The organism is Paenibacillus sp. FSL R7-277 (assembly GCF_000517965.1).
Lineage (GTDB): Bacteria > Bacillota > Bacilli > Paenibacillales > Paenibacillaceae > Paenibacillus_AQ > Paenibacillus_AQ silagei.
In genome coordinates this window covers 1-57,671 of sequence record NZ_ASPX01000014.1, presented here as the reverse complement: position 1 = coordinate 57,671, position 57,671 = coordinate 1, and the positions used below count along the sequence as shown (strand labels likewise).

Sequence of the window (57,671 nt, the reverse complement as noted above, 5' to 3'; positions counted from 1 at the left end):
CACCTCTTCCTGCTCCGTATCATCGTCGAATACTTTGAAGATCTGGTGAATGACGGCATCCTCTGTATCACCGGCCAGACCCTCCAGTGCCTGATCGAACTGCTCGCATTCCAGCTCGGTGCGCAGCAGCCGGTTCTCATATAACCGGGCAATCCCGGGGTATAGGTGGTTCATAGAGTAATTCCTCCCAGCAGAAAATAACGCCATTTATCATAAAGTCCACTTTTTGACAGATAATACTAATATATTGGACAAAGGACTAGCTGATTATAACAGATAGACAAATAGAAGTGAGGTATGGAGGGATATCATGTTTATTCCGGTGCTTATGGAATTAACCAATGCCGAACGGTTGACGCTCATTCTATATTTAGCAGTCAACCTGGGCGCCATCTCATTATTATGCTTTCGGCGCTCGGGAACCGACCGCCGCTAGCGGAAACAGCCTTCATTTGAAGGCTGTTTTGCTGTTCAGAAGATGCCGCAGTCCCGCCGCTACACCATTCTCCGTATGGCTCAACGTAATGAAGTCGGCGGTCTGCTTCAGCACGGGGGCGGCATTCTCCATGGCAATCTTGTACCCCGCCATCTCGAACATAGGCAGATCATTGTAGCTGTCGCCCATCACCGCCACTTGCTCCGCAGGAATCCCGTAATGGGCTGCGAGCATGCTAACACCGGTGCCCTTATTCGCTTCCTTATGGTTGATCTCGATATTGTTGACATGCGATGCGGTAATAATCAGCCCGGGAATGGCAGCGAACCGCACAGAGGCTTCCTTCAGCAGCTCACGGTTCAGCGAGAAGACCAGGGTCTTATAGATCAGATTCTCTTCCTTGCTCCAGACGTCCTCCATCTTCTCCACGTAGGTTACCGCTGCCTGCTGGAACTGCTGGTCTACCATCGCCTGGAGCAGCCAGGCTAATTCCTCGGGGACCTCAGTATCCTTAAGAGTAGCCAGCTTCTCCAGCTGTACCCGCTTGTCCAGCTCTACATATACGTTATCCTCAGTGTATACCTCGTAATACAATTCAGGAATTTCATTCATCCAGCGCAGTGCGGGGATAATATCCTCTTTATTCAGCGGAGTGCTTGCCGCCACCGTCCGGTCAGCCAGCGTGATCACAGCACCGTTAAGACTCACCACAGGGCACTCCAGATCAGCCAGACGCAGCTGCCGTTCAGCATCCATGTAGGAACGGCCCGTAGCGATAATCACGATATGCCCCAGGCGCTGTGCTTGAAGAATAGCCTCTTTATTCTCGTTGCTGATTTCACCCTCCGCATTGAGCAGTGTTCCGTCCATATCCAGTGCAATAAGCATGTGATTGATCTCCTGTTCTATCTATTTATTGTAATTTCCCCTTCAAGGGCGCGCAGGCTTTGTCTGAAATATAAGAAATTATATGTTTCACACGATAAATTATCCTTCTATTTCTCGCTGAAACGGTACCGTCCCTTAAAAGGACGGCAAAGCCGTTTCCACTTATATTTTATCATTATTTACTCGGAAATTTAAAATTAAAGTGTTCATCTATAGTATTACAGAACAGCTTCCCTGCTGCATGCAGCGTGACGGATTTTCAGAAAAGAGTGCTCCCGTGGTACAATGTAAGGCAGACCTGTAACCTGACAGCCTGGTTCGTCTTCTGCATGTGTAAGGGACGATGACCGGGATGCAAGCGGCATGGGGTCGCTATGTAAGGGGGAAAAGATACTGATGAAATCCAGAAATTTAGCTACGATCTCTCTCGCTATTATGGCCTGCGGCTTTCTGTTCACCTTGTTTCTGCCGGAGAATCTGGCAGTTATTCTGCTGAGAGGCGGCTTCGAGGCAGGTCTGGTCGGAGGAATCGCCGACTGGTTTGCTGTGACAGCGCTATTCCGCCATCCGCTGGGCCTTAGAATTCCGCATACCTCGCTGCTACTGAAGAACCGGGATAAGCTGATCCAGTCCCTGATCTCTGCGATGGAGAATGAGCTGTTGAACAAGGAGAGCATTGAGAATAAGCTGCGCACCTTCAATATAGTCTCGCTTGTAGCTGGCGTACTGACCCGGTTCTTCTCCAGAAAGAAAGCGCGGCAGGAAGTGCTGGAGCAGCTGAAGGGCTTCGTGCTGCGGCTTCCGGTAGAGCAGGCTGTTCCGTATATTCAATCGGCAGCAGCAAGCTATCTGCGTGAAGCTAAGCTCGGAGTCGCAGCAGATACCATAGCCACCAGCCTGATGAATGAGGGCAAGGATATTGCAGCCCTTGATTTTGCGCTGGAGGGGATCTCCGCCTGGAGCGGACGCCCGGAGACGCGGGCCATGCTGGGCAAGATCGCCAGTGAGAAGCTGGCCGAGGTGAAGCTTGGCGGACTGAAGGGAATGGCCTTCCAGGCCTTCGTCGGGTTCGTGGATGCTGATATGCTGGGGGAAATGCTTCAGGGTATGGTGCAGTCTACGATCCGTGACTTTAAGGAAGAGGACAGCCCTTACCGGGAGGAGGTCATCCGGGAGATCCGCGTGGCTCTGTTCCAGCTGCTGAGCGATGAAGAACGGATTGCCTCACTGAAGAATTGGGCGCTGAATGAGCTTCAAGGGGAAGCCGCTGCCGCATTTGTACTACAGCAGCTGCAAGGGCTGCGCGGCAAGGCGGTTACGCTGCTGGAAGAGGACCGGGGCCGGGGCGGGCGCAGGCTGTTCTCGCTGTATGCCGCGCTGGTCCGGCGGGTTAGCCAGGAGAAGGAATGGATTCAGACAACAGAGGACCGGATTCGCGGTACACTGATCTCCTTCGTGGAAGCTAATCATTACCGGATCGGGCAACTGGTAAAGGAGAACCTCGATCAGATGGACGATGCCGCTCTGGTGAATATGCTGGAGGAGAAGGTCGGCAAGGATCTGCAGTGGATTCGTGTCAACGGGGCCGTCTGCGGCTTTGTGGTCGGGCTGGGACTTACCGTGATCCAGCTGATCTGATCATCGCAAGACCAGGAATTCATAAAGGCAGCAAGGCAGTCCCCGGTCGTCCGTGAAGACGGAGAGCGGGGGGATGCTTTGCTGCCTCTTTCATGGAAATATAAGAATGTATAGGTTTCACGCTATACTTTATCCTTCTATTTCACGCCGAAACGGTACCGTCCTGTAAAAGGACGGCAAAGCCGTTTCCACTTGTATGCGTCAATATAGCAGGGCTAAGATTTTCTTTCTCTATAGCTGGTTCTTGCCGTTGCTGATGGTGAAGACCTCCTGTACAGGCAGGACAAAGATTTTGCCGTCGCCGAAGGAGCCATGCTCACCGGATCTGGCCGTACGCATAATAATGCTGATGACGTCATCCTTGTCTTCATCCTGAATGACGATCATCAGCAGCTTCTTGGAGATTTGATTGTAATGGTTGGTTCCGACCTGAATGCCCTTTTGCTTGCCGCGCCCGAGCAGATCCATCTTGCTGATGGAGGGGAAGCCGGCCAGCAGCAATTCGGCCATCACTTCATCCGCTTTCTCAGGTCTTACGATAGCTTTGATCATTAACATAACGATGCACCCTTTCTACAGCGAATAATAGGTTGTAGGGGGTTGCCAATATCTCGGTGGCTTACTGTATAGTGCATTTGTTTAATGGCAACGCTTACACGTGTAGTATATTATTAACTCCGGCTGCATCCTGCGAGAAGGATCACAAAATCCGTATTACACATTGTCGTATCCTGACTGGACTTACAGTTCGGCGCTGTCCGTCCGCCAGGAAAGTATTTCAAGGTAAAGTGTTGTGCCCCTTATTTAACCGGAGGAGCCTTCTAGAAGGATGATTCCTCTGGTTAACGTGAAGGAACCAGCTTCAGATAAATGTTCTCCAGCAGCTCTGCGGTATGCTGCCACTCATACATCTGCAGCGCATCGCTTCTTCCCTGCAGTCCGATCCTTGCGGCAAGGTCCGGATTGCGGCCGATCTGCAGCATACGGCTGGCAAAAGCAGCAGGGTTCCTGTACTGCTTCACCAGATAGCCGTTACGGCCCGAATCGATAATCTCCCGGATTCCACCGTTGCTGGAGGCGATCACCGGCAGCCCCGAGGCCATCGCCTCCACATTCACCAGCCCGAAGGCTTCATGCTGCTGGGAGGGGCAGATAAAGCAGTCGGCAGCCTGATACATACTGTGGATATCCTCATGGGGAATATTGCCAAGAAATGACACCTGTACGCCCAGCCGCCGGGCAAGGGCTCTCAGCTGCCGGAGATACGGCGGCTTCCCCTTGCCTGCGATCAGCAGCCGTGCGGGCATATGCCGATTCAGGCGGTGCATGGCCCGGAGCAGCACAGGCACTCCCTTGCGCGGAATGACCCGGCCTACGAACAGGACCGTGAAGCCGGGGCCAAGACCATGCAGCGTGCGCAGGCGCGCCTTCTCCTGCGCAGATGCAGGAGTGAAGCGCGACAGGTCTGCTCCCAGAGGAACCACGCGAAGCTTGCTGCGGATGCGGGGGAACCTCCGGATAAGCCGCTGCTCCAGGGAGCTGCTGTTGGCCGTGACGGCATCGGCCAGGGCCAGGCAACGGGCGATGCCGGGCTCCTGCGGCACGAATGTGAGAGAGTGAAGGAATATCATCACCGGAGTGCCGGGGTACTGCCGCTTCACAGCCGCCGCCAGCCGCGGCCGGTTGTCGATCTGAATAAGATCGAACGGCTCTGAGGCTTCCAGGAATGTAAGAACGGAGCTGCGGTACCGGGAAGGGGTGCCTGAGGGCAGCCGGATGAACTGGACCTGCTCGAGCTCATCCGTGTCAGGAAGCCCGGCGGCTCTGCGGCTCACAATGGTTACCTTGTGTCTCTTGGTCAGCCTGCGCGCGATATTCCAGATGCAAATCTCCACAGAGCCGTCCCCGGGAACCGTGAACTGCTCCGGTGCAATCATGCAGATGTGCATTGTGGCTGCTCCTCCCGCTGCATAGTAGATAGGGTTCTTAACCTAACATATGCGTTCAGGCGTGCAGAAGTCACAGGAGCAAGTGGGGAACGGCCTTCTGCGGTCTAGTTGCCTGTCTGTCTAAGAGTAGCTGCAATGACTCCGGCAATCGTCTGCTCATACTCCAGGATCTTCAGCTTCCCCGCCGCGATCTGCTTGTACCCGGCGACCATAGAAGATAAGGATTGTCCGGCCAGAGCCGGATTCTGCTTGCGGATAGCCGCTTTGAAGTCACTCCAATCTGCCGTTAGCCGCTTGTTCAGGGCAGAGACTGCGCTTTTCTGTGATTTGATTAAGCTTTGCGGTCTGTCAATGCCCGCCAGGGTCTTACGGGCAGCGGCCATTCGGCGGGTACGGGTATCCTTGGCGGCCTTGAGCAGCGCTTCCTTGTCGCGGATCTCCTGGCGGGCAATCTGGACCAGCAGCTTCATGGCTTCCGACTGGGCCTTCAGGACGGAGTTCAGTGTCTTGTCCTTCAGTCCCTTGAGCAGGGAGATCCGCTTGTTCAGCGCGCTGTATTGATCGAACAGCGGCTGATAACGCTGCTTGGCACTGCTGACGGCAGCGCTCAGCTTGGTGATGGAGGCCTGGTCCATATTCTTGATGGACTCCCGGACTGCATTCAACGCCTCTGTATTCTGATCATGGAGCGTCCTGATCTGCACCTCCCGGCTGTCATACCCAGCAGACAGGGTGGTCAGCTCTGTGAACTGGCTCTTCATCCGGGTGCGGGCAGTGCTGTCCGCCCTAGCAGCAGTCAGGTCAAAGGAAGCCTGAACCGATGAGGTAATCACCGTCGCCGCTGCCGAAGCCGGACCGGCCGGGAAGCTTAGGGCAAGGGCAATCAAGAGGGACAGCAGCAGACAACTTGGCTTATACAGATTGTTCATTAACATTCCTCCGCTTGTCTTCATGTCCCGGAACACAAAGAAAGCACCCGCAGTAAAGGCCAACAGGCCTCTATTACGGGTGCTTCCGGCGTAATGAGTCACGAAGATAGTTTTGTTTTTTATTATAGATATAATATCTTAATTTTGTCAATATTATCAATTTAACTTATGCGAATCAAGGGGAGGACCTTCATTTCATTCCGTGACGGTCTTATCGTATACTGTGAAGGAAGAACGTCAAGTGAAGCACAACAGAGGGTCAGCAGAAGAGCCAGCCCCAAGATGAAGGAGGCCTTAGGTGATGGATAACCTGGCTAGGAATAACAGCATTCTCGATCAAGCCTTCCAGTTATCTCCGGTGGGGATGGCTGTATTGTCTCCGGAAGGAGGCAGATGGATGAAGATTAATCCTGCTTTTTGCAATATGCTGGGCTGCACTGAGCCTGAATTTCTCTCAGGGACTCTATCGGGGGCCGGCCGGGACCTGCAGGAAGAATTCTCTATTCAGCGAATCGGGACAGAGCTTGCACAGCGGCAGGGACAGCCTCTACAGGTGGAGCAGCGGTTCTCCGGCATTGACGGGCAGCCGTTCTGGCTCGTCCTGACCTTCATTCCGGCCCAAGAGGAGCCTTCCGGCCGGACCGTTATTGTATATGCACAGGATGTAACAGACCGCAAAATTGCTGACCAGCTGACCGTAGACAGCCGCGATCTGTACAATTTATTCATAAAAGACGATCAGAGCATGATCTCCTTCTCCCTGCCCGACGGGACGATAACCTTCATATCGCCGTCCTCCTATTCCCAGATCGGATACCATCCGGAGGAGATCGTCGGCAGGAACCGCGCCGAATTCTATCACCTGGAGGATGTTGAAGCAATCAACAGCTCCGGCAGCCTGCTGAAGAACAATATCTCCAGTCGCCGCCTGCGCCATAAGGAGGGCCATTATCTATGGTTCGAGACATCCTTCCATGTGGTCCGCGGCGATAAGGGTGAAATCACACGGATTATGGGGATTGGCCGTAACGTCACCCGGCGCAAGCACAGCGAGGAGGCCCTTGCGTCCGCGCAGCGGGTGGCGCGAATAGGCTCATGGGGCTGGGATCTGGTGAAGGGCAGAATCACGTTCTCCGACGAACTGCGGCGTATTCTGCAATATAGTGTGGAGACAGGCCAAGTGAATCAGGAGGCCTTCCTGGCACTGGTCCATCCGGAAGATGTCCGGATTCTGCAGGAGGCCGTAGAACGGGCTATGGGACTAGGGGAGCCGGGGAATACGGCTTACCGGATGATTTTGCCGGATGGGGAGGTCCTGATGGTGCATGTCCAGTGGGATGTCATCCTGGGACCGGAGGGCCAGCCAGCCCAGCTGTTCGGTATGATGCAGGATATTACGGAGCGTATGCATATGGAGGAGCAGCTGCGGGAGAGTGAACGGAATTTCCGGCTGATGTCGGAGAACTCTCTCGACCTGATCTCGCGCCATGCGATTAAGGACAGTATCTTCCTGTATTGCTCACCGGCCAGCCGTTCGCTGCTCGGTTATGAGCCTGAGGAGATGATCGGCACCAGTGCCTACGATTACCTGCATCCTGATGATCTGGAGATGATTCTGAATCAGATGGCGGAGAGCGTGGATTCGGGATTGATTCCGCCGGCCTCCTACCGCTACCGCCACAAGAACGGTACCTATGTCTGGTTTGAAACGAACAGCCGGTATATTTTTGACGCGCAGGGCCGGAAGACAGAGATTATTGCCGTAGGCCGTGACATTACTGAACGCAAGCAATTCGAATCGAAGCTGCAGGAGAGTGAGCAACGCTACAAATCCCTGTTCGAGTATAATCCTGCGGCGGTATATTCCATGAATCTGCAGGGCGATTATCTGACGGCGAATGCCAATCTGGAGAAGCTGAGCGGCTACTCGCTGGAGGAGCTGCTGGGGAATTATTTTGGACCGCTGGTGGCTGAGAAGGATATCCAGAAGACGCTGCATCATTTCACCCTGGCCAGCCAGGGGGAGCCGCAGAGCTATGATCTGACGCTGATCCACAAAGACGGGCATCCGGTGGAGATCAATACGATTAATATTCCAATAGTTGTGGATCATCAGGTGGTTGGGGTATATGGGATCTCCCGCGACATTACGGATCATATCAGGTACACGGAGCAGATTGAGAAGCTGAGCAATGATTATACCCTGATTCTCAATGCCGTGTCCGAAGGAATATTTGGTCTGGACAACGAGGGGCGGGTCACCTTTATTAATCCTGCGGGGGCGCATATGCTGGGCTTCGAATGTGATGAGATTACCGGGCATCCTTACCTGGACCCCATCCAGCAGACCGCGCTTGACGGCAACCATTACCGGCCGGAGGAGTCTCCGCTGATGCGGGCAGTCCGGGCAGGAGAAGCTCATCAGAGCCTGGATGCGGTGCTGTGGCGTAAGGACGGCTCCAGCTTCCTGGCCGAGTACCAGGTAACCCCACTGTTCGACAAGGGTGAGCGCAAGGGAGCGGTTGTTGTCTTCCGTGACATTACCGGGGAGAAGGAGATTATCAGAGCCAAGGAGCTGGCGGAGAAGGCGGACCAGGCCAAATCGGAATTTCTCGCCATCATGAGCCATGAGCTGCGTACACCGATGAACGGAATTATGGGCATGACCGATCTGCTAAGTGAGACGGAATTGACGGAAGAACAGCGGGGGTATGCCCAGATTATCAGCGAGAGCAGTGCATCCCTGCTATATATTCTTAATGAAATTCTGGATTTCAGCAAAATCGAAGCTGGTAAAATGACGCTTACCCACGAGCCGGTAAGTCTGGTGGAATTACTCGACAATATCACGGAGCTGTTCATGCCGAAGGCCCGTGAAAAGAATATTGAGCTGTCCTGCCGCATGGCTGCGGATGTGCCGGAGCTGATCATGGGAGATGCGGCCCGGCTGCGCCAGGTGCTGGTGAATCTCGTCAGCAATGCCGTGAAATTCACCGAGACGGGACAGGTCTCCATTCTGCTCAGCAGAGAATATAGCAGGGAGCGCAAGAAGCTGACGCTCAAATTCAGCGTGGCCGATACAGGGATAGGAATCCCTTCTGAGAAGCAGCCGCTGTTGTTCCAGTCCTTCTCGCAGCTGCACCCGTCCATTAACCGCAAGTATGGGGGAACCGGACTGGGGCTGGCCATCTGCAAAAAGCTGGTGGAGCTGATGGGCGGTGCCATTACTGTGGATAGCGTAGTCGGGGAAGGTTCGAATTTCTATTTCATCCTGCCTGTAGATATGGAGCTGGAGCCGGAAGGCGGCTGGGAGGATACGGTGATTGTCTCTGATCCGGCGCCGGTCTCTGAACATAGTAGCATCCCGGAAAAAGGCGAATCCGCTGCTGAATTCGGGCCTCTACGTATCTTGGTGGCGGAGGATCATCCGGTGAATCAGAAGCTGCTGGTGACTATGCTGGACAAAAGAGGCTATGCCGCCGATCTGGTCGATCATGGCGAAGCGGCGGTGCAGGCAGTGCTCCGTGAGCGGTATGATCTGGTATTCATGGATGTACAGATGCCGGGGATGAGCGGGCTTACGGCAACGGCCAGAATCCGCGAGCAGGCGCCTGCCCCGCATCAGCCGTATATTGCAGCTGTGACAGCGTATGCCAGAAAAGAGGACCGGGAGCGCTGCTATGCGGCGGGCATGGATGACTTTGTCAGCAAACCGTTCCTGGCTGCCGAGATTGACCGGGTGCTGGAGCGTTGCAGCCATAGGGTATCCCTATGAGCCGGAGGCCTTCTGGTGAGCGATTGAAGGCGAAGGCGTATACACAGTGGGAGACAGGCGTAGCCTCGCCTTCCTCAGCCTGCGGGCCGGCGACCATGGCGGCCCTCCTGGAATATTGGCATTCGCAAATGGGCCGGACGTTTATTCCGGGTATCCGTCATTTTGATTCCATGGCCGCGCATATCAATTACATCTACACCCATCATGGCGGGACGCCCTGGGGCATGAGCGCACGCAGCTTTGTCAGAGGCCTCCGGGCGTACATCGGCGCAGCCCTGCCGCCTTTAAGTAACCGCTCCGACCTGATTAACGTATCCGTGTTCAATGATATCGGTCGCTACCGGGCCGAGATTGATGCCGGGCGTCCGGTCGCGCTCAAATTCGACAAGTGGTTCAGCTTCCGCTGGCGCGGAAGATATGCGTATGACTATCATTGGGTGCTGGGAATCGGTTATGAGGCTGAGGAGGACGGCTCCTGTAAGCTGATTGTCCATGACAACGGGGTGCAACATCCTGGCGGCGGTTATACGCCGGGCAGAGAACGGCAGATCACCTATTCCGCGAATAAAAAAATACTTACAATGGTTTCGCTCAATCTGCCGGAATCGCCAGATGTGCCGTGACAGACGGGCAACTCCTATTCTGGAAGGAAGCCACCTTTAGCAAGTAAAGAACTCCTTGGAGTAAAGAGGCAGGCATTCAGTTCGTAGCGAACCATATCAGAGATAAATGTATTCTATGCAACTAAAAACACTGAAACGGGTAGAATCCCTCTTCTAATTGTAGTCTGTACAACTAAATTTGCCCGAATGGGCGAAAATCCAGGTATAGAGGGATTTTAATTGCAGGAAATACAACTAAACGTTGATTAAGCGGCACATAGGGCGATTTAGTTGTACAAATTACAATTAAGCCTACCCCTTGCAACCTAATTTTGGCCCAGTAAAGCCTCAACAAGCAATTAGTTAAAATAATTTCTCATGCATTTAAATCTGATGAGCTACAGTCTGCTTCAAGATCATGGCCGGGCCGGGGCAGGATATTTCTTGTGTCCCGGCCTTTTTGAAATATAGAATTTATATGTTGCACAGGATAACTTATCCTTCTATTTCTCGCTGAAACGTTACCGTCCTTTAAAAGGACGGAAAAGTCGTTTCCACTTGCAGAGTGTGATTCAAACGTTTGCACAAAGTTGGCGGTTAGGATAAAATTTCAAATAGAGAAAAGAGGAATTGTATAAATCCCAGGAGCCCTGCCGTATATTTAGTTAAGGGTAAAGGAGGCGGTATGCCTTGTCAGTACAGAAGGAAATGAAGGAACCGATTGATTACGGGGACCCGGCGGCTACCAGCGGAATCTCCGTCTTCGACCGGAATTTCGATGAGCTGTTCAGCTATGACGGAGAGGATCTTGGCCTAACCTATTCGGCGTCCGGCTCCGCGTTCTGTCTGTGGGCCCCGACAGCCCAGGAAGCGGAGCTGGTGCTCTATCCATCCTGGAAGGATGCTGCACAGCGGCAGATACCCATGGTGCGAGACGTCCGGGGAACCTGGAGACTCAGCGTTCCGGGCGATCTGGATGGAATGTTCTACACCTACAGGGTGCGTATCGGGGAGCTATGGGATGAAGCGGTGGACCCGTACGCCCGCGCGATCGGCGTGAACGGGGACAGAGGGGCTATACTGGATCTGCGCAAGACCGATCCCGCGCGCTGGACGCAGGATAAGCCGCCGCTTGCGGACCCGGTGGATGCGGTGATCTATGAGCTTCATCTGCGTGACTTATCGGTTCATCCTGCCAGCGGGATTAAGCACAAAGGGCAGTACCTGGGTTTGGTGGAAGCGGGGACCCGCGGCCCAGAAGGAATTGCGACAGGGCTTGACCATATTGCCAGTCTGGGTGTTACCCATGTGCAGCTGCTGCCCATCTATGATTATGCGACAGAGAGTGTGGATGAGACACGCCTGGATGAGCCTCATTATAACTGGGGATATGACCCCAAGAATTACAATGCTCCTGAAGGCTCTTATGCATCAGATCCGTATGTTCCGGGCCTGCGCATCCGGGAGCTGAAGACAATGATTCAGGCGCTGCATGACCGCGGCCTGCGTGTCATTATGGATGTGGTCTACAACCATGTCTATGACGGCTTCCGGGTGAACTTCACCAAGCTGGTTCCCGGCTATTATCTGCGGTATAAGCAGGACGGGCGGTTGTCGAACGGCTCAGGCTGCGGGAATGATACTGCTTCCGAGCGGAGGATGATGTCCCGCTTCATCGTTGAGTCCGTGCTGTACTGGGCCAGGGAATACCATATCGACGGCTTCCGCTTCGATCTGATGGGTCTTCATGATGTAGGGACTATGAACGAGATCCGCCGTCGTCTGGATGATCTGGACCCTTCGATTATAACGATAGGCGAAGGCTGGGTGATGGACACGGAGCTGGCCGAGGACCTTCGGGCCAACCAGTGCCAGGCCAATCAGATGCCGGGCATTGGCCACTTCAATGACGGCTTCCGCGATGCAGTGAAGGGTAATATATTCCTGCATGACCAGAAGGGCTTCATCAGCGGCGGGTTCGGCTTCGAACGCAATGTGAAGGCAGGCATTGCCGGAGCGATCTACTACGGGCCCGGCCTCGGGCAATACGCCCAGGAGCCGCAGCAGTGTGTGAACTTCGTGGAGTGCCACGACAATCATACACTGTGGGATAAGCTGGTCTTGTCTACGGCAGGAGTGGAAGACGGACAGCGCCGCGCTATGCACCATCTGGCCTCGGCTATGGTGCTGACGAGTCAGGGGATACCGTTCATTCATGCCGGGCAGGAGTTCCTGCGGACCAAGGACGGTGTGGAGAACAGCTATAAATCGCCAGTGGAAGTGAACTGGCTGGACTGGGAACGCTGCGCGGAACATGCCGGATCTGTAGCATACATGAAGCAGCTGATCGCACTGCGTGCCGCTCATCCCGCCTTCCGGATGCGTACCGCCGATGAGATCCGTGACCATCTGGTGTTCGAAGAGGCACCGGCGCAGGCGGTGGCCTTTACGCTCCGCGATCATGCCGGAGGAGATTCTGCGGAGCATCTGTACGTTCTGTACAATGCCAACCCCGAAGGTGCAACCCTGATGCTGCCCGAACTGGGCGAATGGGACATTATATTCGGCGAAGCGCATATTGGACGGTTGGAGAGAGGTACTTTAACCACTGCAGGAATAGGAATGATCGTACTTGCTGTGAACTAATGGATAGGTACCGCGATTAAAGGTATCACGCCGAAGCAGGCTGCCGGGGCAGTCTGCTTTTTGCTGTGGCGGAAATATGCTTAGTGTAGGCGAAAAACCGAACACAATGTGCAGGGGTCGGGGGCTGTATTAAGCCCAAACACTCACCTTTTGTAAAACCTTACTCAATATATATCATATCCTTCTCACCCGCGACATTAGAGCCGAAATGACAGTGAGCAGCCAAACCAGTAAACAGAGGAGGGCAAATATCGGGAACAAGCTAATCTCAAACATAGAACGGCCAAGACTGGTCTGAACGGCTATTACCAAAATGGCAATCAGCCAAGCTATACAACCTGTATGCAGGAGCAGACGCTGTTTGCCGGACCCTAGATTCGAATGTTCCAGCAGCCAGGCGGGTAACAGCAGGGTTTGGAGCGAATGGAGGCCAATTCCATGTAGTACAATATAATTGCCTCCAGCTCCGGTAAAACGGCCTTGTAAGCTCATCATGATCAGTCCGGCCAGATTAGCTATAAATACCGCCAGCAAGGCATAACGGATACCGTTGATTAGTACAGGGCGCGATAAGGGAGCCTTCATTTTCAGAAATTGGACAGCCAGCAGGATACCCCCGATGACAAAAGAAAGAGATACGACGCCAAATAAAGCTCCCCCAAGGGTATCCACTAGGCCGCCGGCTTTAGAGAAACGGGGATTGAAGCCCCGGAAATTCTGCAGGGTTTCAATTACATAGCTGTATGAAGCAGCAACAATAAAAAGCCGGCGAATGACTTTTCTCATGCGAGCGGTAAAGCCTGCAAAGGGTAAGATCGCAGCAATAGATAACAGAAAAATTCCTAAGGCTGCTGCAAATGAGAATACATTTTCTATATTACCCTCCGGTAGAACAACTGCTCCTTGAAAGAACATAAAGACAGCAGCACATCCCGCAATAACAAACCCGAGCCCTCCAAGCACAACGAGCCCTTTTTCACGCTTGAAAATAGATACGGCAGATGTCATCAATTCGGTCAACATAGTATGCAAGGTTAGCTCACTCCTTTATTTATTTATCGATTAATAAATAATTATCCAAAATAATTGCAAGCAGTAACAGATAAGATTTATCCGTTTGCTGCTTGCATTTACTTCATTCTTTAGTCATCAGTATGGATTGTTTTATTTCTGACAGATCAAGTACCTCGGATAACGTGACTAGCAGCCCTATGCTCATAAAACGGATTGCATTTCCTTCCGAATCAGGTACCCCGGCTTTCTGGAATTTGGCAGTCACTTCGTCAAAAATAGTCGTATAGAGCTTAGCAGAATGTTGTTTGATCCCCGCTTCAGATATGGTGTAAGCCTGCATGACCATCAGTACTTCGGAACGGTGTGTCTCCATTAATTTGAAAAAACTGGCGCCCATCGCGCCAACCAGCTGATCAGCAGGTGCCTCGACTTCCATAAAAGTGTTATGAATCCGATCATATGCACGTTTTAACACAGCTATATATAAGTCTTCTTTGTTGTCAAAAAAATGAAAGATGTAGGGCTGCGTAACTCCCGCGGCTTTAGCTACCATAGCAGTGGTTGTCCTGTAGTAGTCATATTCTGCAAATAAGGTCAAGGCACTTTCCATAATTTTTTGCTTCTTATCTTCCTTTGCTGCCATTGTGATCATTTCCAATCGTTTATTTATCGAGCGATAAATAAATCATATAAAAGAAACATTTGTCTGTCAATCCTGCTGTTCTTGCTAACAGCTCGATGCACGGATAACGCCCATAAACCCGCTTTTAAAAATAATTCTCCATTCATCATAAACACTACTTCATCTGTCGTAGTAATTGTGCTACACTGAATTTAATTACTACGACAGATGAAGTATAGGAGGCAGGCAATTGATCAGCAGTGATGTGATTAGGGGATACAACGACACGATGATCCTCTACATGCTTCTGGACGGGGAGTCTTACGGCTATGAGATTTCCAAGAACATACGGAAGCTATCGGAAGAGAAATACATTATGAAGGAAACCACACTCTATTCGGCATTCACGCGGCTGGAGAAGAACGGTTATATTGATTCTTTTTATCTGGATGAGACGTTTGGCAAAAGACGCACCTACTACCGCATCACTCCGCAGGGTCTTGCCTACTACCGGGCCAAATGCGAGGAATGGCAGATCACGCAGGAAGTTATCAACAAATTCATAAAGGAGCTGTGAGGAACTTGGATACCATCATTGTATATTTGAACAATATGTTCGCATCTCTGCCCAGAACGGAACAGATGGTGATGCTGAAGCAGGAGCTGCTTGGCAACATGGAGGAGAAATACTATGAACTGAAGCATGAAGGGAAGTCGGAGAATGAGGCGGTGGGCATCGTCATTTCCGAATTCGGCAACATTGATGAGCTGGTCAGTGAGCTGGGGCTTGGAGAGGTTCGTAAGGAGGAAGGTTTATCTATGCTGCCCATGCTGGATGAGCTTGCTGTAGAGGGATTTATCTCTGCAAAAAAAAGATCCGGTCTGCTCATAGGCTGGGGCGTTGGGCTAATTATGCTGGGTGCTGCTCTGCTTATCCTGATCTCAGGTCTGGGGGAGAACGGGTTCATGGGAAATGTATTCTCTGAAGATGCTATGAGCATGATCGGGCTGATCCCCCTGTTACTGCTGCTCGGTCCGGCTATCGCATTATTTATCTACAGCGGTACGAAGATGGAGAAATACAAATACATGGAGTCGGGTTTCAGTCTGCCGTATCCGCTGGAGGCGTATATTGAGCAGAGACAGTCCGCTTTTGCCGCCACCTATACGCTGTCGCTTATCATGGGTGTTTGTTTATGCGTATTGTCGCCGATTGCCATCTTTGTATCTTCCGCGTTTGGAGATGAATACATTTCCTACGGGGTAACTGTTCTATTGATTATAGTGGCTGTAGCCGTTTTCCTCTTCGTGTATTACGGGAATATCCGGGGGGCTTATCAGAGACTGCTGAAGACCGGCGATTTCAGTGAGGAGAAGCAGGAGGAGAAGAAGGAGGAGGATCGGATTGTCGGTGCGGTTGCCGCTATTATCTGGCCGCTGGTTACCTGTGTTTTTCTGGTCAGCGGTTTCGTGTTCGACCAGTGGGAGATCAACTGGATCGTCTTCCCATTAACGGGCATTCTGTTCGGGGTGTTCAGCTCGGTCTACAATATGTTCAAGAAAAAAGATGCTGCCTGAGTCTGTGTACACGATTTGCCACATAACGTTAACACAAAAGGTGACATTGCTCATGTTCCCTCCCTGCGGATAGATGGTAATATGAAGGCATTTATTCCCCTTATGATAACCGTGCAAGAGCCTGTACCGGGGTGATTTGAAGCCCCGTTATAGCCTCTTGCTTCGCTGCTTTACAGTGACAGAATAACGGACGGTGACAGAAGAGTGTGTTTCTTTTTGGAGCCGGGTGTGGGCATGAATGCCGTCTATTACCTTTCGGCGGCCAATCAGAGAGACTCGGAGGATGACAGGGATGGGTAAAACAACCGGATTTATAGAATATCAGCGGCGGACGCCTGCTGAATGCGAGCCAATGGAGCGGATTAAGAACTGGAATGAATTCTCGGTTCCGATGGAGGAAGAACAGCTGCGTGAGCAGGGTGCCCGCTGTATGGATTGCGGGACACCGTTCTGTCATGTGGGGCGTATGTTGTCAGGGATGGCCAGCGGCTGTCCGCTGCATAATCTGATTCCAGAGTGGAATGACATGGTCTACCGCGGGAACTGGCAGGTCGCGCTGAAGCGCCTGCATAAGACGAACAACTTCCCCGAATTTACGGGACGCGTCTGCCCTGCGCCTTGTGAAGGTTCCTGCACAGTAGGGAAGAACGGCGATTCGGTAACGATTAAATCGATCGAAAAAGCGATTGTAGATAGAGGGTTCGCTGAAGGCTGGATCGTTCCTGAGCCGCCGCTTACCCGTACGGGCAAGAAGGTGGCTGTCGTAGGCTCCGGCCCTGCCGGGCTGGCCTGTGCCGCCCAGCTGAACAAGGCGGGACACAGTGTAACGGTGTATGAGCGGGCGGACCGGATCGGCGGTCTGCTGACCTATGGCATTCCAAACATGAAGCTGGATAAAAAGAAGGTACAGCGCCGGGTGGATCTGCTGGCGGCGGAGGGCGTTACCTTCGTCACCCGGACTGAGATCGGTAGAGACATTACTGCTGCGCAGCTCCAGGAGGAGAACGATGCAGTGGTTCTCTGCGGCGGATCGACCAAAGCGCGCGACCTGCCGCTGGAAGGCCGGGAGCTGCGCGGTATCCATCAGGCGATGGAGTTCCTGACGCTGAACACGAAGAGCTTGCTGGATTCTGAACTGGCGGATGGAGAGTATCTGTCGGCGGCGGGCAAAGATGTGGTCGTTATCGGCGGCGGAGATACGGGGACGGACTGTGTAGCCACTTCGATCCGCCACGGCTGCCGCAGCGTGATCCAGCTGGAGATTATGCCGCAGTCGCCATTGACCCGCCAACCTGGCAACCCTTGGCCGGAATGGCCGAAGGTGCTGAAGGTGGACTACGGACAGCAGGAGGCTGCTTCTCTATATGAGGAAGATCCACGCCGCTATCTGGTGAACACCAAGCGCTTCATCGGCGATGCAAGCGGACATGTACAGGAGCTGCACACGGTGCGTATTGAATGGAAGCGCACGGAGGACGGACGGATGGCCCCGGTAGAAGTGCCGGGCAGCGAGGAGGTCATTCGAGCGCAGCTGGTGCTGCTGGCTCTGGGCTTCACTGGACCGGAGGAGACAGTGCTTGGAGAGCTTGGCGTGGAGCGCGATGAGCGTTCCAACGTTAAGGCAGAGTTCGGCGCGCAGGCAACGAATGTGGAGGGAGTCTTCACGGCAGGTGACATGCGGCGCGGCCAGAGTCTGGTGGTCTGGGCGATTAACGAGGGCCGCCAGGCCGCCCGCGAGGTAGACCGCTTCCTGATGGGCTCGTCCAATCTGCCTTGAGGCGACTGATTAAGTAACTAATTTTCTAATTTTATATTTCGGAGGCTGTGATGCGACCGATTGTTGCATATATTGCAGTTTTGGTGCATGGATACATGGGAGTTTAGGCGAAAGGTTGCACAAATTGCAGGAAATCATCCCGTAATTCAGCTTGAAGGAACAGGAAACCTGCTTTTTATGCAACAATAGTCGATTCGTACTGGAATGGTGAGCGAAATGTTGCATTTTGGGCAGGATATATAGACAGAGAGGAAGCGTACGAATGAAGCTGATGTTTATTTCCGATATTCACGGATCCCTGTACTGGCTGGAGCAGGCGCTGGCGAAGGCGGAGGAGGAGCAGCCGCACACGCTGGTTATACTGGGGGATTTCCTGTATCACGGACCTAGGAATCCGCTGCCGGAGGGGTACAACCCGCAGGGGGTCGCCGATAAGCTGAATGCCTACAGCCAATCGGGCAAATCGCTGGCGGCGGTAAGAGGTAACTGTGACGCCGAGGTGGATCAGATGCTGCTGCACTTCCCGATGATGGGCGATTATGTGCTAATTCTGCACGAGGGCCGCAAGATCTACGCGACGCACGGGCATGGCTTCAGCATCGACCACTTACCGGCGCTGTCCCCGCAGGATGTGTTCATTCAGGGGCATACGCATCTGCCGGTGGCAGAGGTGAAGGACGGCATTACTGTGCTCAACCCCGGATCGATTGCGCTGCCGAAGGAGAATAACCCGAACTCCTACGGCGTTCTGGAGAATGGGGAATTTCTCATTAAGGACTTCAGCGGTAATATCATCAAGCAGATCGGGTTGTAACAAGTCGGCTTCCACTCTAATCCCTCTGGATATTTCCAGAGGGATTATTGCTGCGCGGCAATTGAGCCTGCCGGCATATTCATGTATGATGGGTGAGGAGCTTGCGGGCAGATCCCCGGCTTCAAAAACTAAACAGCAGAGGTAACTAAATGATGCATCCACGTGATTTACACTATACAATGCCGGCCGAATGGACCAAGCATGAACGGACCTTCATTTCCTGGCCGGTGAAGGACTCTATGGTACACCCTGATAATCATGAAGCGGTTAGTAGGGGCTATGCTGAGATTATCCGGGCGATTGCCGAATTCGAGCCGGTGACGGTTATCGTCAATCCGGATGAGCTGGATACGGTAGAGAAGCTGGCGCTTGGGGACAATGTAACGCTGCTCCCCATCCGGCACAACGATGCCTGGCTGCGGGACAACGGACCGACCTTCCTCATGGGTCCTGACGGGAAGCTGGCCGGGGTCAACTGGAAGTTCAATGCCTGGGGCGGCAAATACTCGCCTTGGGATCTCGATGATGAGGTAGCTCCGCAGATTCTGAAGCACCTGGAGGTCAGCGCGTTCGATGCTCCGCTGGTGATGGAGGGCGGCTCCATTCATACGGATGGCGAAGGCACCCTGCTGACCACGGAGGAATGTCTGCTCCATACGAACCGTAATCCTGAGCTGAACCGGGAAGAAATTGCTGATTATGTCAAGCAATATACCGGGACGGAGTCCATCATCTGGCTGAAGCGCGGCCTCAGCGGGGATGAGACGGACGGGCATGTCGATAACATCGCCTGCTTCGCGGCACCGGGCAAGGTGATTATCCAGGTCTGCGAGGACCCGCAGGATGAGAACTATGCGATTACGCAGGAGAATCTGCGCATTCTGGAGCAGGCCGTCGATGCCAAAGGCCGGAAGCTGGAGATTATCCGCATTCAGCAGCCGCCCCGCGTGGACTTCGAGGGCAGCCGCCTGACGCTGAGTTATCTGAACTTTTATTTTGTGAACGGCGGCATTATCCTGCCGGTCTTCGGCGGTACAGCGGCTGAGACGGACAAGCTGGCCGAGGAGAAGCTGGCCGGGCTGTTCACGGACCGCAGAATCCGCACGGTGAACGGAATGGCCGTGATCGGCGAAGGCGGAAACGTGCATTGCACCACCCAGCAGATGCCTGCGGTGGCCGGAGCTTAACGAAAAGCGAAAAGAAGCGGAGGGGAAATTTGGAACTGTAGGAGCGTTAGCGATCGCCTGAAAGCTTTCCGTAGGAAAGCTCGCTTCGGAAGCATCAGCTGTCACCGGATTTCAACCGCGAAGAGCGGATTAAATCAAGAAATCTGGTGACAACAGCGGCCGGAAGTCCAAATGTTCACCGCAGCGACGGTCAAGCTTTGAGTTCTAAGTGTTATAAGTTCATACAAGGAGGAACAACCATGAGACAAGTAAAAGTAGCCGCGACGCAAATGAGCTGTTCCGGCGACATTGATGAGAATATCCGCAAGGCGGAGACACTGGTTAGGGAGGCGGCAGCCCAAGGCGCGCAGATTATTCTGCTGCAGGAGCTGTTCGAGACACCGTATTTCTGCCAGAAGGAGAAGTCGGATTACTATGCCTATGCTACAGAGCTTGAGCAGAACAAGGCGGTGAACCACTTCAAGGCTATCGCCAAGGAGCTTGCGGTGGTGCTGCCGATCAGCTTTTATGAGAAGAAGAATTATGCGCGGTACAACTCGCTGGCGGTCATTGATGCGGACGGAACCGTGATGGGCAAATACCGCAAGAGCCATATTCCTGACGGTCCGGGCTATGAAGAGAAGTTCTACTTCAACCCGGGCGATACCGGCTTCAAGGTGTGGAATACCCGCTATGCCAAAATCGGAGTCGGCGTATGCTGGGACCAATGGTACCCGGAAGCTGCCCGGGTGATGAGCCTGATGGGTGCGGAGATTCTGTTCTATCCTACAGCGATCGGCTCGGAGCCGCAGGACGGGTCAATCGATTCCAAGGATCACTGGCAGACCTGCATGCTGGGTCATGCTGCCGCTAACCTGATTCCTGTCGTGGCCTCCAACCGGATCGGCAAGGAGACTGACGAGGATTCCAGCATTGATTTCTACGGCTCGTCGTTCATCGCTGGTCCGCAGGGCAACAAGATTGTCGAAGCCGGACGGGATGAGCAGACCGTGCTGGTCAGCGAATTCGACCTGGATGCGCTTGAGGTAGGCCGGATTGAATGGGGGATCTTCCGTGACCGCCGTCCGGAGCTGTACCGGATGATTGCTTCCTATGATGGCGATCTGACCTTCTAACTTATGCGCTAATATGTATAGACCATTAAGCAGCCAGAATGCTGCCGGAGCTCTCTCCGGGGCATTCTGGCTGCTTTTTTGCATGAGATGTTACAATATATCGATAATAATGTCATATTATATTACACACAAGGATAAAGTTAATTGTCATCACTACTTTAATCTGATAAAATCTCCTTAAGTTATTTTACAAATAAGTAGGGGGATTGGAGAATGGGAATCCGAAAAAAATGGGCGATGTCAGGTATGGTGGCACTCCTGGTCTTGGCAATGGCGGGTTGTAGCTCTGGTAATGATGCGAAAGGCGGCAGTGCGGACGGGAAAAGCCTCAAAATCGCTACCGATGCCAGCTATGCACCAATGGAGTATATGGATACCGATACGATCAAGGGCTTTGACATTGATTTCATTAAGGCCGTGATGGCGGAGGCCGGCATTGATTACACGGTCACCAACACAGGCTGGGATACCATGCTGACCAGTGTGAAGCAGGGCACTGAATATCAGGCGGGTGTATCCTCGGTATCAATTACAGATGAGCGCAAGGAAACCTATGACTACTCTATCCCTTATTTCGAATCTACGAACATGATCATGGTGAAGGAAGGCAGCGACATCAAATCCGCCCTGGACCTGAAGGGGAAGAAGGTTGCGGTTCAGGCAGCCACGACAGCAGATGAGCTGATGAGCGGCATTATGGGCGTTGACAACGGTAACCTGAAGCGGTTCGACAGCAATGCGGTAGCATTAATGGAGCTGAACGGCGGCGGAGCGGATGCGGTGGTTGCGGATATCGCCATCGTGAACGAATACATCAAGAACAACCCGAAGGAGAAGCTGACCGGCATTATCGACAAGGAGAATTTCGGCTCCGAGTACTACGGTATCCTGTATCCGAAGGGCAGCGAATGGAAGGCTAAGCTGGACCCGGCGATCAAGAAGGTCATCGAGAACGGAAAATATGCGGAGATCTACAAGGAATGGTTCGGCGAAGAGCCGGACACGGCGGCGCTTATGAACGCGAAGTAGCATGAGGGCCAGCAACAATTAAGCATGCGTAATGATTGCTATTGCGCGTGCTTCTTTTTTTGAGCAAGCCACAAGCAGAAGAGAAGGGAAGAATTCTATGGATTTCAGATTCGACATCATCATTCATTATTTACCGGTTCTGCTAAAAGGGACCCTGTTCACCATCGGCGTATCGCTGGTCTCCATTCTGTGCGGCTCCCTGCTGGGGCTGATTATCGGCTTCGGTAAAATGGCGCCCAGATGGTATTTCCGCTGGCCGTTCCACGCCTATATCAACATCTTCCGCGGTACACCGCTCTATGTGCAGATTCTGATCGTCCACTTCGGCCTGATCCCGTTGTTCTACGGCAAAACCTATGTGCTGATGAGCGCATTCGTGGCGCTGTCGCTCAATTCCGCCGCCTATTCTGCGGAGATCTTCCGCGCCGGTATCCAGTCCATCGACCCCGGTCAGCGGGAAGCGGCCCTATCCCTTGGAATGACCCGGCAGCAGGCAATGCGCTTCATTATTCTGCCCCAGGCCATCAAACGGATGGTTCCCGCCTTCGGGAATGAATTCATTGTGCTTGTTAAGGATTCCTCGCTGCTGGCGCTGATTGCTGCCCCTGAGATTATGTACTGGAGCAATACCATGAAAGGCCAATACCTGCGGATCTGGGAGCCGTATCTGACCGCTGCACTGATCTACTTCATTCTTACTTATTCGCTCAGCAAGCTGCTTAATTACATCGAACGGAAGGTGTAGCCCCTATGGAACCGGTTATTTCAGTCAAGCATTTGTACAAATCATTCGGTGCCCATCAGGTACTGACGGATATCAGCGTCGATATTCACAGCCGGGAGGTTGTGGTTGTCATCGGGCCTTCGGGCTCCGGCAAATCGACCTTTCTGCGCTGCCTTAATCTGCTGGAGCAGCCGCAAGCGGGCAATATTATGATTGAAGGCACTTCGTTGATGGCCAAGAGCACAAGGATTAACGATATCCGTACCGAGGTGGGGATGGTCTTTCAGCAGTTTAATCTGTTTCCGCACCGTAAGGTGATCGAGAACATCATGCTGGCCCCGATGAAGGTGCGGAAATGGACGGAGGATCAAGCGAGGCAGAAGGCTGTGGAGCTGCTGCAGAAGGTGGGTCTCAGTGAGAAGGCGGAGATGTATCCTTCCTCGCTCTCTGGCGGTCAGGCCCAGCGGGTGGCGATTGCCCGGGCACTGGCGATGGAGCCGAAGATCATGCTGTTCGACGAGCCGACCTCGGCCTTGGACCCCGAGATGGTGGGCGAGGTGCTGGCCGTCATGAAGGAGCTGGCCCGTGAGGGGATGACCATGGTCGTGGTGACTCATGAGATGGGCTTCGCCCGTGAGGTGGGGGACCGGGTGCTTTTTATGGAGCAAGGGGCCATAGTCGAACAGGGTGCACCGGAGCAGCTGTTCGGCAGCCCGTCGCATGAGCGTACACGGGAGTTTCTGTCCAAGGTGCTGTAAGAATCGCCCAAAGTAGAATATTGTTATTTAATCGGTTATATTAGAAGAGTAAGAAATAGGCAATAAGTCCAAGCGTGAATAGCTGCCCAGGGTGGCGGGGAGGAGGCTCGGCGATATCTTTTTTTAAAGTATAAGGATGACAGCGGTTCTGCATAATGATTTATCCTTATATTTCCGGCAGAAAAGGATAGGGTGCTTAATAAGACGGCATAGGCTTTCTGCTGGTCATAATTCCATAATGATAGAAGGAGAATACGATGAGCACATTCAAAAATTGGCTGAATACCACCAAAAGCGGACTGACGGATCAAGTGAAAAAATTTAAAAATAAAGACTTTATGAACGCGGTGGTGGCGGGCTGCGCGCTGGTCGCTGCTGCTGACGGCAAGATTGAGGAAGCTGAGAAGAACAAGATGGCGGGATATATGAATCTCAGCAATGAACTCAAGGTATTTGACATGAGGGACGTCATTGCCCAGTTCAATTACTATGTAAGCAACTTCGAGTTCTCGCCGGAGATCGGCAAGCAGGAAGCGCTGAAGGCCATCGGGAAGTTCAACGGCAAACCGGAGGTTGGACGCTTAATCGTGGGCGTATGCTCGGCGATTGGTGCAGCAGACGGTGACTTCGACGAGCATGAGAAGGCAGTTGTGCGGAATATCTGCAGCGTACTGGGACTTAGCCCAAGTGAATTCAGCCTGTAAGTACAGGCTGGATTTCATTTGCTAATTACTGAAACTTTAGGCGATGGACCGCCGTATCACTGATGTAACACCCGCAAGCACACTTCTATCTGGAAACGGAGGTACTTCAAGTTGGCTGGAATTAATCTGGTAAAAGGTCAGAAGATCGATTTAACCAAAGGCAATGCCGGACTGTCTAACGTAATCGTAGGACTGGGCTGGGACCCTGCCGAACCGGCAAGGGGATTCTTTGGGGTTAAAAAACAGGCGAATGTTGACTGCGATGCTTCAGCGCTGCTGCTGAATGAGAACGGCAAGCTGACGAACAAGCTGAACCTTGTCTGCTTTCACAACAAACAGAATGCGAATAACTCTGTAGTCCACTCGGGGGATAATCTGACGGGTGAGGGCGACGGGGACGACGAACAGATCATGGTGAATCTGAAGCAGATTCCTGCCGATGTCCATAAGGTCCTTGTTGTAGTTAACATCTACGATGCGGTGAATCGCAAGCAGGATTTCGGAATGATCAAATCTGCGTATATCCGCATTATTAATGCGGCAGGGAATGCAGAATTGGTTAAGTTTAATCTGACAGACAATTATACAGGCTTCACGGCACTGATCTGCGGCGAGTTGTACCGTCATGGCGAAGAGTGGAAATTCGCAGCCGTCGGTGAAGCGGCCCACGCCGCGCATATCAATCAGCTGGCAGAACGCTATATCTAAATCCAATTTGAGAAAAGAGGGCTCTATTCATGGCTATTAACTTATCCAAGGGACAAAAAATTGATTTAACCAAAACAAATCCAGGCTTGTCCAAAATCACAGTCGGCCTCGGATGGGATACGAATAAATATGATGGCGGCAAGGACTTCGACCTTGATGTGTCTGTGTTCCTGACCAATGCCAGCGGTAAAGTGGACAAGGAGTCCAACTTCATCTTCTTCAACAACAAGCAGAACGAGAACGCTTCTGTTGTTCACACCGGCGATAACCGTACCGGGGAAGGCGACGGAGACGATGAGCAGGTTCAAGTCGATTTGCTTAATGTTCCTGCAGATGTGGACAAAATTGCCTTCACCATTACCATCTATGAAGCAGAATCCAGAAGCCAGAACTTCGGACAAGTCTCCCGTTCTTATGTACGTATCGTCAACGATGCGAACAGTGAGGAACTGATCCGCTTTGACCTGGGTGAAGATTTCTCCGTTGAAACAGGCGTAGTTGTAGGCGAATTGTACCGTAACGGCGCAGAATGGAAATTCAATGCGATTGGCAGCGGCTACAAGGACGGTCTCTCCGGCTTGACCCGTGATTACGGTCTGCAATAAGGCTCTGACATTACGGGAATTTAATCTGTAAGGAAAGAGGGTTTTTGACAGTGACGATCAGTCTTTCCAAAGGACAGCGGATTGATCTTACCAAGACCAATCCGGGTCTGACCAAAGTAGTTGTAGGACTGGGCTGGGATACAAACAAGTACAGCGGCGGCAAGGATTTCGACCTCGATGCATCAGCATTCCTGCTGCATGAGGACGGCAAAGCCAAAAGCGAAAATGACTTTGTATTCTATAACAACCCGAGCGGCGGTACAGGCTCTGTAACCCATACAGGGGACAATCGCACAGGTGAAGGCGACGGGGATGATGAGCAGATCGTCGTAGACTTCAGTCTGGTGCCTGCCAATATTCAGCGGATCGGGATTACGGTCACGATCTATGATTATGAGGCCCGGGCGCAGAACTTCGGACAAGTCTCCAACGCTTTCGTCCGTGTAGTTGATGCATCCAGTGACCGTGAGATTCTGCGGTTCGATCTGGGCGAGGATTTCTCCACCGAGACGGCTGTGGTCTTCTGTGAATTCTACCGCCAGGGGGCGGATTGGAAATTCCAGGCGATTGGCAGCGGCTTCGCTGGCGGACTAAGCGCATTATGCAAAAACTACGGGCTGGACGCGCAATAAGAGCTTCAAAGGCGGGATCATCATCGATCCTGCCCTTTTTATACACAAAATCTGATAAGTTGCGCTCTTATCCATGTATAAAGGTGGCGTAAGAATGAATACAGAAGTAGTCAAAGGACAGAAAGCAGATCTGACCAAAGGGAACCCGGGGCTCCGCAGCATTACGGTTGAGATCGGGTGGAAAGCTCCGTCTTCCATGGATATTGATGCTTCCGCATTCCTGCTTGGAGCTGGCGGTAAAGTGAGCAGTGATGACGATCTGATCTTTTACAATAACCCGTCTACTCCATATATCACTTATAAGGATGTGCCGGGTACGGCTTCGGGCGGACTGAAGCAGTTCGAGGTCTCGCTGGAGCGGATTCCGGCAAACATAGTGAAGATTGCCTTCACGCTTACTCTGTATGACGGAGAAAACCGCAAGCAGATGTTCGGACAAATGAGTGAAGCGGAGTGCCGGATCGTGAATCAGGCGACAGGTGCGCAGCTTCTGCGGTGTAACCTTGGAAATCAGTTCTCTGTGGAAACGGCTGTTGTAGTTGGAGAATTATATAGACATGGTGAAGAATGGAAATACAGTGCGATTGTTGCGGGCTTCTCGGGCGGGCTTAAGGCGCTCTGCGGAAACTATGGCATAGAAGTAGAGGACGAGCCTGCACCGGCACCGAAGCCGCCGGAACCTACACCGACACAGGCACGACCGCCGCTTCAAGTGCCGCCGCCCCGCGCAGAGTCATCCAGACCAAATATTGTGATTCCGCCACCGCCTGCACCGGTACCGCCTAAGCAGGAGGCTGCTCCCGCACCGGCGCTGAATCTCAATCTGAAGAAGATTGAGCTGAAGAAGAAGGGCGATTCGATTAACCTGAAGAAATCCGCTTCCGGTCTGGGTGAGCTGCTCATTAACCTGAACTGGAACCAGAAGCAGGGCGGAGGGCTGTTCAGCCGTAACAAGGGCGGGGTAGATCTCGATCTGGCTTGTCTGTATGAGCTGAAGAACGGCAGCAAAGGCGTGGTGCAGGCATTGGGCAATGCGTTCGGCAACCTCCAGCAACCGCCGTACATCATGCTCGATGGAGATGATCGGACCGGCTCCGTAACATCCGGCGAGAATCTGCGTATAAACGGAAGTAAGGTAGCCCAGATCGAACGGATTCTGGTGTTTGCCTTTATTTACAAAGGAGTTACCAACTGGTCTGAGGCGGATGGGGTGGTTACCCTGAAGCAGGATGGAGGGCCGGATATTATCGTGAATCTGGACGAGCATAACAACCGTAAAGGCATGTGCGCCATCGCGCTGATCCGGAATGTGGATAACGAGACCTTCAGTATTGAACGGCTCGTGCAATATTTCAGCGGTCACCGGGAGATGGATGAGGCTTATGGCTGGGGGCTTCGCTGGGTAGCGGGAAGTAAATAATTTGATATTACCGGAGGCGCAAGTGGAATGGACTGGTTCAGTGATTTTTTTAGGAGTATCGGTGAGAATTATGGGCATTTCTTCTCATGGAGTGATATTGCAGGAACGCTCTCCGACCCTGTCAGCTGGGGAATAATCGGAAGCCTGATTCTGCTGGAGGGTCTGTTGTCCGCTGATAACGCGCTTGTACTGGCGGTCATGGTTAAGCACCTGCCGAAGGAGCAGCAGCGTAAGGCGTTGTTCTATGGTATTATCGGTGCTTATGTATTCAGATTCCTGGCGATTGGGCTGGGGACCTATCTCGTCAAATTCACGCTGGTGAAGGTGCTTGGAGCCTTGTATCTCTTCTACATTGCCTACAAAGGGTTGTTCAAGGGCAGCGGAGAAGAGGGAGAGATTAAGAATAAAGGCGCATCCTTCTGGAAGACGGTACTCCTCGTTGAATTAATGGATATTGCCTTCAGTATTGACAGCGTGGTAGCCGCATTTGGTCTTAGCAGTGAAGTATGGGTACTCTTCCTGGGCGGTATTCTCGGCGTGCTGATGATGCGCGGAGTGGCACAGGTGTTCCTCAAGCTGATTGCCAGATATCCTGAATTGGAACAGACAGCATTCCTGCTTATTGCACTGATTGCCGGTAAAATGCTTGCCGGAGCCTTCGGCTATGAATTGCCGCATGTAATTTTCTTCGGTATTCTAATTGCGGTGTTTGCAGGTACTATCGTGTACAGCGCAAGCAAACGCAAGAAGGCTGAGAACCACAAGGCCTGATGGTTGTGCGTGCTTCATCTCTTTATCCTTTATAGCTGTGCAGGAAGGCGCGGGGTTCACGGGAAGGGTGGACTCCGGCACGCCTTTCGGGTAATCGTAACAGGTTTATAGCATGGCCTTTGCTTGGGTTCTAAGCAAGCCGGATACCGTCCCCGAGAGGACGGCATAGCTGGTTCTGCTCGCAGCCAAAGGCCATTTGGATTGTGCTGGCACAACATTAAGGGGGAAGGGCCTTGAGATATTTCGATTACCTCACACAAGAACAGGAAGCCTCATTATTCCATGTTCCGCCGGTTTCATTTGATCATACTACCCGCAAGGATTTACTGGCTTATGCCGTCGGAGCAGCCCTTTATATGCCGGCCACCCGTGCCAGTGTTGCCGAAGATATTATTAAGCTGAGAGCCTCGGGGCTTATCACGGTAATCATAGATTTGGAGGATGCCATCGGGGACGGTGAAGTGGATTATGCCGAAGAATCCATCGTCAGGCATCTGGCATTTCTGTCCGCTTATGCGGAGAATGAGCCGGACCAGCGCGGCAGTCTTCCGCTGCTGTTCATCCGCGTACGTAACCCTGCACAGCTGCGGGATCTGATCTTTCGGCTGGGATCATTAATCACCATGCTGACCGGCTTCGTCTTCCCCAAGTTCTCCGTAGAGAACGGTACGGATTATTTCGAGGCCATTGCCGATTACAATGACACACGCAGCTATTCAGCCCCGGTGTTGTACGGGATGCCGATTCTGGAGAATGCACCGATCATCTACCGGGAGAGCCGGATGGACACTCTGCTTGGGGTCCGGGATCTGCTGGGGCAATACCGCGAGTATGTGCTGAATGTCCGGATTGGGGCTACGGACTTCTCCAGTCTGTTCGGATTGCGGCGCAGTCCGGATATCAGCATCTATGACCTGACGCCGATCCGCGACTGCATGTCGGATATCATTAACGTATTTGGCCGTGTGGAGGAAGGATACGTGATCTCGGGTCCTGTGTGGGAGTATTTTGCCAGCAAAGGACACCGGGTCCTCCGACCGCAGCTGCGGGAGACGCCCTTCGAGGATACCTACGGCAAGCATGGCCGCGAAATGCGCAATAGCTTCATTTCAAGCTCGATGGACGGGCTGATCCGGGAAGTAATTCTGGACAAGGAGAACGGCATTGTGGGCAAAACCATTATCCACCCTTCCCACCTCAGACCCGTGCAGGCGATGTATACCGTAATGCATGAAGAGTATGTGGATGCCTTAAGTATTGTAGACAGCAACGATGGCAGCCGCGGCGTGTTCAAGAGTGAATACTATAACAAAATGAATGAAATCAAGCCTCATTTGAACTGGGCCAGACGAATTTTATTACGATCTCAAATATACGGGGTGTTACATGAACAACAGCATTTTGTCGGATTACTACCCGAGAACGAATACACACACGTTTAATATCGTCGAGAATCTGCAGGTTACGGTAACAGAAACCTCCAATCCTTTTCATATGCCTGTGGAGTCCTTGTTCTCCATGGCTGCACGAATCAATAAGAAGCGCTCCTTCCTGTTCGTCAGCAAAGTGCTTGGCAAGCACATTCCCGTAGGGCCCTATACCCCGCTGCTTAGCGGAGCGGCACTCGCCTTGCTCCTGTATCTGGAGATGAGTGGGGATACCGCTGACCGGGAGGTTATGGACCCGCTGATGAACCGGGCCGTTCATGGCCTGATCCATCCTGAGTATGCGGAAGAAGCTTATCATGCGCTGCTTGCTGCACGTCTGGCTCTGCCTGAGCCGGTTCTGTTTATCGGGTTCGCCGAAACCGCTACCGCCCTGGGCCACAGTATGTATAATGCATTCGCCGGCGGCGCGTCTTATATTCACACCACGCGTGAGATGATTCCTGAGCTGGAATCGGTGGTGACCTTCGTGGAGGAGCATTCCCATGCGATGGACCACCTCTGTTACGCGCTGGATGCCAGCCTGCTGTCAGGGACTGAACCGGTCATCCTGGTGGATGATGAGATTACCACCGGCAATACGGCGGTCAACATCATCCGGGACATTCAGTCGAAATTCCCGCGCCGCGAATATGTAGTGGCTTCGCTCCTCGACTGGCGGAGCGAGGCGAATATTCAGGCGTACCGTGAGCTGGAGCAAGAGCTGGGGATACGGATTACCGCTCTATCCCTGCTGCAGGGAAGCATTAAGGTTGAGGGGGTTCCGCTGCTGCAGCCTGCAGCTGATAACGGAGCCGCTGCTACCACAGGTGCAGAGCTTGTAACTACTTATGCATTCGACGGCTTAGAGCGGCTTCCGGTAACCTCGGCGGACGGGCAGGGCGTTATCAATCCATCTCCTTATCTGAAGCACAGCGGCCGCTTCGGGCTGGAGTCTGCGGATAATGCGCGGATAGATGCAGGTGTAAGCCGCGTGGCCAGGCAGCTCCGGGGGCTTCGGGAAGGTGCACGTACCCTGGTGATGGGCGTAGGCGAGTTCATGTATCTGCCGATGCGGATCGCCGCAGAGATGGGAGAAGGCGTGTTGTACCAGTCTTCGACCCGCAGTCCGATCCATCCCGAGCGGCGTGCGGATTACGGCGTGCACAGCGCCGCTGGCTATCCGTCCGCAGGCGATACGGAGATCATGAATTTCATCTATAATGTGGACCCCGGCCAGTATGACGATATCTTCGTCCTGCTGGAGCGCGAGGTACCCCGGCAGCGGATTGCACCGATGACGGATATTTTACAGAGGCTGGCGGGCAATAAGGTACATCTTGTTGTGCTCAGCCCAGAACCAGATACGGGAGGCTCAGGGCTATGAAGGGAATAGATATCGAAGCCATTCACAATAGAACAATATCCCCTCCGGTGGCACTGGGCAGCTATCCTGCTTCCGACGTTACCTTCCTGCTCAAGGATCTAAGCAATGTATCCCTGGAGCGGGGAACAGCCGAGCGGGAGGAAGCGATCCAGTCCGGCGTGCATTATTCGGAGATGCTCCCGGTGGAGTACCAGCCGACAGAGCAGTATATCGAATTGTTTCATGAGACGCTGCAGCAGACTGCGAGGAAGGTGGCGCTGGCTGTAGCTGTGGTGTCCGAGATGATTGTTGCCCGGCGGGGAACGGCGAATACGGTGCTGGTCTCTTTGGCGAGAGCGGGCACACCTATCGGGGTGCTGATCAAACGTTATATTCTTGAGAAATATAGAGCGGATCTTCCGCATTACAGCATCTCGATTATCCGCGGCAAGGGGATTGATGAGAATGCGGTGCTCTATATGCTGCAGCAGCATGGAAGGGATGCCGAACTGCAATTCATCGATGGCTGGACCGGTAAGGGGGCCATCCGGCAGGTGCTGATAGAGGCCTGTGAGAGTATGCATAAGAAATATGGCATTACGCTAAATGATGATCTGGCGGTACTCGCAGATCCCGGGCACTGCTCGGGAACCTACGGCACCCGGGAGGATTATCTGATTCCAAGCGCCTGCCTGAACTCCACGGTGTCCGGCCTGATGAGCCGAACAGTGCTCCGTGATGATCTGATCGGGCCAGAGGAATTCCACGGGGCCAAATTCTACAAGGAATGGCTGGACAGTGATCTGTCCAACGTATTCGTTGAAGCGATTACCCCGTATTTCGCGGAAGTAGCAGCAGAGGCACTTGCGCAGGCTGCGGAGATGCTGGAGCATCCGCCGGAGATTACCTGGCAGGGGCTGGCCGATATCCGCAGTATCCAGGATACCTTCGGCATCGATAATATCAATCTGGTGAAACCAGGAGTGGGGGAGACGACACGTGTGCTGCTGCGGAGAGTGCCCTGGAGAATCCTTGTTGACAGGCTGGACAATCCCAACCTGCGGCATATTCTGCTGCTGGCGGAGGACCGGGGCGTGCCGGTAGAGGTCTATCCCGGGCTGACCTACTCCTGTTGCGGAATCATCAAGCCGCTGAAAGGGGAGAGTGAATGATCTACGCCAGCGATCTGGACCGCACGCTGATCTACTCTCTTAGCGCGATAGGCGTTCCTGAGGATACCCCCGGTCTGGTTCCGGCAGAGGTTGTTGACGGCAAGGTGGTATCGTATATCTCACAGCAGGCTCTGGCTACACTGAAAGAGCTGGCGGCGAAGATCGTCTTCATGCCGGTGACTACACGTACCATTGCCCAGTACCGGCGGATTAACCTGTTCCAGGAGACGGTTATTCCGGATTATGCCATCACCAGCAATGGCGGCAATATTCTGGTGAACGGGGTAGTGGATCAGGATTGGCGGACGGCTGTCGGCAAAGCGGTGGAACGCGGCTCCGCTGCGGCGGAAGAAGCCGAGAGCATCGTGCGTGCTGTTGTCCGGGAAGAATGGATCATTAGCCGGCGGTACTGCGATGAGCTGTTCTATACGTTCGTGGTTCACCGGGATTCGCTGCCGCTTGAGGAGATTGCCCGGATGGCGCAGCGGCTGGGTGAGCTTGGCTGGAGGGTGTCCCTGCAGGGGCGCAAGCTCTACATCGTGCCTGAGGCGGTGAACAAAAGCGATGCCATTCTCCATGTCCGCCGCACCGTGCATTCAGAGCCGATGGTCGCCTCCGGTGACTCTCTTCTGGACAAGAGCCTGCTCGCCGCCGCCGACTATGCCATAGCTCCCTGCCACGGAGAAATATTTGCCGAGCAGCAGGCGGGTTTAGTACACTTAGAGTATCCGTTTACTGAGCGGCCGGGGGTATTTGCCGCGGATGAGATTATGCAGTATGTTCACAGGATCTATACACATTCGACAGCATTGGGAGTTGGACCGCCACCATGAAAAAGGTAAATATATATTTCAACCGCTGGTTCTCTGTTGCCTATCACTATATGAATCTCATCCGGAGCAATGAAGACGGGATTCCGGTGCAAATCTTCGCCACCCACCCGGATATCCACCATATGTCGCTGCAAGGCGCGGATGTGGCCGGAACCGAGCCGGCGCTCGAAGGCATTGAATATGTGCAGTTCTGTGTTGATTTTTGCCGCCGGAACGAGATTGATATCTTCATCCCCCGGCTGCATATGCTCGATATCGCGCTGCATGCTTCGCTGTTCGATGAGATCGGCACGAAGGTGCTGGTCTGCCGTGATTTGGACTTGCTGGAGATGATCATGGACAAAGGCAAGTTCTATGAGAGCGTGAAGACCACCGGGATTATGACGATTCCTGATTATCATGTGGTTAGTAATGCGGAGCAGTTCAGGGAAGCTTATGAAGATCTCGCAGCCAAAGGACACAAGGTCTGCTTCAAGCCTACCGAGACGGAGGGCGGACTCGGATTCCGGATCATAGATAATGACCGCAGTCCCGTGGAGGAGCTGTTCGGCCATGTGACTCCGCTGATCTCCTTCGAGGAGGCTTACCGTATCCTTGATGAAGCCGGGAGCTTCCCTAACCTGATGGTGATGGAGCTGCTGGAGGGATATGAATATAGTATTGATTGCTTGTCGGATGAGAAGGGCAGGCTGCTTGCCGCAGTCCCCCGCCGTAAGGCAGGCGGACGCCTGCGGTTGATGGAGTATATCCCGGAGCTTGCGGAGGTGGCCCGCAGGGTGGCTGAGACATACCGGATTCCGTTCAATTTCAATATCCAGATGAAATACAGCGGTGGCGTCCCTAAGCTGCTGGAGATTAACCCGCGGATGTCCGGCGGCCTGCATATCTCCTGTCTGTCCGGAATCAATTTCCCATATCTGGCTGTCAAAAGCGCGCTCGGCGGCGAGGTTCTCCCTGCATCGTTCGAGCATAACGTCCTGGCCAGCCATGTCGAGCAGCCGCTGATCATGAGAATAAACGGAGAATCCGTCATTACGGATTCCGTGAATTGAGCGTGTAGCATTCACGCTCATAAGAGGTGAGAAGGAATGCAAGCTAAATTCAAAGTACTGGCGTATGCCGGTGCCGGTTATGTTGTAGCCGTACTGACCAGCGGCTTCCTGCCTGAGCTGGTCTCGCTGCTGCTCCCGGTAATCGGGGCAGCACTTGCGGTGCCGGAGCTCAGGCGCACCAAAGTGAATCTCCCGGTAGAGGTGATTCCTGCCGGACAGGAGCCGAAGGCCATTCCGGCGGCATCCTCCGCCGAGCAGCAGGCTTCGTCTGCTGCCGCTGCCTCTCCTGCTGCTGCGGGACAGGCCTCCCCGGCCCATTCGGGTGCCGGACACAGGGAGGACATACAGATCGGAGCAGAGTTCGCTCCGGTGGTGGAGTATCTGGGCATCCTGGAGGATATGATCATCTCCGAAGGGCAGAAGGATACGCTGGACAATGAAATTGTCGAGAAGTCGCTGGCGCTGTTCGCCAGGCTGCAGCGCGTCATTCCGCTGCTGCAGGAGCTGGGTAACGGTGAGATTAACCATACCGTCCGCAGGCTGGTGCTGAAGGACCTTAATGGAGTAATCAACCCGTTCCTGCGCCTGGGCGGCGAAGCCAAGACAAGAAACCGGAGAATGCTGCTGAACGGTCTGCGTGATGTCGATGCCAAAATTTCCGATATTGCGTCGACGATCGAGCACAAAGACCTGATGGAACTTCAGACCAAGGCGGAACTGATTCATCAGCGCTACAGCAGTTCCGAATTATAGGAGGAGGATAGCCATGTCCACGCAGTTAATTGAGCTTAGAAAAGAAGATGAGCAGAAGGTAGTCCAGGAGGCTTCCCAGTTAATTGAGCAGGTAGCCAAGACTGACACGGTGGCACTGGATTCCCTGATGGATGATATCGGGAAGCTTGGGGTGAAGACGCAGGAGAAGGCAGGCCAGACGCTGAAGCTGCTGGACCGCCCCGTCAATGACCTGATGAGCGGCAAGCGGGTGGAAGTGCCCAATATGATTATGAAGCTGCGCAATGAGTGCGAGACCCTTCAGCAGAGCAAAAATGTCAGCTTCTTCGGCAAAATGCTGCGCAAAAGCCCGCTTAAAAATTATGTATACAAATATCAGTCGGTCCGCACCAACATTGATGCCATTATCACAGGTCTGCGTGACGGCCGGGATACGCTAGAGGAGAGCATCGTTAACATGCGCCAGTTGAAGCGTACCTCCATGGAGGAGATCTATAACCTCCAGACCAAGATCGCCTTCGGCAACAAGCTGAAGGAGCTGTTCGAGGTGGAGATCGCCAAGCCCGAGAATGAATTCCGCAAAGCGTATCTGGAGCGGGGGCTGCGCAAGGTCATGGTGCGGATTCAGTCCATGACTGAGATGATTCTGCTCTACAATCAGGCGATTGCGGCAACGGATATCATCAATGACAATAATGACAAGCTGATTGATTCCGTAAACAACGCGATCGATAAGACCTCTAACCTGATCACCGTCTCGGCGATGATTGCCATGTCCCTGGCCGATCAGGAGAATGTCATCAATGCGGTCGAAGCCACCAACAAGACCATCGAGGACCAGTTCAAGGAGAATGCACGGCTGCTGCGCACGACGACCGAGAAGACAACGGAGCTGCTCTCCAAGCCGTCCATGTCTCTGGAAGCCGTGAATCAGGCTATTGGCGACTTACTCAGCGCCCTGGATACCTCAGAGCAGTCCAACCGGCGGATCATCGAGAGCTGTCAGGACTATACGTCCAAAATGACCACCATCAACACCCAGCTGAACAACCGGCTCGGGCTTAACGAAGGCTCACAGCCGCAGGCTTTGAAGCAGGCGGAGAGCGGGCTGAGCAGCTTTTTGAATTAAGGGTTTGCTTCTGGGCCGGTAAAATAACTTGAATAATGCACCAAGCCTGCTGATATGGATTCGGCGGGCTTTTTTTGTTGTTAAATTTCTAATTTACTAATATATTCCGGTGAGATATTATGAGGTGGGTTCAGTCGTACATTCAGGGGGAGAATATTGATGGTCAGGAAGTTAACAGGTATATTGGCAGGTATAGTTGGAGCGGGGATGCTGTTTGGTTCTATGGGGACAGCGGCAGCCCAGTCAGCAGGGACAAAGGATTATGAGGGACATTGGGCGCAGCAGACGATTCAAAGCTGGCTGGATAACGGCTTGCTTAAAGGCTTCGGAGATGGATCGGTTAAACCGAACCAGACCATAACCAGAGCGGAGTTCATGACGCTCATCAACCGTTCTTATCATTTTACGGAACAGAGTAAGGTGAAATTCACCGATGTGCCTTCTACCAGCTGGGCGTATAGTGAGGTTGCGAAGGCTATAGCGGCTGGATATATCCAGGGCTTCAACAATGAGATGCGCCCGAATGCTCCGATTAACCGCCAGGAAGCAGCAGTAATAGTCAGCAAGCTGCTGAAGCTGGACGCGGGCAGTATAGAGGTATTGGAAGTATTCAGTGATGCAAGCCAGATTGCATCCTGGAGTAAAGGGAGTGTTGCTGCCGCAGTCACAGCGAAGGTGCTTAAAGGGTATCCGGATGGAACCTTCGGGCCTGTCAAAGCCTTGACCCGTGCAGAATCCTTAGCGCTGATCGATGCGGCAGTCTCCCGAACGGGTCAAGCTGTACAGGGAGCGGCAACGCCTGCTCCAGCCGTAACACCGTCGGCTACTCCCGCAGCTACAGCTGCACCAACTGCAACTGCTGCTGTAGCTGCGGGAGGAAGTGGCGGCGGTAGTGGCGGGGGCGGGGGTCCTCAGGTGACACCAACCCAGGCTCCGGCGGCAACACCAACGCCGGTTCCAACACCGACACCGACACCGACACCGACACCGACACCAAGCCCGGAACCTGTTAATGAATTACCGGTCAAGGAGCTTCCGGCGCTGGATATCAGCATCACCTCTCGCCCTGACGATTCAGTTACGAATGCTGTTTATCTAGAAGTTGATTATAGCAGGGTGATTGGAAGAACTATCAGTCTAAATGACCAGATAACTTATTATGTAACAGCGAAGCCGATCAGCTCTAGAGATCTCCACTGGGAGCTTACCAATCTCCAGTACGCTTCTATTAGTACGGGATACTCGTTGAAGACGCTGACATATACCGGTGTTTCGATTCCAAAGAGCAGGATTGGCACAGCAGGCGATAAATATGTCTCGGTTGTGGTACGGAATTCATCTAATGAAGTGACCGGATTCTATACTCAAAAGGTGAATTTGCAGCCCTCAGTTACTGAGGCTTATAGCAGTATAATGTTACTAAATAGTGGTGTGACTATTACCCAGGAGAAATTCAGCACAGTGTCTTCCCAAGTATATTATCGGGATACTATTGATGTGGAAGATGCTGCTTTGCAATTTGGCGGAAGAGCAGTGGGATATACAATTACCCCGAAGTACTATATGGACAGTAACCTGAATTTGGAATTGAATGATATCATTCATGCTTCGCGTAAAGTGTACAGAGACGGCTGGGTCAGTGTGGTTGATGCCACAGTATCCTCTAATACAGCAGCAGGTGCTTCATCACCGGGCTATATCCCGTTTGCCTATGACACATTATATAATTTCAAAACATATAACGAAGATGAATACACCATTATTTTCCTCGATTCCGAGATGAAGCCATTGGGTTATTACACCGGCAAGGTGATGCTTAGCACAGACCTGAAATTAGAAGCAGCCATGAAAAGAATTGACGAGCTTCCTTCGAATGTAACTTTAATGGATGAAGATGCAGTTAACAGGGCTTATAGAGCCTACTTGCCGTTTGATGATTCTTTCAATTGGGGAGAACGCAAGACTAAGCTTAAGAATGCTGTATCAGCTCTTATGAACGCCAAGAGATCGGGACCACTTCAAAATATGGATCTGGTTCAATCCGTAATTATTGATGGGTATAATCAATTCAACGGTAAGACAATAAGTATGAATTGGATGGGTTTCCCGGATGAGTTGAAGGGAAGCATAGGCAGGTTCTCGTATTACATTACAGCCAATCCTGTTCGTGCAGAGGATTTAGCACAACCAAGCCCTTATGGGGAATTTGATTTTGCTGACATTCATTCAGTAGTTCTTCCGGTGACAGATAAGAGCGGACAGAATTACGTTACAGTGGTCTATTATAATAAGGCAGGGCAAGCAATACGTTATACCACCAAGCTGGTAGATTTCTCGTCGAAGCGGCCGGTGTGGGACGGAACGGCGGCACAGATTGGGGATGGAGTTAAGCTGGTCCGGGATTATAATAACGGTACCCGTATAGACTATGTATCTGTAAAAGATTATCAGAAAACGCATCCCGAGGCGGTCTATTTCACAGCGACCTCTAAATCAGCGTTGGCAGCAGCTAAGCAAGAATTCTCTGCAGAATCTGCAGTACAGTATTTAAATGATTATCGGAATACTAACAGTATCTATCCTTATGAGCGAATTCAGTTATCTGATGATGCGGCGCGGAATGGACAGCCGGAAGACTACATTATCCTGTTCTATGATGCTAATTATAAGGCGCTTAATTATTATATTGGCGGTTTGACTGACTGATTCTCCGCTAATCCTACTCATATTATCCCGCTCCTCCACATACGTTGTCACTAAGGCGACCTGTGGAGAAAGAGGGGATAAGCGGGATGATTCTGGGATGCTTGATCGTGGTGCTTATCGTCGTAGCCAGCAGTGAGAAGGCGGAGGCGATTGCCAGCCTGAATGATCGGGAGGATAACAGCCTGTAACAAGGGTGCGGGGAGTGAACGGAATCCATAAATTATTGATGCTCTGTGATTCAAGCAATTTCCAGTGGTTTATTGGGTATAATAGCTGGAGGCTGTACATCAGTCTTCCGGCACCACTGAAAATATAAAGTGAATACGGAGGGTCAAATGGAGAACGAGGCACTGCTGCAGGTAGAGAAGCTTGCACTTAAGAAACAGAAGATCTTCCGGCAAAGCGTATGGCGGTACATTGCCAGGGCCATGCTCGCCAGCATGTTTATCGGATTCGGCGTGATCGTAGCCTTTAAGACCGGCAACTTCTTCTATATGGAACAATCGCCGATGACCTATCCGATGGCTGCGATCACCTTCGGCGCAGCCATCATCCTGATTTCCTACGGTGGAGGAGATTTATTTACCGGGGACACTTTTTATTACACCTATGCGGCACTGAGGCGCAAGCTGGCATGGACTGAGGTTGTGCGGATGTGGGTCGTCAGCTATCTGGGCAACATTCTTGGGGCTACGGCGTTTGCCCTGCTTATTTTTCTGACCGGATTGTTCTATGATTCCTCTGTCAACGGGTTCCTGCTTAATGTGGTGGCCCATAAGATGGAAGCACCGGCGATGCAGCTGTTCTTCCGGGCGATTCTCTGTAACTGGCTCGTCTGTCTGGCCTTCTTCGTGCCGATGTCAATGAAGAACGACGGTGCCAAAATGTTCGCCATGGTGCTGTTCGTGTTCTGCTTCTTCATCTCGGGGTACGAGCATAGTATTGCCAACATGTGTACCTTCGCGATTGCTCTCGTCCTGGATCACCCTGGTACGATCTCCTGGGGAGGCGTGGTGCATAATCTCGTCCCGGTCACATTAGGCAATCTGATCGGCGGCGGCGTGCTAATGGGCGTGATGTATTACTATGTGAACAAGCCGTTTCTGGAGGATGAGTCTCACTGAACGGCAATAACACGACACAACAGCGATTCTCCGGTTACCGGGGGATCGCTGTTGTGCGTTCGCAGGTAGGCCTAGGGCAAATGTATGTGGAAAAGCGAATACAATCGGTGCTGGCGAGGGTAAGTGGGCAAATGTATGCGAAAACAAACATGTCTTTCAAGGCACAACTCCAGCATGAAAATGAGCAGCGTGGCTAAAAAACAGAACATCGTCTTTTCATTTATTTAACATATTTTAACGGAAAACCAAACACAATGGGACTGGGTGCGCCGCGCAGGCCAAATGTAATCGAAAAACCGACCACAATGGGACTGGGAGCGCCGCGTAGGCCAAATGTAATCGAAAAACCGACCACAATGGGACTGGGTGCGCTGCGTAGGACAAATGTAATCGAAAAACCGACCACAATCGGATTGGGAGCGCGGCGTAGGCCGTGCGTTTATCGCAGCGCCAGACGTATTTTCACAGAAAAACCAAATACAATGTGCTAGCGTGAGGGCGCAGGGTCTGGAGGAAGTACATAGAAAGCAAAAATCAGGGACACTAATGTCCCTGATTTCGCTTAATGCCGCAGAATAAATTGTTACATCACCCACCTGTTAGGGTGAGGATGTGCTGTAGCGGCAGTCGGCTGCTTACCACTTGGAGCCGCCGGAGCTTCGGCCGGATTTGCCGCCGCCAAACGAAGAGCCGCCGGAGGAACGTCCGCCACCACCGCCGCCGCCCCAAGAAGAGCCGCCGGAGGAGCGTCCGCCGCCAAGCCCGCCGCCGAATCCTCCGCCCGGCGGGCCGGAATTGCGTCTGCGGGCTTGTTCCCGGCGCTGCTGCTCCCGCAGCATGGCCATTTGGGCTGCGCGTTCGGCCTCTTCCTTCTGACGGACCAGCCGGTTCGCTTCTTCTACGAAGGAAGCAATCTGCGAAGCATAGGAGCGTCCTGTCTCCTCCAGCTGATCCAGATCGTAAGGACCCGAGGCCAGACGCTGCTCCAGCACGTTATACTCCGGCAGCAGGGATAGCTGGAAGCGGTTCTGCGAGGCAATTCCTCTGCTGTGCAGCAGATTGTAAGCGGCATCCACCCGGCTCTGCCCTTCTGTGAACAGCCTGCTCAAGCTGTCGAGGCGCTCCTCCAGAGTGTCCAAACTGCTGCTAATGCTACTCATGCTGCTTGCCGTCTCATCCTGCAAAGCAAGGAGCCGGTCCAGCCCGCTGCGGGCATTGTCATACTCTCCGCGTGCATCGCTGGACCAGGTCTCGAGCTGAGGCACTTCCGCCGCGCCCTGCCGCAGTGCGCCGCCGGCCTCTTCCAGCAGCTTCTCCAGAGCGTCCAGGTGCTGCCGGGCGAACCGGTTCTTCGCCCCGGCAAGCCGGCTCTGTAATTCGTTCCGCCGCTGGCTAAGCGTTGCCCATGTGCTGCGTACAGTCTCCAGATCCTTGAGGTTATTCTGCCGGATCATAGCCTGGCGTTCCGTCATGGCCACGGCTTCAGTCAGAAGGGCATCCATGTCAGCGCCGATCCGGCGCACTTCATCCATATCGCCGCTGTGCAGCGGCGCTTTCATGGAACTGGCGGCAGCGGAAGCCTGCTCCAGGCTGTCGTAAGGCTTAACCTTCATATTGTGCAGGGAGTTCTGGTCGATCAGCCCGGCAATCCGGCTGTGGGTAGTCGCCAGGACACCGGGGAAGGCCTTCAGCTTATCGTCAAAGGTCCCCACATCCTGCATATCCTGCTCAATCTGCTGTTGCCGCTTTTTAGCTTGTGCAGTAATCTCCTGGGCAGCAATGGGGTCGAACAGCTCCAGTTGATCTGCCTTGGCCGTCTCTTCGGCCAGCTCCTGAAGATCTTGGGCAATCTCCTCCAGCGTATAGCCCGTCTCCAGGGCCGCTTGCTGCCGCTGTTCTTCAAGCTCCGGGGCAGCCTGCTTCAGCTCGGTGATCTGCTGCTTGACGTTCCGGTCGGCATCGCTGACGACTGCGATATTCTTCTCCTCTTCCTCCAGGGAGGCACGGAATTCCCCCTCTGTCTGCTGAAGCTGCTCTGCCGCCGCCTTAAGCGCAGACAAGCGGTAGAATGGCGGCAATGGTGCTTGCCCGGCGGTCTGCAATGCAGAGATTTCGACCAGCCGGGAGGTCAGGCGCTTCGAGATGCCCTCGACCATCTCCCCGGTCTTGCCCTGCACAATCCCCTGGAAAGGCTGAAGGGACTCCAGAGCGCGGTTCGCCCGTACCAATAGGTCGGCGAGCTGCTCACGCTGCACGGACAGTCCCTTGCGGCGGCGCATTCCGGTAATTGCCACATACAGCAGCAATATCAGCAGCGCGGCCAAGACAAGACCGCCTGCGACCGGCAGGAGAGGGAATCTGCTGCTGCTGCCGTTAGGACTGGAGCCAGCTCCTGCCGTACCGGCATCCGCACCGCCTGCCGCACCGCTGCCGGTATTACTGCTCTGTCCGCTGCTGCCAATGGCTTGCATCTGCTGGATCACAGAACGTATGCCTTCAGGGATATCTCCGTTTTTGGCATAAGGATTGAAATATTTCTCCAGCACCTTGTTAATTGCTGCGTTACCTGCAGCTCCGCCCTGTTGTAAGGACCAGGCATCGAGCGCATCCTGCAGCCCGGGGTTAATGAAGCTGATCTCAGTCAGCTGATTTTCATAAGCGATCAGGAGCAGGATGTCCCGGGACTTCAGCCCCCAGGTATCATATACATCGGCGGCATAACTGGACATGTTGCTTCCGGCCAGCGAATCAACGGTTAAGACATGGAAGGTGTACCGGTCTGTAGTAGCAATCCGGGCAAGGCTCTCTGCTTCCTGGGCAGACAGCAGCCGGGCTTCATCCGTAATTACTCCTTGCTGTGCAGGAATATTTGCAGCATAGACCCCTGGAATCCACAGCAGGGATAATATCAGGACCAAGGCGAGGGTGAGGTTTTTTCTCAATCTGACACACTCCGATCTATAGGCTATTGTTCATTGTAGTATGCTGATCATTATACTATATCATTACACATTCTAAGCCCCGCAGATGCAGGTACCCCGGAATTGACGGGCGATAGCGTCCACCCAAGTGCTCACGTTGATCCTGCTCCAAATCAAAAGGCGGTTCCAGCAGCCATTTCATGGCTTTTGGAACCGCCTCTTGTGAAAGAAGTAAGCTATATTCATCTATTTCTGTATGAAATGGGCTATCTGGTCTCTAGGCACAGGATATACTGCAACCGGGACTTGATTTCTTTCTGCCATTTCATATCTCCGACTTTCACAGCAAGATTGAGCAGGTCCAGGTAATCGTCAACCTGCAGGGCGGTCCGGGTAGTGGCTGCGTTCATGGGGGTTCAGTCTCCTTTTAGCTCAAATATAGAAAATAATGAATGTTGCACATCCAATAATGATAATCATTATCAACCGTTACTGTTATTATCCACACTTTAACCGCAAAAAGCAATACAAATCTAAAGTTTTTGATTAAATCTAAGATGATGCACTAAAGAGTTAAGGATATGAAACCGCAGGATGTGCACAATTTATCGGAAATGAGAAAAAAGGAGCAGGAACCCTACCATATTTTGTCGAATAAGCTTGTATACATAGTTATGCCGATCTTACTTGGGATAAAGGAGAATTGCGATGAAGCGGTGTAAATTGTTGCTTCTAATTAGCATTGTGCTCATGCTTGCACACCCCGCTGCCGCTTATGCCGAAAGACAGGAAATTAAGTACCAGGCAGAACTGGAGTATCCACCTTATAAGTACATACAGAATGGTTATCTGACGGGCTTCGATATTGACCTGACAAGTATGATCTTTGAGAAGAACGAATATCTTGTCCACTACAGCACCGGGAAGTGGGAGCAGACGTACCGGCGGCTGAGTGAGGGCGGGATTGATACTACCGGGCTTATGGCTGTCAGCGAGGAGAGGAAGCAGAACATTCTTTTCTCGAAACCCGTGTTAAAAAGCTATATTTCTGTCTATTCGCGTCAGGAACTCCAGGGTGACGTGACGCTGGGCACACTCCGTAAGTACAAGATCGGTGTTGGCAAAGGACAATATGCAGAGACCATCCTGCAGAACGAGGCGGGTATCCCGCCATCAGAATACATAGAATATGCAACCGTACCGGATGCGTTGGACGCTCTGCGTCAGGGGGAGATCGACCTGCTGTTCGAGAATCAGGGGGTTGTCGATTATCTGATTGTAGAACAGGGCTTAACCGGTAATATTATCCGCAAAATGAGCAATTTGTATCCGCAGGATGTGGCCTACGGCATCAGCAAGTCCAAGCCGGAGCTGGTGTCCTACGTCAATGCAAGGCTAGAGCGTCTGGTAAGCTCAGGTGCCTTCGAAGAGCTGTACCAGCAGTATTTCTTCGTGCATTCCGACCATTATAATGAAAAGATGCGTAACCGGATTTTTACCGTATTCTCCATCGGGACCCTTCTGCTGGTATTCGGTGCCGTCCTGCTCCGGATGTATATCCGGCGGCTGCGCCGTACGATTCACTCCGAACAGGAATTCTTCAAGGATGTGATCGAGAATGCCGGAGTGATTGTGTGGGCTGTTCACGGGGACAAGCGGAGCGTGCGCTTCAATAAATATGCCGAGATGATGACCGGGCTGGAGGAGAAGGAGGTGCTGGGCGTAAGCATAGATGAGCTGCCCGGCCTGGAAGACGGTGCAGCCGTGCTTAGAGATCTCCTTGCCAGGGCGGCAGCCCGGGATTATGTGACCAATGTCGAGCTGAGGCTTCCTGACCATTCTCCGGGTGCGCATTATTTCTCCGTCCGCACGGCCCTCATTAAGGGAATGGACGAGCAGGCGGAGGATATCTTCGTGCTGGTCGGCATCGATATCGATGAACGCAAGCAGAATGAGCTTAAGCTGCAGCTTAGCTACGAGGAGCTGGAGTCTACATATGAGGAGCTGGCGGCCACAGAGGTAGAGCTGCAGGATCAGTTCAATAAGCTGGGGGTCAGCGAACGGCGGTTCCGCCTGGCCTCGGAAGGCTCTGGTGCGTACATGTGGGAGCTGGACTGGGACAGCGGCTTCTACAAGCTCTCGGACCGGTGGTACGAGGTGATGGGATATACCGAGGCGGAGATCAACTCCTTCGAGGGAGGCGTGCTCAGCATTATTCACCCGGATGATCAGGAATCCGCGCGCAAGGCCAGACAGGAGCATCTTACCGGATTGACCCCGATCTATGAAACCGAATACCGGATGAGAACAGGGCAAGGGGAGTACATCTGGTTCGAGGTGCGGGGCAAGGCAATCGTTGACCCGAAGGATCAGATCGTCCTGTTCCTCGGTTCCCTGATCGATATCAGCAAGCGCAAGCAGGCAGAATTCAAGCTGAATAACAGCTACCAGGAGCTGGAGGCGACTTATGAGCAGCTTACAGCGACCCAGCAGGAGATTGTAGGACAATATGATATGCTGCTGGAGAATCAGAAGAATATGCACCGTCTGGCCTATGTGGATTCGCTCAGCAATCTTCCAAACCGGCTCAGTCTGCTGGAGACGATGGAGAATTATTTCCGCCGGACGGGAGGCAGTGCGGCGCTGCTTTTCGTAGATATGGATAATTTCAAATACATCAATGACACGCTTGGACACAAGTCCGGCGATATTCTGATCCGCAAGGCCAGCGAACGGCTCCAGTCTGTAGTGCGTGAGGAGGATCTGCTGTCGCGGCTGGGCGGGGATGAATTTGTGATTTTCCTCAAGGATATTGAGAGCCGGGTGGATGTGCTTAATCTGGCCGAGGATATTATGCGTGCGTTCCGCAAGTCTTTTCTTATCGGTGAGAGCAATCTGTATGTGTCCTCCAGTATCGGGATCTCCTTCTACCCGGAAGACGGCGAGACGACGGAAGAGATTCTGAAGAACGCCGATGTAGCGATGTACCGGGCCAAGGAAGAGGGGAAAAGCACCTACGTCGTATATGATAAATCAATGCATACCGCCTTCAATGACCGGATGAATATTGAGAAGCATCTGCGCAGTGCGATGAATAATAACGAATTCGAGCTGCATTATCAGCCGCAGGTGCAGATGGAGACCGGGCTGATCTCAGGCTTCGAGGCTCTGATCCGCTGGAACAGTCCGGTCCTCGGCTTTGTCTCCCCGCTCTCCTTCATTAAGATCGCCGAGGATTCCAGGCTGATTATCTACATCGGTGAATGGGTGCTGCGGGAAGCCTGCAAGTTCATGAACAGCATCCATCAGCGGACCGGCATTCCTTATAAAATATCTGTCAACATCTCCATTATTCAGCTCCTGCAGGATGATTTCGTAGAGATTGTGCTGGACAGTCTGGAGGAGAGCGGCCTTGTGGCATCCAGTCTGGAGCTGGAAATCACAGAGTCTATCTTCATGGAGTCGTTCGGGAGTACGGTCAGCAAGCTGGAGTTCCTGCAGTCCCGGGGAATACGGATTGCCCTTGATGATTTCGGGACGGGGTATTCCTCCCTTAGCTATCTGCAGCAGCTGCCGATTTCTACGCTCAAGATGGATAAAGTTTTCATTGATTCCTTGGCTGATAAGGCCTTTAGCGAATCTTTTGTGCAGACGATTATTACTCTGGGCCACAAGATGGGTCTGGATGTAGTAGCCGAGGGCGTGGAGGATGCCAGCCAGTGGGCCTTCCTTAGAGAAGCTCATTGCGATAAAGTGCAGGGGTATCTGATCAGCCGGCCGGTGCCGCAGCGCCAGGTCATGGAGCTGCTTGTTCCGCAGAGACGGTATGGGGCGGAGGAGCTGGAATAGATATCAGACAGGTTCAGATGACAAGCGGGTCCCCGGCATAGGCTGCTATGCACGGTGGACCCGCTTTTTTGAAATATAGAAATCATATGTTTGGGGGCCCCGCTAAATACCTGAATCATCATTGAAGCTAAAGCCACACTTTGTGGGATGGATGGACCTAGAAGATGACGATTTTGTTCTTGCCGGTTTTCTTGGCCTCGTACAGGGCGTCGTCCGCCTGCTGAAAGATAGAGCTCTTGGAATCCCCGCCGTTATATTCATGCATTCCGATGCTCACGGTAACCGATTCATTGTCCATTTCGCTGATCGGAAGGCTTGCAATTCCTGCGAGGATATTCTCCATAATGCGGCCCGAATCCTCTAATGTCTTGGATGTCAAAATAATCACGAATTCCTCCCCGCCGTACCGCGCTGCGAAATCATCCGAGCCGATATGCTGGAGCATGACAGCGGCGACCTGCCGGAGAACGATGTCTCCGACCCAGTGCCCGTACCGGTCATTGACCTTTTTGAAATTGTCGATATCTATAACCGCCAGCTGCATCGGAAAAGGATTGCTCTCTTGATGGTCAATCAGCCAGCCCAGGTACTCATGAAAGGTCTTATGGTTGTACAGGTCGGTCAGCGGGTCGATCTTGGACAGCCGGTCCATAATAATATTCTGGATGCGCAGCTCTTGCTCTGACTTCAACGAATTCTCCAGCGAGCGCATAAGATCCTTGCCCCGGGCTATAACACCGAAGCCGGCCAGGGAGGTTCCGGCTAGGATCAGGGTGATAATGATGTTCTGGATGCGTAGCGTGTAATCGGTAATAGAGGTGTTCAGAAATAGTATGATGATGTAGATCAGGCAGATCACAGAGGAAGCCCTCAGATAATTCTCCCTCAGATAGATCATGGACACCAGCAGCGGAAGCAGCATAATCAGCGGCTTCACATGATATTCGGAACTAAGATTCAGGATGAACACGATACCACACAGGTGGCTTCCAAGAATAATTGAGAATTCGGATAACAGCGGCTTGTATTTATGAACAGCCTCCAGAATCAGCAGCAGGGCGAACAGAATAGCATCTGGAATCCAGATATGCCTAATGAGATATGGCTTGTCGGACAACTCGGGCCGGTGGCCCCACATGGATAAGTAAACATATAGCTGGCTTGCCATATAAACAAAAAGCGCCATCCAAAAGGTATTGAGGAGGACGCGGTTCCAATACATTTGGCGAGGAGTAGGGGGCGGGATCTGCATAAGATGTTCCTCTTTTCCAGTGGCAATGTACTTATATATTCGACAATGTTCTCGTTTCTCCTTCTAGGTCTTATGTCAGGGAATAGGTCTGGAATAACGTTCGTGTTTGTAAGGTGTTTGTTAGGTTGTCTGGGTACGTGATTCTGCATAATGCTATAAACACGAACTATTCATGCTATTCATCATTGACACATTCGGATTTATTCGGTAAAATTCCAATTGCCCCGTAATAACGGGTGAAGTTGTTCGTATATCCTCAATGATAAGGTTTGGGGGTTTCTACAGGGGACCGTAAATTCCTGGCTACGAATAGGGTGCATTTTGCATACCTATGAAGAGGCCGGGTTTTTTTGTGTGCTGTTGTGTGCTGCTTGGTTAAGTGGACTAATATACTGCAGAGACGCTTTGCGGCCCCTGTCAACCGCAGGCCGAAGCCGTTTCATCTTGGGAGGAACAGAGAAGATATGAGTAAATACGATGTAATTGTTGTTGGAGCCGGTCCGGCTGGAATATTCGCCTGTTATGAATTAACACTGAAGGCCCCTGAGCTGAAGGTGCTGCTGGTGGACAAGGGACATGATATCTACCGCCGCAACTGCCCGATCCTGGAGGAGAAAATCAAGCTCTGTCCGCCCGCCTCCGGCCGCAAGGAATTCGCCGGGTGTCTGCCGGCCTGCTCCATTACTGCGGGCTTCGGCGGCGCTGGTGCGTACAGTGACGGCAAATTCAACATTACCACTGAATTCGGCGGCTGGATGACGGATTATCTGCCTCCTTCCAAGGTGATGGAGCTGATTGAATATGTAGATGGAATCAACCTGGAGCACGGGGCAACCCCGGTCATTACCGATCCGACTACGGAGAGCATTCGCGGTATCGAGCAGCGGGGATATGCCGCCGGGCTGAAGCTGCTGCGGGCGCAGGTCCGCCACCTCGGAACCGAGCAGAACCTGGAGATTCTGAAATCGATCTATGAATATCTGCGGACACGCATTGATATGTTATACAAGACAGAAGTAGAAGATATCGTTACCGTCAAAGAGAACGGAACGCATCGAATCACAGGCATTATGCTGAAGAACGGGGAGAGTCATGAAGCAGGTCTGGTGATGATTGCTCCGGGTCGGGACGGCTCGGCCTGGCTGACCGAGGTGCTGAAGAAGCGCAGGCTCAAAATGTACAATAACCAGGTCGATGTCGGGGTGCGTGTAGAGACCTCGGATGTGGTGATGCGGGAGATTAATGAGCATCTGTACGAGGGCAAATTCATCTTCAATACCTCCGTAGGTACACGTGTCCGCACCTTCTGCAGTAATCCCTCGGGGCATGTGGTTGTGGAGAATCACAGCGGAGCGATGGCCGCGAACGGGCACTCCTATAAGGACCCTGCGCTGGGCTCGAAGAACACCAACTTTGCGCTGCTGGTCTCCCATACCTTCACCGAGCCGTTCGACAAGCCGAATGAATATGCCCGGGAGATCTGCAAGCGGGCGAATGATCTGTCCGGCGGCGGGGTCATTGTACAGAAATACGGAGATATCCTGCGGGGCCGCCGGTCTACGGAGACCCGGATTAAGGAAGGGTTCCTGGAGCCGACGTTGAAGGAAGCGGTGCCCGGTGACCTGGGGCTGGTACTGCCATACATCACGATGAAGAGCCTGATTGAAATGGTGGAGGCCTTGGAAAAGGTAACCCCGGGCATCGCTTCCGAGCATACCCTGTTCTATGGCGTGGAAGCGAAATTCTATTCCGCCCGTCCGAAGCTGTCGGATGAGTTCGAGACCGAAATCTCCGGCCTCTACTGCGGCGGCGACGGGGCAGGCATTACCCGCGGCCTGGCCCAGGCCGGAGCGGCTGGCGTGTGGATCGCCCGCGGCATGATGGCGAAGAATGCCCAAGAGGTTAGCGTACAACCGGCAGGGGTATAATCCTGGGCGGGATGACGCCGGAAGGACAGCCGTATCCTCAGATGCTGGGGGTCGGCTGTTTTTTTATTGTTTTTGTAGGAAACTATAGATTTGGGGATAAGTATTCTTTGAATGATTCGTAGAATGACTTTAATGCTGAGGTATGCTTAAAACCGAATGGAAATTGGCTGGTAGAGCGGCGCACGGACTAAAGGTATGTGAAAAACAGCATACATTGTGCTCGCAAGCAGGCCCATAGACCAAATGTATGTGAAAAACAGTATACATTGTGTTCTGATGCAGGCACACGGACCAAATGTATGTGGAAAATAGTATACATTGTGCTCGCAAGCAGGCGCACGGACCGAATGTATGTGAAAAACAGCATACATTATGCTCGCAAGCAGGCGCACGGACCGAATGTATGTGAAAAACAGCATACATTATGCTCACAAGCAGACACACGGACCAAATGTATGTGCGGCCGGAAGTCCAAAACTTCTATGGAGTCACGGCAATCCCATAACAGAAAAAATATAAGTGAAATCTATATAGTAGTGGTTTCCTTAATTTAACTCTGCTGATATAATGTTAGAATACATAACATGATAGAGTGGAGTGAACGTGCAGAATGGGAATTCGCCGGAGCAAGGCCGCTATCGTTATTATTTTGCTGCTAGGTGTGGGGTTGTATGGCTTATGGATGGAGATGTACTGGGTACATAAGGTTGTCTATCTGCTGCTGATGGTAGCGCTGGCCGGGTTTGCGCTGGATATGGGGCGGAACGGAGCGGTTGGAGCCCGGAAATTGGCGGAATCACAGAGCAAGGTAGAGCGGCTGGGCAATGAAATTGTTGTCACCTCGGACCGGCTGCATGGTGCTCTGGAGGAGATTACCCGTCATACCGAAGGACTTCAGCAGACAGCGGACTATTCGCATGCCTACGAGGTGGAGCTGCAGACCCGCAGCAATGAGGCGAAGGCCAATATTGAGGGGGCTTTTGCCAGGATGGGCGGAGTCGCAGCAGTTACCGGACAGATTGGAGAGCTGACCGGACGGCTGAGTATGGCGATGCAGGCAGCACGTACAGGGATGGCGGGGATGGTGGATTCCCTGAAGAATACAGATGAGGTCATGGAGGAATTGCAGGAGCAGAGCGGAGATATGCTGGGCAAATTCACCGTGTTAAGCGGACATATTGCGCTGGTGGAGGAGATGAACGCCCTGATCGTAGGCATCGGCAATGAGACCTCGCTGCTGGCCCTGAACGCCTCGATTGAAGCTGCGCGGGCCGGGGAAGCGGGCCGCGGATTTGCTGTGGTCGCAGGCCGGATCAGGCAGCTGGCCGATCAGAGCCGGGATTCCGTGGAGCGCTCAACGGCGGTGCTGCGGGATCTCAATCATGGCGTACGGCAGGTGCTGGAGTCGGTCACGAAGGAGCAGACAGCGGTTGCGCATGGAGTGAATGAAGTGGCGAAGGTGAAGCAGCGCCTCGGGGATATCTCGGCCCGGGTGGAGGAAGTCGGGGTCATAGTTACGGAGTCAGCGGCTGCGGCAGAGCGGCAGAACAGTCTGATCGAAGAGGTGACCGGCGAGCTGAGCGGTGCAGTAGGGATTGTCAATGAGACCATAGCAGGCGTAGACCTGACCTTGGAGCAGGTGACCCGCCAGCGCACGCAGATTGGGCAGCTTAATGAGATCAGCGCAAGCCTGCTGCTGGAATCTCAGACCCTGCAGCAGTCAGTGAACGGCATTGCCGGACGCGGAGTCATTGAGCTGAGTCAATATACGGCGCGGCTTGAGGAAATGCAGACGGTGCTTCAGGAGATAGCAGCCAAGCAGGAGATGTGTGCAGGGGATGCGGACATCCATGGCAGAGTTCTTGCGGCCTGCAAGCATAAGGTGCCGGATGTGCAGGCCATCTGGTCCAACCGGACGGATGGCACCTTCATCTACTCTGAGCCTGCGGCCGGCCTGCTGAATGCGAAGCGCCGCGACTGGTGGAACGGGGCGATGACGGAAGGTCAGTACGTCTCGCAGCCGTATGTCTCGGCCATTACGAAGCGTTCCTGCATCACCCTCTCCAGAGCAATTACGAACGGGGACGGGAAGATTGTGGGTGTGGTGGGGATTGATCTGGCAGTCTAGAGGCATTGAACAGTGGACGCATACGGCGCAGTAAGAGAAGGATAGTAGGTTGAATTGATTAGCGGGTCATTAAGCTGGAATGGATATATAAGCATTTTGCGAACAAACTCAAATTTGCATAAGGTGCATTAAAAACATTGGCCCCAAAAATTTCAACGACGACAGCTCTTGAACGAGATAATAAAGTCATAGACTGCCGTTGTGTTATTGAGTTAATGTGGCCCTTTAGCATAACGAAGGACTACCATACGGTAGCCCTTCGGTGTTCAAGAGTCATTCCCTGTTAATTCAACGCTTATCGCCGTACTTTCTTGCCAACAGCGAGCCCTAGACTCAACCAACGTCCTTCATCGTGCAAAATAAAATCCTTCTCGCCTTCGTAATATCGGAAATTATCGAGCATCCATTGGTAACTCTCAGAGAAGTAAGAACTTTCGGTAATTAAAAAACCTTGATTTCGAAGTAAATTGCAATTCCAATCTAACGTCCGAATCCATTTTTTATAAGACTGTAAGATATCGAAATTCTCCAAACCAAGCGGTATTGGATTCAATGTACACATAGGTTCTGCAATTCCAAAAAAACTGTTAGTGCGAGTAATGCGTGTGATTTCTTTCAGAGCTTGTTCCCTATCCTCTATCATAAAAAAAGAGCCGATACTAAAGACTGCATCAAATGCTTCGTCAGGAAATGGCATAAGTTCAGCATTCGCTCTTACTGCCAGAACGTTATTATCTACACCCTGTTCTGATGCATATTCCTGGATAACACTCAATATTTCCCACAATTCCAATGTAATTACAGTTACTCCCCAATGTTTAGCTACCGTTGCCGCAACTTGACCAGTACCAGCGCCTATTTCCAATACACGCATACCTGGCTTCAATTCTAAAGCAGTAATTAGTGGCAGAGCCATTTCGTATGAACCCGCGCCTAATGGAGTTGGGTTTTGGATACTTAGAAAAGGATTATTCAAGACATTTTTCTCCCTAATGGGGAGTCGCAGTTATAGGGCTAATTAGGCGCTATATTCCCCGTTTTTTTGCCCATTATTCTTCTTACTTTTCATGTTAACCGCCTCCAATTCTTATATATTCCAAGTTTATCAAAAAACAATCAAGGATACCATCATCTACTATCCTGCCTTGAAACTTTTTCATCGAGAGTCATAGTGACTGTTGCGCAGTCCGAAGAAAAGGTGCAGCAGTTATTTTGAGGGGCTGTTATAGCCCCTATAGATTACTTTCGTTTGTTACGGCCAATTAAGCCGCCCACAATCCAAAAGATCAAAATGCCAACAAAGGCAAATACAATCCAAAAAGCTATACGCACAAGCTATCACTCCTTTAAAACAACCTTACGATAATAGTTAATTTTCCGCAATAGAAGGGCTTTTATACTCAGTGAGGGAACACGACATGCCTGGTTTGGAAATCCAATAGGATTACCTCAACCCTTAGCGGCGGCTGCGCAGATTGCTATAACCATTATCCCAACTTATAATGGACCGATAGCTTGTCCTATGGAGGCGTGAGTGTGCAATATAATTTGAGTATTCTGCTGCAATTGTTAGAGCGGGCAGCGCTGCTGCTGATGTGTCTGTTCGTCCTGAGCCGGGTGCCGCGGTTCAAGGAGATTTTTGCCAAAGGGGTGCATGCCCCTCAGGAACTGGCGATTGTCACGGTTATCTTCAGCCTGTTCGCCATCTTCGGAACCTACAGCGGAATTAATGTGGAAGGGTCTCTGGTCAACGTGCGGATTATCGCCATCATAGCCGGAGGGATTCTGTTCGGTCCTTGGGTCGGGCTGATTACCGGGATCATCTCGGGCGTACACCGCTTCCTGATTGATATCGGCGGGGTCACCTCGCTCCCGTGTCTGATTACCAGCATTACGGCGGGCGTGGTATCCGGGATCATCTACCGGCGCACTTCGCCTGAACGCCGCTGGATCGCTGCCATTGTCGCCGGGATGGCCTGCGAGGCATTGACGATGGCGCTGATTCTGGTGATGGCTGATCCCCATTCGCTTGGCGTGGATATCGTGTCCAAGATTGCTTTTCCGATGATAGTGGGGCAGATCTGTGCCGGGCTGATCGTTACGCTTGTGCAGAGTGTAGAAGGGGAGAAAGAGCGGATTGCCGCGAAGCAGTCCAAGCTGGCGCTGGAGATTGCCAATAAGACGCTTCCGTATTTCCGCAGTATTACTCCCGAGTCGCTGCGTACCATCTGCGGAATCATCCAGGAGGATATCGGGGCGGATGCGGTGGCAATTACCGATACCAGAGTCATTCTGGCCTACGTGGGTGTCGGGGAAGAATATTATGCCGAAGCCAATGAGATCATCAGTGAGGAGACGAAGCAGACGCTGAGCAGCGGGGAGATTACCATCCGTGACGACGATACCGAATACATGAACCGGGACATCCGCTCGCTGATCATTATCCCGCTGAAGGAGAAGGGGGAGGTGACGGGATCACTCAAGATCTACTATACCCACGCGCATAAAATCACCTATTCCCTCCAGGCCATGGCGGTAGGGCTGTCACAGATCATCTCCACACTGATGGAGGTGTCACGGGTTGAGGGGATCAAGGAGATGGCCAACAAGGCCGAGCTGAAGGCACTGCAGACCAGCATCAACCCCCATTTTCTGTTCAATGCGCTAAATGCAATTATCTCCTCCATCCGGATAGACCCGGACAAGGCGCGTGAGCTGATCGTCAATCTGTCGGGGTATATGCGGTATAATCTGGAGCTGACCGATGAATCCATAGATATCCGGCGCGAGCTGCAGCAGGTGCAGCATTATGTGGAGATTGAGAAGGCCCGTTTCGGCAGCCGCCTGAGCGTTCTGTACGATATAGATGAGGTAACGGTACGTATTCCGAGTCTGGTCATTCAGCCGCTGGTGGAGAATGCGATTATCCACGGGATTTTGAAGGGGAAAGGGAACGGAACTGTAGACATCTCGGTCAAGGACCACGGAGACAGCGTAAGGGTGCGGATTGCCGATACCGGAGCGGGGATCAGTGAAGAGACGATTGCGAAGGTCTACAGCGGAAGCATGGAGGGCAACAAAATCGGCCTCAACAACGTGCACCAACGTATCAAGTTGATCTACGGTACGGGTCTGACCATCCGGCGGCTGGCTAAGGGGACGGAAATCTATTTTGATGTGATAAAGGAGCAGCGATGAGAGCGATCATTGTCGAGGATGAAGTGCTGGCAAGACAGGAGCTTACGTATCTGATTCAGACCCATAGCCGGATCAAGATTGCGGCGGAATTCGAGGACGGGCTGGAGGCGCTGAAGTATCTGCAGACGGATACGGTGGATGTGATTTTCCTGGATATCAATATCCCTTCAATTGATGGGGTGCTGCTGGCCCATAATATCAGCCGGTTCGCGGTCAAGCCGTATATTGTGTTCATTACAGCCTATAAGGAGCATGCCGCCGAGGCGTTCGAGATTGAAGCATTCGACTATATTCTGAAGCCTTACAGTGAGACGCGGATCAGAGCGATGCTGCAGAAGCTGGAGGGTGCCATCGCGGCCAGAAGCCGCCAGGGGGAAGAGGGACCGGTGAAGCTGGGCAGCGATAAGGTCAATCTGTGGAAAAATGAAAAGATTATCGTCGTCGATGCGGACGAGATCTATTATGCTTCGGCGCAGGAGAAAACAACGAGTGTGATCACCAAGGGGGAGGAATACAGCATGGCCCTCAGTATCAGTGAATTCCATACCCGCCTGCCGCAGGAGCAGTTCTTCCGCTGTCACCGCTCCTATCTGGTCAATCTGTCCAAAATCAAGGAAATCATCCCCTGGTTCAACAATACCTATCTGCTAAGGCTGCGGGATCTGAATGTGGAGGTTCCAGTCAGCCGCAGCAAGGTGAAGGAATTCAGGCAGATTATGCGTCTCTAACGGCAGTTCATTCCCCGTCAGTGTCATCTCATTCCGGATTTCTCTCAGAAGGAGCTCCTTTCGCTACAATGAAGAGGCAGAGTAAGCCTTGAAGCGACTTCAGCGACTTCAGAAGAGAAAGAGGGAATTCTGATGATAACGGATACAGCCAGTAAACGGTGGCTCATCGTACTAGGTACAGTAATTATGCAAATGGGACTCGGCACCATCTACACCTGGAGCCTGTTCAATGCACATCTTGTCAGTACATTTGGTTTTGAGCTTAGCTCAGTTTCGATAACGTTCTCTATTACCAGCTTTGCCTTGGCCTTCGCCACACTGTTCGCAGGCAAGCTGCAGGACCGGTTCGGTCTCCGCAGACTGACCGCAGCTTCCGGTATCCTGCTGGGGCTGGGGTTGATGCTAAGCTCTCAGGCCAGTTCCCTGCCGATGTTCTACCTGCTGGCTGGCGTAGTGGTCGGGTATGCTGATGGCACGGCGTATATTACTTCGCTGTCCAACCTGATGAAGTGGTTCCCGAAGCATAAGGGACTGATCTCCGGGGTGTCCGTGGGTGCTTACGGAACGGGCAGTCTGATCTTCAAATACATCAACGGCAGCCTGATTGAATCGGCGGGGGTGTCGAATGCTTTTCTATACTGGGGCCTGATGGTCATGCTGATGATCCTCCTCGGCTCGTTGCTGATCCGGGAGGCTCCGGTGGCTGCACCTGCTGTAACTGCTGCGGGAAACCGGGCATCGTCCGCTTCCGGGGCGGCTCTGCTGCCCAAGGATTATACCGTGAAGGAAATGCTCCGCACGAAGGAAGCGTACCTGCTGTTCGTGATTTTCTTCACCGCCTGCATGAGCGGCCTCTATCTGATCGGTATCGTGAAGGATATCGGTGTGCAGCTGGCGGGTATGGATGTGGCGACGGCGGCGAATGCTGTAGCGATGATCGCTATTTTTAATACGGCCGGACGCCTGATTCTTGGCGCATTATCCGACCGGGTAAGCCGGACCAAGCTGATTAGTATCACGCTCGCAGTAACGGCTGTGGCAATGTTTACCCTCAGCTATGCCACACTGAGCTATGGCCTGTTCTTCACCTGTGTGGCGGCCATCGCCTTCTGCTTCGGCGGTAACATTACCGTCTTCCCGGCGATTGTCAGTGACTTCTTCGGCCTGAAGAATCACAGCAAGAACTACGGCATCATCTATCAGGGCTTCGGGATCGGCGCGCTGTCCGGTTCGTTCATCGCCGCCTTCCTCGGCGGGTTCAAGCCTACTTTTAACATCATCGGTCTGCTGTGTATTCTGGCCTGTATCCTGGCGGTTTCGCTTAAGCCTCCGGTAGCCAGAGCAGCCAAAGCCAAGGGAATGAGCCTGAAGCCTTCACGGCATACGGCTTAAACCATATATCGACTTATCGACTTACGTCGGCTTAAAGTAGTATAGACAAAGAGAATAGCTTTTGGAGAAGAGATGTCCTACGTTCGCGTGAGCGGGTGGTGGAGGTCTTTTTTTCATGGTCGAAAACAAACATGTCTTTCGAGGCACAACTCCAGCATGAAAATGAGCAGTGTACCTAATACAGAATGTCGTCCGTTCGACTGTTTAACGTACTTAATTCAGCAAACCGACCACAAATGGACTGGACGCGCTGCGTAGGCCAAATGTAATCGAAAAACCGACCACAATTGGACTGGGTGCGCCGCGTCGGCCAAATGTAATCGAAAAACCGACCACAACGGTGCGACCCCCTTATCCCGGAGTCCTCCGTATAAAATCGGTACTTGTTGTAGATATGCTCTTTATTTCGCTTTTTC

The 57,671-nt window shown here is 52.6% G+C and carries 45 protein-coding genes and 1 riboswitch (1 of these 46 running past the window's edge); of the genes, 34 read left to right on the top strand and 11 right to left on the bottom strand.

What is annotated here, in order from left to right:
• Positions 1 to 174 carry the start of an Imm30 family immunity protein gene (locus C173_RS07125; protein ID WP_036723578.1) on the bottom strand. Its footprint begins 297 nt before the window's first position, so the window shows 174 of its 471 coding nt (coding positions 1-174); its start codon is at positions 172 to 174; its stop codon lies beyond the left edge, outside the window.
• Between the two features lie 274 nt (positions 175 to 448).
• The gene (locus tag C173_RS07120; protein WP_036723577.1) at positions 449 to 1,324 is read right to left on the bottom strand and encodes a Cof-type HAD-IIB family hydrolase; all 876 of its coding nucleotides are present in this window, start codon (positions 1,322 to 1,324) and stop codon (positions 449 to 451) included.
• 396 nt (positions 1,325 to 1,720) lie between these two features.
• Between C173_RS07120 and C173_RS07115 the strand changes: the two genes are divergently transcribed.
• Positions 1,721 to 2,962: a DUF445 domain-containing protein gene (locus tag C173_RS07115; RefSeq protein ID WP_036723575.1), complete on the top strand. Its 1,242-nt coding sequence runs from the start codon at positions 1,721 to 1,723 to the stop codon at positions 2,960 to 2,962.
• A gap of 231 nt (positions 2,963 to 3,193) precedes the next feature.
• Here C173_RS07115 and C173_RS07110 read toward each other — a convergent pair whose 3' ends face one another.
• The 3 genes from C173_RS07110 to C173_RS07100 all read right to left on the bottom strand — a co-directional run bounded on the left by C173_RS07110 (position 3,194) and on the right by C173_RS07100 (position 5,840).
• Complete coding sequence (locus C173_RS07110) at positions 3,194 to 3,520, bottom strand: P-II family nitrogen regulator (RefSeq protein ID WP_036723574.1); 327 nt, start codon at positions 3,518 to 3,520, stop codon at positions 3,194 to 3,196.
• Between the two features lie 284 nt (positions 3,521 to 3,804).
• Positions 3,805 to 4,911 (bottom strand): glycosyltransferase family 4 protein, encoded by a 1,107-nt coding sequence (locus tag C173_RS07105; protein WP_036723573.1) that lies wholly within the window; start codon positions 4,909 to 4,911, stop codon positions 3,805 to 3,807.
• A 104-nt stretch (positions 4,912 to 5,015) separates the two neighbouring features.
• Entirely contained in the window at positions 5,016 to 5,840 is an 825-nt protein-coding gene (locus C173_RS07100; RefSeq protein WP_155991323.1) for a hypothetical protein, read from the bottom strand.
• 301 nt (positions 5,841 to 6,141) lie between these two features.
• Here C173_RS07100 and C173_RS07095 point away from each other — a divergent pair, with 301 nt between their 5' ends.
• The 3 genes from C173_RS07095 (at position 6,142) to pulA (ending at position 12,863) form a co-directional block, all read left to right on the top strand.
• The gene (locus C173_RS07095) at positions 6,142 to 9,615 is read left to right on the top strand and encodes a PAS domain S-box protein (RefSeq protein ID WP_063830888.1); all 3,474 of its coding nucleotides are present in this window, start codon (positions 6,142 to 6,144) and stop codon (positions 9,613 to 9,615) included.
• Positions 9,612 to 10,238 carry a C39 family peptidase gene (locus C173_RS32730; protein WP_081751057.1) on the top strand — a complete coding sequence of 209 codons (627 nt, stop codon included), beginning with the start codon at positions 9,612 to 9,614 and terminating at the stop codon, positions 10,236 to 10,238. Before C173_RS07095 ends, C173_RS32730 begins: the two co-directional genes overlap by 4 nt.
• A gap of 669 nt (positions 10,239 to 10,907) precedes the next feature.
• Positions 10,908 to 12,863 carry a type I pullulanase gene (gene pulA / locus C173_RS07085; protein ID WP_036723571.1) on the top strand — a complete coding sequence of 652 codons (1,956 nt, stop codon included), beginning with the start codon at positions 10,908 to 10,910 and terminating at the stop codon, positions 12,861 to 12,863.
• 174 nt (positions 12,864 to 13,037) lie between these two features.
• On the opposite strand, the gene C173_RS07080 is transcribed toward pulA, so the two are convergent.
• Both C173_RS07080 and C173_RS07075 read right to left on the bottom strand, forming a co-directional pair.
• Complete coding sequence (locus tag C173_RS07080; RefSeq protein WP_036723688.1) at positions 13,038 to 13,886, bottom strand: hypothetical protein; 849 nt, start codon at positions 13,884 to 13,886, stop codon at positions 13,038 to 13,040.
• A gap of 112 nt (positions 13,887 to 13,998) precedes the next feature.
• Complete coding sequence (locus tag C173_RS07075; RefSeq protein WP_036723570.1) at positions 13,999 to 14,520, bottom strand: TetR/AcrR family transcriptional regulator; 522 nt, start codon at positions 14,518 to 14,520, stop codon at positions 13,999 to 14,001.
• Positions 14,521 to 14,749: 229 nt separating this feature from the next.
• Between C173_RS07075 and C173_RS07070 the strand changes: the two genes are divergently transcribed.
• The 24 genes from C173_RS07070 to C173_RS06955 all read left to right on the top strand — a co-directional run bounded on the left by C173_RS07070 (position 14,750) and on the right by C173_RS06955 (position 39,859).
• Positions 14,750 to 15,076 (top strand): PadR family transcriptional regulator, encoded by a 327-nt coding sequence (locus C173_RS07070; protein WP_036723569.1) that lies wholly within the window; start codon positions 14,750 to 14,752, stop codon positions 15,074 to 15,076.
• Between the two features lie 5 nt (positions 15,077 to 15,081).
• Complete coding sequence (locus C173_RS07065; protein WP_036723567.1) at positions 15,082 to 16,077, top strand: permease prefix domain 1-containing protein; 996 nt, start codon at positions 15,082 to 15,084, stop codon at positions 16,075 to 16,077.
• 292 nt (positions 16,078 to 16,369) lie between these two features.
• Positions 16,370 to 17,854, top strand: coding sequence for a glutamate synthase subunit beta (locus tag C173_RS07060; protein WP_036723565.1), 1,485 nt, complete (start codon positions 16,370 to 16,372; stop codon positions 17,852 to 17,854).
• A gap of 262 nt (positions 17,855 to 18,116) precedes the next feature.
• Positions 18,117 to 18,668 (top strand): phosphodiesterase, encoded by a 552-nt coding sequence (gene yfcE / locus C173_RS07055; protein ID WP_036723563.1) that lies wholly within the window; start codon positions 18,117 to 18,119, stop codon positions 18,666 to 18,668.
• Positions 18,669 to 18,820: 152 nt separating this feature from the next.
• On the top strand, positions 18,821 to 19,855 hold the full coding sequence (locus C173_RS07050) for an agmatine deiminase family protein (RefSeq protein ID WP_036723686.1): 1,035 nt from the start codon (positions 18,821 to 18,823) through the stop codon (positions 19,853 to 19,855).
• Positions 19,856 to 20,094: 239 nt separating this feature from the next.
• A complete protein-coding gene (gene aguB / locus C173_RS07045; RefSeq protein ID WP_036723561.1) occupies positions 20,095 to 20,970 on the top strand; it encodes an N-carbamoylputrescine amidase in 876 nt (291 codons plus the stop codon).
• A 213-nt stretch (positions 20,971 to 21,183) separates the two neighbouring features.
• The gene (locus C173_RS07040; RefSeq protein ID WP_036723560.1) at positions 21,184 to 21,999 is read left to right on the top strand and encodes a transporter substrate-binding domain-containing protein; all 816 of its coding nucleotides are present in this window, start codon (positions 21,184 to 21,186) and stop codon (positions 21,997 to 21,999) included.
• Between the two features lie 97 nt (positions 22,000 to 22,096).
• Positions 22,097 to 22,744 carry an amino acid ABC transporter permease gene (locus tag C173_RS07035; protein WP_036723559.1) on the top strand — a complete coding sequence of 216 codons (648 nt, stop codon included), beginning with the start codon at positions 22,097 to 22,099 and terminating at the stop codon, positions 22,742 to 22,744.
• 5 nt (positions 22,745 to 22,749) lie between these two features.
• On the top strand, positions 22,750 to 23,481 hold the full coding sequence (locus C173_RS07030; protein WP_036723557.1) for an amino acid ABC transporter ATP-binding protein: 732 nt from the start codon (positions 22,750 to 22,752) through the stop codon (positions 23,479 to 23,481).
• A 257-nt stretch (positions 23,482 to 23,738) separates the two neighbouring features.
• Complete coding sequence (locus tag C173_RS07025; RefSeq protein WP_036723555.1) at positions 23,739 to 24,185, top strand: tellurite resistance TerB family protein; 447 nt, start codon at positions 23,739 to 23,741, stop codon at positions 24,183 to 24,185.
• 111 nt (positions 24,186 to 24,296) lie between these two features.
• The gene (locus C173_RS07020; protein ID WP_036723553.1) at positions 24,297 to 24,893 is read left to right on the top strand and encodes a TerD family protein; all 597 of its coding nucleotides are present in this window, start codon (positions 24,297 to 24,299) and stop codon (positions 24,891 to 24,893) included.
• Positions 24,894 to 24,922: 29 nt separating this feature from the next.
• Complete coding sequence (locus C173_RS07015; RefSeq protein WP_036723552.1) at positions 24,923 to 25,498, top strand: TerD family protein; 576 nt, start codon at positions 24,923 to 24,925, stop codon at positions 25,496 to 25,498.
• A 50-nt stretch (positions 25,499 to 25,548) separates the two neighbouring features.
• Positions 25,549 to 26,130: a TerD family protein gene (locus C173_RS07010; RefSeq protein WP_036723550.1), complete on the top strand. Its 582-nt coding sequence runs from the start codon at positions 25,549 to 25,551 to the stop codon at positions 26,128 to 26,130.
• Positions 26,131 to 26,224: 94 nt separating this feature from the next.
• Positions 26,225 to 27,550, top strand: a complete 1,326-nt coding sequence (locus tag C173_RS07005) for a TerD family protein (protein WP_036723549.1) — start codon at positions 26,225 to 26,227, stop codon at positions 27,548 to 27,550.
• A gap of 27 nt (positions 27,551 to 27,577) precedes the next feature.
• On the top strand, positions 27,578 to 28,321 hold the full coding sequence (locus tag C173_RS07000; RefSeq protein ID WP_036723548.1) for a TerC family protein: 744 nt from the start codon (positions 27,578 to 27,580) through the stop codon (positions 28,319 to 28,321).
• Between the two features lie 233 nt (positions 28,322 to 28,554).
• Complete coding sequence (locus C173_RS06995) at positions 28,555 to 29,763, top strand: HpcH/HpaI aldolase/citrate lyase family protein (RefSeq protein ID WP_051477877.1); 1,209 nt, start codon at positions 28,555 to 28,557, stop codon at positions 29,761 to 29,763.
• A gap of 76 nt (positions 29,764 to 29,839) precedes the next feature.
• Complete coding sequence (locus tag C173_RS06990) at positions 29,840 to 31,132, top strand: phosphoribosyltransferase family protein (RefSeq protein ID WP_036723547.1); 1,293 nt, start codon at positions 29,840 to 29,842, stop codon at positions 31,130 to 31,132.
• The gene (locus C173_RS06985) at positions 31,129 to 32,283 is read left to right on the top strand and encodes a cysteine protease StiP family protein (protein WP_036723545.1); all 1,155 of its coding nucleotides are present in this window, start codon (positions 31,129 to 31,131) and stop codon (positions 32,281 to 32,283) included. Before C173_RS06990 ends, C173_RS06985 begins: the two co-directional genes overlap by 4 nt.
• Positions 32,280 to 33,116, top strand: a complete 837-nt coding sequence (locus tag C173_RS06980) for an HAD family hydrolase (protein ID WP_036723543.1) — start codon at positions 32,280 to 32,282, stop codon at positions 33,114 to 33,116. The genes C173_RS06985 and C173_RS06980 overlap by 4 nt, the downstream gene beginning before the upstream one ends.
• Positions 33,113 to 34,168: an ATP-grasp domain-containing protein gene (locus tag C173_RS06975; RefSeq protein ID WP_036723541.1), complete on the top strand. Its 1,056-nt coding sequence runs from the start codon at positions 33,113 to 33,115 to the stop codon at positions 34,166 to 34,168. Before C173_RS06980 ends, C173_RS06975 begins: the two co-directional genes overlap by 4 nt.
• Before the next feature lie 36 nt (positions 34,169 to 34,204).
• Positions 34,205 to 34,921 (top strand): hypothetical protein, encoded by a 717-nt coding sequence (locus C173_RS06970; RefSeq protein WP_036723539.1) that lies wholly within the window; start codon positions 34,205 to 34,207, stop codon positions 34,919 to 34,921.
• 13 nt (positions 34,922 to 34,934) lie between these two features.
• Positions 34,935 to 36,029, top strand: coding sequence for a toxic anion resistance protein (locus C173_RS06965; protein WP_036723538.1), 1,095 nt, complete (start codon positions 34,935 to 34,937; stop codon positions 36,027 to 36,029).
• Between the two features lie 159 nt (positions 36,030 to 36,188).
• Positions 36,189 to 38,735, top strand: coding sequence for an S-layer homology domain-containing protein (locus C173_RS32725; RefSeq protein ID WP_051477876.1), 2,547 nt, complete (start codon positions 36,189 to 36,191; stop codon positions 38,733 to 38,735).
• A gap of 335 nt (positions 38,736 to 39,070) precedes the next feature.
• Entirely contained in the window at positions 39,071 to 39,859 is a 789-nt protein-coding gene (locus tag C173_RS06955) for a formate/nitrite transporter family protein (protein WP_036723535.1), read from the top strand.
• A 635-nt stretch (positions 39,860 to 40,494) separates the two neighbouring features.
• Here C173_RS06955 and C173_RS06950 read toward each other — a convergent pair.
• Both C173_RS06950 and C173_RS34620 read right to left on the bottom strand, forming a co-directional pair.
• Positions 40,495 to 42,801, bottom strand: coding sequence for a TPM domain-containing protein (locus tag C173_RS06950; RefSeq protein ID WP_081751056.1), 2,307 nt, complete (start codon positions 42,799 to 42,801; stop codon positions 40,495 to 40,497).
• A 245-nt stretch (positions 42,802 to 43,046) separates the two neighbouring features.
• The gene (locus C173_RS34620; protein ID WP_200869518.1) at positions 43,047 to 43,190 is read right to left on the bottom strand and encodes a hypothetical protein; all 144 of its coding nucleotides are present in this window, start codon (positions 43,188 to 43,190) and stop codon (positions 43,047 to 43,049) included.
• 298 nt (positions 43,191 to 43,488) lie between these two features.
• On the opposite strand from C173_RS34620, the gene C173_RS32720 reads away from it, so the two are divergent.
• A complete protein-coding gene (locus C173_RS32720) occupies positions 43,489 to 46,629 on the top strand; it encodes an EAL domain-containing protein (RefSeq protein WP_051477875.1) in 3,141 nt (1,046 codons plus the stop codon).
• A 157-nt stretch (positions 46,630 to 46,786) separates the two neighbouring features.
• On the opposite strand, the gene C173_RS06940 is transcribed toward C173_RS32720, so the two are convergent.
• The gene (locus C173_RS06940) at positions 46,787 to 47,746 is read right to left on the bottom strand and encodes a GGDEF domain-containing protein (protein WP_036723531.1); all 960 of its coding nucleotides are present in this window, start codon (positions 47,744 to 47,746) and stop codon (positions 46,787 to 46,789) included.
• A gap of 361 nt (positions 47,747 to 48,107) precedes the next feature.
• A riboswitch (purine riboswitch) is annotated at positions 48,108 to 48,207 on the top strand.
• Positions 48,208 to 48,345: 138 nt separating this feature from the next.
• Between C173_RS06940 and C173_RS06935 the strand changes: the two genes are divergently transcribed.
• Positions 48,346 to 49,809, top strand: coding sequence for an NAD(P)/FAD-dependent oxidoreductase (locus C173_RS06935; RefSeq protein ID WP_036723529.1), 1,464 nt, complete (start codon positions 48,346 to 48,348; stop codon positions 49,807 to 49,809).
• Positions 49,810 to 50,419: 610 nt separating this feature from the next.
• Positions 50,420 to 51,937, top strand: a complete 1,518-nt coding sequence (locus C173_RS06930; RefSeq protein ID WP_036723528.1) for a methyl-accepting chemotaxis protein — start codon at positions 50,420 to 50,422, stop codon at positions 51,935 to 51,937.
• 295 nt (positions 51,938 to 52,232) lie between these two features.
• Here the strand turns inward: C173_RS06930 and C173_RS32715 are convergent, their stop codons facing one another.
• Entirely contained in the window at positions 52,233 to 52,913 is a 681-nt protein-coding gene (locus C173_RS32715) for a class I SAM-dependent methyltransferase (protein WP_051477874.1), read from the bottom strand.
• Between the two features lie 617 nt (positions 52,914 to 53,530).
• On the opposite strand from C173_RS32715, the gene C173_RS06920 reads away from it, so the two are divergent.
• From C173_RS06920 to C173_RS06910, 3 genes are all read left to right on the top strand, one after another.
• Complete coding sequence (locus C173_RS06920; RefSeq protein ID WP_200869519.1) at positions 53,531 to 55,135, top strand: sensor histidine kinase; 1,605 nt, start codon at positions 53,531 to 53,533, stop codon at positions 55,133 to 55,135.
• Positions 55,132 to 55,863, top strand: a complete 732-nt coding sequence (locus tag C173_RS06915) for a LytR/AlgR family response regulator transcription factor (RefSeq protein ID WP_036723527.1) — start codon at positions 55,132 to 55,134, stop codon at positions 55,861 to 55,863. The genes C173_RS06920 and C173_RS06915 overlap by 4 nt, the downstream gene beginning before the upstream one ends.
• A gap of 135 nt (positions 55,864 to 55,998) precedes the next feature.
• The gene (locus C173_RS06910; protein ID WP_442792617.1) at positions 55,999 to 57,255 is read left to right on the top strand and encodes an L-lactate MFS transporter; all 1,257 of its coding nucleotides are present in this window, start codon (positions 55,999 to 56,001) and stop codon (positions 57,253 to 57,255) included.
• Positions 57,256 to 57,671: the final 416 nt, after the last annotated feature.

Coding starts and splice junctions, on each gene's coding strand:
- C173_RS07120 (WP_036723577.1), bottom strand. CDS start 1,324: ATGCTTATTGCACTGGATATGGACGGAACACTGCTCAATGCGGAGGGT.
- C173_RS07115 (WP_036723575.1), top strand. CDS start 1,721: ATGAAATCCAGAAATTTAGCTACGATCTCTCTCGCTATTATGGCCTGC.
- C173_RS07110 (WP_036723574.1), bottom strand. CDS start 3,520: ATGTTAATGATCAAAGCTATCGTAAGACCTGAGAAAGCGGATGAAGTG.
- C173_RS07105 (WP_036723573.1), bottom strand. CDS start 4,911: ATGCACATCTGCATGATTGCACCGGAGCAGTTCACGGTTCCCGGGGAC.
- C173_RS07100 (WP_155991323.1), bottom strand. CDS start 5,840: ATGAACAATCTGTATAAGCCAAGTTGTCTGCTGCTGTCCCTCTTGATT.
- C173_RS07095 (WP_063830888.1), top strand. CDS start 6,142: ATGGATAACCTGGCTAGGAATAACAGCATTCTCGATCAAGCCTTCCAG.
- C173_RS32730 (WP_081751057.1), top strand. CDS start 9,612: ATGAGCCGGAGGCCTTCTGGTGAGCGATTGAAGGCGAAGGCGTATACA.
- C173_RS07080 (WP_036723688.1), bottom strand. CDS start 13,886: ATGTTGACCGAATTGATGACATCTGCCGTATCTATTTTCAAGCGTGAA.
- C173_RS07075 (WP_036723570.1), bottom strand. CDS start 14,520: ATGGCAGCAAAGGAAGATAAGAAGCAAAAAATTATGGAAAGTGCCTTG.
- C173_RS07060 (WP_036723565.1), top strand. CDS start 16,370: ATGGGTAAAACAACCGGATTTATAGAATATCAGCGGCGGACGCCTGCT.
- yfcE (WP_036723563.1), top strand. CDS start 18,117: ATGAAGCTGATGTTTATTTCCGATATTCACGGATCCCTGTACTGGCTG.
- C173_RS07050 (WP_036723686.1), top strand. CDS start 18,821: ATGCATCCACGTGATTTACACTATACAATGCCGGCCGAATGGACCAAG.
- aguB (WP_036723561.1), top strand. CDS start 20,095: ATGAGACAAGTAAAAGTAGCCGCGACGCAAATGAGCTGTTCCGGCGAC.
- C173_RS07040 (WP_036723560.1), top strand. CDS start 21,184: ATGGGAATCCGAAAAAAATGGGCGATGTCAGGTATGGTGGCACTCCTG.
- C173_RS07035 (WP_036723559.1), top strand. CDS start 22,097: ATGGATTTCAGATTCGACATCATCATTCATTATTTACCGGTTCTGCTA.
- C173_RS07030 (WP_036723557.1), top strand. CDS start 22,750: ATGGAACCGGTTATTTCAGTCAAGCATTTGTACAAATCATTCGGTGCC.
- C173_RS07025 (WP_036723555.1), top strand. CDS start 23,739: ATGAGCACATTCAAAAATTGGCTGAATACCACCAAAAGCGGACTGACG.
- C173_RS07015 (WP_036723552.1), top strand. CDS start 24,923: ATGGCTATTAACTTATCCAAGGGACAAAAAATTGATTTAACCAAAACA.
- C173_RS07005 (WP_036723549.1), top strand. CDS start 26,225: ATGAATACAGAAGTAGTCAAAGGACAGAAAGCAGATCTGACCAAAGGG.
- C173_RS07000 (WP_036723548.1), top strand. CDS start 27,578: ATGGACTGGTTCAGTGATTTTTTTAGGAGTATCGGTGAGAATTATGGG.
- C173_RS06990 (WP_036723547.1), top strand. CDS start 29,840: ATGGCTGCACGAATCAATAAGAAGCGCTCCTTCCTGTTCGTCAGCAAA.
- C173_RS06985 (WP_036723545.1), top strand. CDS start 31,129: ATGAAGGGAATAGATATCGAAGCCATTCACAATAGAACAATATCCCCT.
- C173_RS06980 (WP_036723543.1), top strand. CDS start 32,280: ATGATCTACGCCAGCGATCTGGACCGCACGCTGATCTACTCTCTTAGC.
- C173_RS06975 (WP_036723541.1), top strand. CDS start 33,113: ATGAAAAAGGTAAATATATATTTCAACCGCTGGTTCTCTGTTGCCTAT.
- C173_RS06970 (WP_036723539.1), top strand. CDS start 34,205: ATGCAAGCTAAATTCAAAGTACTGGCGTATGCCGGTGCCGGTTATGTT.
- C173_RS06965 (WP_036723538.1), top strand. CDS start 34,935: ATGTCCACGCAGTTAATTGAGCTTAGAAAAGAAGATGAGCAGAAGGTA.
- C173_RS32725 (WP_051477876.1), top strand. CDS start 36,189: ATGGTCAGGAAGTTAACAGGTATATTGGCAGGTATAGTTGGAGCGGGG.
- C173_RS06955 (WP_036723535.1), top strand. CDS start 39,071: ATGGAGAACGAGGCACTGCTGCAGGTAGAGAAGCTTGCACTTAAGAAA.
- C173_RS34620 (WP_200869518.1), bottom strand. CDS start 43,190: ATGAACGCAGCCACTACCCGGACCGCCCTGCAGGTTGACGATTACCTG.
- C173_RS32720 (WP_051477875.1), top strand. CDS start 43,489: ATGAAGCGGTGTAAATTGTTGCTTCTAATTAGCATTGTGCTCATGCTT.
- C173_RS06935 (WP_036723529.1), top strand. CDS start 48,346: ATGAGTAAATACGATGTAATTGTTGTTGGAGCCGGTCCGGCTGGAATA.
- C173_RS06930 (WP_036723528.1), top strand. CDS start 50,420: ATGGGAATTCGCCGGAGCAAGGCCGCTATCGTTATTATTTTGCTGCTA.
- C173_RS06920 (WP_200869519.1), top strand. CDS start 53,531: ATGTGTCTGTTCGTCCTGAGCCGGGTGCCGCGGTTCAAGGAGATTTTT.
- C173_RS06915 (WP_036723527.1), top strand. CDS start 55,132: ATGAGAGCGATCATTGTCGAGGATGAAGTGCTGGCAAGACAGGAGCTT.